This is a genomic window from Pseudomonas sp. UYEF17 (assembly GCF_040546125.1).
Classification (GTDB): Bacteria; Pseudomonadota; Gammaproteobacteria; order Pseudomonadales; family Pseudomonadaceae; genus Aquipseudomonas; species Aquipseudomonas putida_Z.
This window is the reverse complement of sequence record NZ_JBEPNE010000008.1, coordinates 1-57,671: the sequence shown is the minus strand read 5'-3', so window position 1 is coordinate 57,671 and position 57,671 is coordinate 1. Positions and strand designations below refer to the sequence as shown.

General features: G+C 64.9%; 43 protein-coding genes and 2 pseudogenes. 15 read left to right on the top strand and 30 right to left on the bottom strand.

Translation table 11 applies throughout. The annotated features are described in order from the left end of the window. Positions 1-50 precede the first annotated feature (50 nt). Both pssA and katG read right to left on the bottom strand, forming a co-directional pair. Positions 51-1,379 carry a CDP-diacylglycerol--serine O-phosphatidyltransferase gene (pssA, locus tag ABIB24_RS14580; protein ID WP_025338769.1) on the bottom strand — a complete coding sequence of 443 codons (1,329 nt, stop codon included), beginning with the start codon at positions 1,377-1,379 and terminating at the stop codon, positions 51-53. A 210-nt stretch (positions 1,380-1,589) separates the two neighbouring features. Beyond that, the gene (gene katG, locus ABIB24_RS14575) at positions 1,590-3,848 is read right to left on the bottom strand and encodes a catalase/peroxidase HPI (RefSeq protein ID WP_354316751.1); all 2,259 of its coding nucleotides are present in this window, start codon (positions 3,846-3,848) and stop codon (positions 1,590-1,592) included. A 447-nt stretch (positions 3,849-4,295) separates the two neighbouring features. Between katG and ABIB24_RS14570 the strand changes: the two genes are divergently transcribed. Next, on the top strand, positions 4,296-5,201 hold the full coding sequence (locus ABIB24_RS14570) for a LysR family transcriptional regulator (RefSeq protein WP_025338767.1): 906 nt from the start codon (positions 4,296-4,298) through the stop codon (positions 5,199-5,201). Between the two features lie 99 nt (positions 5,202-5,300). After that, positions 5,301-5,897, top strand: a complete 597-nt coding sequence (locus ABIB24_RS14565) for a hypothetical protein (protein ID WP_137163682.1) — start codon at positions 5,301-5,303, stop codon at positions 5,895-5,897. Positions 5,898-6,076: 179 nt separating this feature from the next. Here the strand turns inward: ABIB24_RS14565 and ABIB24_RS14560 are convergent, their stop codons facing one another. Then, the gene (locus ABIB24_RS14560; RefSeq protein WP_015270753.1) at positions 6,077-6,955 is read right to left on the bottom strand and encodes a DMT family transporter; all 879 of its coding nucleotides are present in this window, start codon (positions 6,953-6,955) and stop codon (positions 6,077-6,079) included. A gap of 247 nt (positions 6,956-7,202) precedes the next feature. On the opposite strand from ABIB24_RS14560, the gene ABIB24_RS14555 reads away from it, so the two are divergent. Beyond that, positions 7,203-8,027: an aldo/keto reductase gene (locus ABIB24_RS14555; RefSeq protein WP_137163681.1), complete on the top strand. Its 825-nt coding sequence runs from the start codon at positions 7,203-7,205 to the stop codon at positions 8,025-8,027. A 169-nt stretch (positions 8,028-8,196) separates the two neighbouring features. Here ABIB24_RS14555 and ABIB24_RS14550 read toward each other — a convergent pair whose 3' ends face one another. The 5 genes from ABIB24_RS14550 to ABIB24_RS14530 all read right to left on the bottom strand — a co-directional run bounded on the left by ABIB24_RS14550 (position 8,197) and on the right by ABIB24_RS14530 (position 13,680). Then, a complete protein-coding gene (locus ABIB24_RS14550; RefSeq protein ID WP_137163680.1) occupies positions 8,197-10,293 on the bottom strand; it encodes a putative bifunctional diguanylate cyclase/phosphodiesterase in 2,097 nt (698 codons plus the stop codon). 127 nt (positions 10,294-10,420) lie between these two features. Continuing rightward, positions 10,421-10,915, bottom strand: a complete 495-nt coding sequence (locus ABIB24_RS14545) for a GNAT family N-acetyltransferase (protein ID WP_137163679.1) — start codon at positions 10,913-10,915, stop codon at positions 10,421-10,423. Positions 10,916-11,138: 223 nt separating this feature from the next. Continuing rightward, positions 11,139-12,074 carry a catechol 1,2-dioxygenase gene (gene catA, locus ABIB24_RS14540; RefSeq protein WP_137163678.1) on the bottom strand — a complete coding sequence of 312 codons (936 nt, stop codon included), beginning with the start codon at positions 12,072-12,074 and terminating at the stop codon, positions 11,139-11,141. Positions 12,075-12,117: 43 nt separating this feature from the next. Then, positions 12,118-12,408 carry a muconolactone Delta-isomerase gene (catC, locus tag ABIB24_RS14535; RefSeq protein ID WP_013973066.1) on the bottom strand — a complete coding sequence of 97 codons (291 nt, stop codon included), beginning with the start codon at positions 12,406-12,408 and terminating at the stop codon, positions 12,118-12,120. A gap of 150 nt (positions 12,409-12,558) precedes the next feature. Further along, positions 12,559-13,680, bottom strand: a complete 1,122-nt coding sequence (locus ABIB24_RS14530; protein WP_137163677.1) for a muconate cycloisomerase family protein — start codon at positions 13,678-13,680, stop codon at positions 12,559-12,561. 135 nt (positions 13,681-13,815) lie between these two features. Between ABIB24_RS14530 and catR the strand changes: the two genes are divergently transcribed. Then, positions 13,816-14,688 carry an HTH-type transcriptional regulator CatR gene (catR, locus tag ABIB24_RS14525; protein WP_354316745.1) on the top strand — a complete coding sequence of 291 codons (873 nt, stop codon included), beginning with the start codon at positions 13,816-13,818 and terminating at the stop codon, positions 14,686-14,688. Positions 14,689-14,896: 208 nt separating this feature from the next. Next, positions 14,897-16,231, top strand: a complete 1,335-nt coding sequence (gene dsdA, locus ABIB24_RS14520; protein ID WP_274120775.1) for a D-serine ammonia-lyase — start codon at positions 14,897-14,899, stop codon at positions 16,229-16,231. Between the two features lie 164 nt (positions 16,232-16,395). Here the strand turns inward: dsdA and ABIB24_RS14515 are convergent, their stop codons facing one another. Beyond that, positions 16,396-17,307 (bottom strand): LysR substrate-binding domain-containing protein, encoded by a 912-nt coding sequence (locus ABIB24_RS14515; protein WP_137163675.1) that lies wholly within the window; start codon positions 17,305-17,307, stop codon positions 16,396-16,398. Between the two features lie 97 nt (positions 17,308-17,404). Here ABIB24_RS14515 and ABIB24_RS14510 point away from each other — a divergent pair, with 97 nt between their 5' ends. Then, positions 17,405-18,496 carry a tartrate dehydrogenase gene (locus ABIB24_RS14510; RefSeq protein WP_025338756.1) on the top strand — a complete coding sequence of 364 codons (1,092 nt, stop codon included), beginning with the start codon at positions 17,405-17,407 and terminating at the stop codon, positions 18,494-18,496. Between the two features lie 55 nt (positions 18,497-18,551). Here the strand turns inward: ABIB24_RS14510 and ABIB24_RS26860 are convergent. Continuing rightward, a pseudogene (locus tag ABIB24_RS26860) lies at positions 18,552-18,626 on the bottom strand (IS200/IS605 family transposase); the annotation flags it as partial. A 26-nt stretch (positions 18,627-18,652) separates the two neighbouring features. Between ABIB24_RS26860 and ABIB24_RS14505 the strand changes: the two are divergent. From ABIB24_RS14505 to ABIB24_RS14490, 4 genes and pseudogenes are all read left to right on the top strand, one after another. Beyond that, positions 18,653-19,924 (top strand): RNA-guided endonuclease InsQ/TnpB family protein, encoded by a 1,272-nt coding sequence (locus ABIB24_RS14505; RefSeq protein ID WP_075044937.1) that lies wholly within the window; start codon positions 18,653-18,655, stop codon positions 19,922-19,924. Between the two features lie 90 nt (positions 19,925-20,014). Beyond that, positions 20,015-20,590, top strand: a pseudogene (locus tag ABIB24_RS14500) (RHO alpha subunit C-terminal catalytic domain-containing protein); the annotation flags it as partial. A gap of 77 nt (positions 20,591-20,667) precedes the next feature. Next, a complete protein-coding gene (locus tag ABIB24_RS14495; protein ID WP_137163674.1) occupies positions 20,668-21,639 on the top strand; it encodes a PDR/VanB family oxidoreductase in 972 nt (323 codons plus the stop codon). Between the two features lie 226 nt (positions 21,640-21,865). Further along, positions 21,866-22,945 carry a helix-turn-helix domain-containing protein gene (locus tag ABIB24_RS14490; protein ID WP_085665118.1) on the top strand — a complete coding sequence of 360 codons (1,080 nt, stop codon included), beginning with the start codon at positions 21,866-21,868 and terminating at the stop codon, positions 22,943-22,945. Between the two features lie 138 nt (positions 22,946-23,083). On the opposite strand, the gene ABIB24_RS14485 is transcribed toward ABIB24_RS14490, so the two are convergent. The 16 genes from ABIB24_RS14485 to ABIB24_RS14410 form a co-directional block, all read right to left on the bottom strand. After that, on the bottom strand, positions 23,084-23,950 hold the full coding sequence (locus tag ABIB24_RS14485) for a LuxR C-terminal-related transcriptional regulator (protein ID WP_354316741.1): 867 nt from the start codon (positions 23,948-23,950) through the stop codon (positions 23,084-23,086). 53 nt (positions 23,951-24,003) lie between these two features. Then, the gene (locus tag ABIB24_RS14480) at positions 24,004-25,416 is read right to left on the bottom strand and encodes an aminotransferase (RefSeq protein WP_354316739.1); all 1,413 of its coding nucleotides are present in this window, start codon (positions 25,414-25,416) and stop codon (positions 24,004-24,006) included. 34 nt (positions 25,417-25,450) lie between these two features. Further along, the gene (locus ABIB24_RS14475) at positions 25,451-26,554 is read right to left on the bottom strand and encodes a polyamine ABC transporter substrate-binding protein (RefSeq protein WP_137163671.1); all 1,104 of its coding nucleotides are present in this window, start codon (positions 26,552-26,554) and stop codon (positions 25,451-25,453) included. Positions 26,555-26,804: 250 nt separating this feature from the next. After that, positions 26,805-27,506 carry an NAD(P)H-dependent oxidoreductase gene (locus ABIB24_RS14470; RefSeq protein WP_025338748.1) on the bottom strand — a complete coding sequence of 234 codons (702 nt, stop codon included), beginning with the start codon at positions 27,504-27,506 and terminating at the stop codon, positions 26,805-26,807. Between the two features lie 43 nt (positions 27,507-27,549). Further along, positions 27,550-28,965 (bottom strand): aldehyde dehydrogenase family protein, encoded by a 1,416-nt coding sequence (locus tag ABIB24_RS14465; protein WP_085615315.1) that lies wholly within the window; start codon positions 28,963-28,965, stop codon positions 27,550-27,552. Beyond that, a complete protein-coding gene (locus ABIB24_RS14460; RefSeq protein WP_354316736.1) occupies positions 28,958-30,148 on the bottom strand; it encodes a pyridoxal phosphate-dependent aminotransferase in 1,191 nt (396 codons plus the stop codon). The genes ABIB24_RS14465 and ABIB24_RS14460 overlap by 8 nt, the downstream gene beginning before the upstream one ends. A gap of 24 nt (positions 30,149-30,172) precedes the next feature. After that, the gene (gene alr, locus ABIB24_RS14455; RefSeq protein ID WP_274079140.1) at positions 30,173-31,402 is read right to left on the bottom strand and encodes an alanine racemase; all 1,230 of its coding nucleotides are present in this window, start codon (positions 31,400-31,402) and stop codon (positions 30,173-30,175) included. Between the two features lie 34 nt (positions 31,403-31,436). Next, positions 31,437-33,044, bottom strand: a complete 1,608-nt coding sequence (locus tag ABIB24_RS14450) for a 5-guanidino-2-oxopentanoate decarboxylase (protein WP_354316734.1) — start codon at positions 33,042-33,044, stop codon at positions 31,437-31,439. Further along, positions 33,037-35,154, bottom strand: coding sequence for an acetate--CoA ligase family protein (locus ABIB24_RS14445; RefSeq protein ID WP_354316732.1), 2,118 nt, complete (start codon positions 35,152-35,154; stop codon positions 33,037-33,039). Before ABIB24_RS14445 ends, ABIB24_RS14450 begins: the two co-directional genes overlap by 8 nt. 17 nt (positions 35,155-35,171) lie before the next feature. Further along, the gene (locus ABIB24_RS14440; protein ID WP_015270769.1) at positions 35,172-36,332 is read right to left on the bottom strand and encodes an acyl-CoA dehydrogenase family protein; all 1,161 of its coding nucleotides are present in this window, start codon (positions 36,330-36,332) and stop codon (positions 35,172-35,174) included. A gap of 33 nt (positions 36,333-36,365) precedes the next feature. Further along, positions 36,366-37,160, bottom strand: coding sequence for an enoyl-CoA hydratase/isomerase family protein (locus ABIB24_RS14435; RefSeq protein WP_354316729.1), 795 nt, complete (start codon positions 37,158-37,160; stop codon positions 36,366-36,368). A 356-nt stretch (positions 37,161-37,516) separates the two neighbouring features. Beyond that, on the bottom strand, positions 37,517-38,923 hold the full coding sequence (locus tag ABIB24_RS14430; RefSeq protein ID WP_354316727.1) for an amino acid permease: 1,407 nt from the start codon (positions 38,921-38,923) through the stop codon (positions 37,517-37,519). A 217-nt stretch (positions 38,924-39,140) separates the two neighbouring features. Continuing rightward, on the bottom strand, positions 39,141-41,393 hold the full coding sequence (locus ABIB24_RS14425) for an ATP-binding protein (RefSeq protein ID WP_354316725.1): 2,253 nt from the start codon (positions 41,391-41,393) through the stop codon (positions 39,141-39,143). Further along, positions 41,390-42,166, bottom strand: a complete 777-nt coding sequence (locus ABIB24_RS14420) for a substrate-binding periplasmic protein (protein ID WP_354316723.1) — start codon at positions 42,164-42,166, stop codon at positions 41,390-41,392. Before ABIB24_RS14420 ends, ABIB24_RS14425 begins: the two co-directional genes overlap by 4 nt. Next, positions 42,163-42,879, bottom strand: a complete 717-nt coding sequence (locus ABIB24_RS14415; protein WP_012271826.1) for a response regulator — start codon at positions 42,877-42,879, stop codon at positions 42,163-42,165. Before ABIB24_RS14415 ends, ABIB24_RS14420 begins: the two co-directional genes overlap by 4 nt. Positions 42,880-42,954: 75 nt before the next feature. After that, a complete protein-coding gene (locus ABIB24_RS14410; protein WP_015270774.1) occupies positions 42,955-43,599 on the bottom strand; it encodes a TetR family transcriptional regulator C-terminal domain-containing protein in 645 nt (214 codons plus the stop codon). A gap of 101 nt (positions 43,600-43,700) precedes the next feature. Here ABIB24_RS14410 and ABIB24_RS14405 point away from each other — a divergent pair, with 101 nt between their 5' ends. Next, positions 43,701-44,447: an enoyl-CoA hydratase gene (locus tag ABIB24_RS14405; protein WP_354316720.1), complete on the top strand. Its 747-nt coding sequence runs from the start codon at positions 43,701-43,703 to the stop codon at positions 44,445-44,447. Between the two features lie 343 nt (positions 44,448-44,790). Here the strand turns inward: ABIB24_RS14405 and ABIB24_RS14400 are convergent, their stop codons facing one another. From ABIB24_RS14400 to ABIB24_RS14390, 3 genes are read right to left on the bottom strand one after another with little or no spacing between them, the layout of a single operon-like run. Further along, positions 44,791-45,846 carry a lipocalin-like domain-containing protein gene (locus tag ABIB24_RS14400; RefSeq protein ID WP_354316718.1) on the bottom strand — a complete coding sequence of 352 codons (1,056 nt, stop codon included), beginning with the start codon at positions 45,844-45,846 and terminating at the stop codon, positions 44,791-44,793. Further along, entirely contained in the window at positions 45,836-48,298 is a 2,463-nt protein-coding gene (locus tag ABIB24_RS14395; RefSeq protein WP_354316716.1) for an ABC transporter permease, read from the bottom strand. Before ABIB24_RS14395 ends, ABIB24_RS14400 begins: the two co-directional genes overlap by 11 nt. After that, positions 48,295-48,963: an ABC transporter ATP-binding protein gene (locus ABIB24_RS14390; RefSeq protein ID WP_039613905.1), complete on the bottom strand. Its 669-nt coding sequence runs from the start codon at positions 48,961-48,963 to the stop codon at positions 48,295-48,297. The genes ABIB24_RS14395 and ABIB24_RS14390 overlap by 4 nt, the downstream gene beginning before the upstream one ends. A 343-nt stretch (positions 48,964-49,306) precedes the next feature. On the opposite strand from ABIB24_RS14390, the gene tssG reads away from it, so the two are divergent. The 3 genes from tssG to tssJ are packed head-to-tail and all read left to right on the top strand — an operon-like array spanning position 49,307 to position 51,662. Next, the gene (tssG, locus tag ABIB24_RS14385; RefSeq protein WP_354316713.1) at positions 49,307-50,317 is read left to right on the top strand and encodes a type VI secretion system baseplate subunit TssG; all 1,011 of its coding nucleotides are present in this window, start codon (positions 49,307-49,309) and stop codon (positions 50,315-50,317) included. After that, positions 50,314-50,883 (top strand): FHA domain-containing protein, encoded by a 570-nt coding sequence (locus ABIB24_RS14380; RefSeq protein ID WP_354316711.1) that lies wholly within the window; start codon positions 50,314-50,316, stop codon positions 50,881-50,883. The genes tssG and ABIB24_RS14380 overlap by 4 nt, the downstream gene beginning before the upstream one ends. Further along, entirely contained in the window at positions 50,880-51,662 is a 783-nt protein-coding gene (gene tssJ, locus ABIB24_RS14375; RefSeq protein WP_354316708.1) for a type VI secretion system lipoprotein TssJ, read from the top strand. The genes ABIB24_RS14380 and tssJ overlap by 4 nt, the downstream gene beginning before the upstream one ends. A 117-nt stretch (positions 51,663-51,779) precedes the next feature. On the opposite strand, the gene tssM is transcribed toward tssJ, so the two are convergent. Beyond that, a complete protein-coding gene (tssM, locus tag ABIB24_RS14370) occupies positions 51,780-55,442 on the bottom strand; it encodes a type VI secretion system membrane subunit TssM (RefSeq protein WP_354316706.1) in 3,663 nt (1,220 codons plus the stop codon). Positions 55,443-55,734: 292 nt separating this feature from the next. On the opposite strand from tssM, the gene tssF reads away from it, so the two are divergent. Continuing rightward, positions 55,735-57,498, top strand: a complete 1,764-nt coding sequence (tssF, locus tag ABIB24_RS14365) for a type VI secretion system baseplate subunit TssF (protein WP_354316704.1) — start codon at positions 55,735-55,737, stop codon at positions 57,496-57,498. Positions 57,499-57,671 lie beyond the last annotated feature (173 nt).

Sequence of the window (57,671 nt, the reverse complement as noted above, 5' to 3'; positions counted from 1 at the left end):
GCGGCCCTTTCGCGACACAAGGCCGCTCCCACAAAAACGCTTGAATTCCCTCAGAGCACCCGCTTGATCAGCGGCTCCAGCCGGCTATAGCGCAGCCGCCGCAGGAACTTGCGCACTTCCTTGGGGTGCTCGGCCTTGACCCCCAACTCCTCTGCCGAGCCGATCTTCGGCGCATGCCGGCGCAACTCGGTCAACTCTGCCTCCCGTGGCCCCAGCCATTGCCCTTGCGGGTCATCGATCAGCAGGCCGTTCTCCAGATCCAGGTTGAAGCCGCGCGGGTTCAGGTTGTTACCGGTCAGCAACGAATAGCGCTGGTCTACCCACACGCCCTTGGCATGAAAGGTATGCCCGGGGTCATTCCAGATCCGCACCTGCAACTGGCCGCTGGCAATCGCAGCGTGGCGACGTCGGGTGAAGGCGCGCAGGTTGTCTTCGTACAGGTAGGGCAACGCGCCGCTGGCACTGAACGGCTCGCCGGGGGCGATATAGAAGTCGTTGGCCGTGCGGTCACCAACGATCAGCTCCACCCGCACGCCACGCGCCAGGGCATGGTCGAGCTCGCGCATCAGCACCCGGGGCGGGTTGAAATACGGCGTGCTGATGATGACCTGTGTGCGCGCCGCCGCCAGCAAGGCGCACAGTGCCCGGTTCAGCGGGTTGCCACGGCCCACACCCAACAGCGGAATAACCCGCAGGCCCTGCCCCGCTGCGCTGGCCGGTGCCTCATAGGCCATGCGCCGCAGCCGCGCGCGCAAGCGCCGGATGTCGCCGCGCAGGCTGCGGGTGGAGGGTGGCTCTGGCAGGTCGAGGCGCGGCGTGGCGGTGTGGTGCAGCAGGCGCCGCACCAGCCCGACCATCGCGTCGGCCAGCTCTGGTGACTGGAACAGGTGGTAGCGGTCCAGGCGGTAACGGTCGAAACGGTGCAGGTACACGTTGTTAAGGCTGGCGCCGGTGTAGATCACGCAGTCGTCAATGATGCTGCCCTTCAGGTGCAACACGCCAAACAGCTCGCGGGTCTGCACCGGTACGCCATGGATGACGATGTCCAGCCCATGGTGCTGGCGCTGGGCCTGGTACCAGGCGGCGTTACCCGGCTGGCGCCCGGCGCCCAGCAGGCCGCGGCGGGCACGGAACCAGTCGACCACGATGGTGATTTCCAGCCCCGGCCGCGCGGCCTTGGCCTGGTACAAGGCATCCAGCACTTCCTGGCCGGCCTCGTCTTCCTGCAGATACAGCGCAACGATGACGATACGCCGGGTTGCGGCGCGGATGCGCTCGAGCAGGCAGGCGCGGTAGGCCTTGGCATCGGGCAGCACCTGTATCGACTCGGCCGACATGGCGTAGCCTGGCAATGCCGCCAGCATGGTTTCGGGGTTCACGAACGATCACCTTCTGTGTGCAACCACTGTCGTGCATCAGCTTGCACAGGAAGATTGAAATGGTCCAGCCCCCGGAGAGCATGGGGCTGCTTTGCAGCCCTGTCGCGACACAAGGCCGCTCCTACAGGTTCGGCGCCGCATTCGGCGGTGGCTTGTAGGAGCGGCCTTGTGTCGCGATAGGGGCGCAAAGCGCCCCCATTTCTGACGAAGCTATTTCAAGTCGAAGCGATCCAGCTCCATCACTTTCTCCCAGGCCGCGACAAAGTCCCGCACGAACTTGTCCCGGCCATCACTGCTGCCATACACCTCGCTCAACGCCCGCAACTGGGCATGGGAGCCGAACACCAGGTCAACCCGGCTACCGGTCCACTTCACCTGCCCGGTCTTGCGGTCGCGCCCTTCGAAGGTTTCGTTATCCGCCGAGGTCGGCTTCCACTCAACGCCCATGTCCAGCAGGTTGCGGAAGAAGTCGTTGCTCAGGGTACCGACCTTGTCGGTGAACACGCCCTGCTGGCTGCCGCCATGGTTGGCGCCGAGCACGCGCAGGCCGCCGATCAGCACGGTCATTTCCGGCGCGGTCAGGGTCAACAACTGGGCCTTGTCCAGCAGCAGCTTCTCGGCCTTGACGCTGTAGCGGGCCTTGGTGAAGTTGCGGAAGCCATCGGCCAGCGGCTCCAGCACGGCGAACGACTCGACGTCGGTCTGCGCCTGGGAGGCATCGGTACGCCCCGGGCGGAACGCCACGCTGACGTTGTGCCCGGCGTCCTTGGCAGCCTTTTCCACTGCGGCGGCGCCAGCCAGAACGATCAGGTCAGCCAGGGAGATCTTCTTGCCACCGGCATTGAACTCGGCCTGGATCTTCTCCAGCGCCGCCAGCACCTTGCCTGTGCCCTGGTTCGCCGGCCAGTCCTTCTGCGGCGCCAGGCGCAGGCGGCCACCATTGGCCCCGCCACGCTTGTCCGAACCGCGGAAGGTCGACGCCGCCGCCCAGGCAGTGGCCACCAGCTCGCCAACGCTCAGGCCCGCCGCGAGCACCTTGGCCTTGAGCGCGGCAATGTCCTGCTCACCCACCAGTGGGTGGTCGACTTTTGGCAGCGGGTCCTGCCACAGCAGCTCTTCGTTGGGCATTTCCGGGCCCAGGTAGCGCGCCAATGGGCCCATGTCGCGGTGGATCAGCTTGTACCAGGCTCGGGCGAAGGCGTCTGCCAGCTGCTCAGGGTTGTCCTTGAAGCGGCGGGCGATCGGCTCGTAGATCGGGTCGAAGCGCAGCGCCAGGTCGGAGGTGAGCATGGAAGGCGCGTGGCGCTTGGCCGGGTCATGGGCATCCGGCACGGTGCCTGCCCCCTTGCCCTCCTTCGGCCGCCACTGGTGGGCACCGGCCGGGCTCTTGGTCAGTTCCCAGTCGAAGTTGAACAGGTTGTTGAGGTATTCGTTGCTCCATCGGGTGGGGGTCGAAGTCCAGGTCACTTCCAGGCCGCTGGTGATGGTATCGCCACCCTTGCCGCTGCCGAACTTGTTGGCCCAACCCAACCCCTGCAGCTCCAGGCCTGCAGCTTCGGGCTCCGGGCCGACGTTGTCGGCAGGGCCGGCACCGTGGGTCTTGCCGAAGGCGTGGCCACCGGCGATCAGCGCCACGGTTTCTTCATCGTTCATGGCCATGCGGCCGAAGGTGTCACGGATGTCCTTGCCCGAGGCTACCGGGTCGGGGTTGCCGTCCGGGCCTTCCGGGTTCACGTAGATCAGGCCCATCTGCACAGCAGCCAAGGGGTTTTCCAGGTTACGCTCGCCGGACAGGTCCCGGCTTTGCTCCTCTGGGTGCTTGGCTGGCTCTGCTACCAGGTCACCCTGGCCTGGCGGCTGGGCCTTGACCTGCTCATTGCCATAACGAATGTCTCCGCCCAGCCAGACCTTTTCCGAACCCCAGTACACATCTTCGTCCGGCTCCCACACGTCGGCACGCCCGCCGGAGAAGCCGAAGGTCTTGAAGCCCATGGATTCGAGGGCGACGTTGCCGGTGAGCACGATCAGGTCGGCCCAGGAAATCTTGTTGCCGTACTTCTGCTTGATCGGCCACAGCAGGCGCCGGGCCTTGTCCAGGCTGACGTTGTCCGGCCAGCTGTTGAGCGGGGCGAAGCGCTGCTGGCCAGAGCCTGCACCACCCCGGCCATCGCCGATGCGGTAGGTACCGGCGCTGTGCCAGGCCATGCGAATGAACAGCGGGCCGTAGTGGCCGAAGTCGGCGGGCCACCAGTCCTGGGAGTCGGTCATCAAGGCGGTCAGGTCTTTCTTCAGGGCCTGGAAGTCGAGGCTCTTGAACGCCTTGGCATAGTCGAAACCCGGGTCCATCGGGTCGGACTTGGAGGAATGTTGGTGAAGAATTCTCAGGTTGAGCTGGTCAGGCCACCAGTCACGGTTGGTGGTGCCACCACCTGCGGTTTGATGGAACGGGCATTTCGATTCGTTCGACATCTGCGGGTACCTTTGGGTCGGTTATCCAGATTTCCGGTCTTTGCCAGGTGTTCTTTCAGCCGAGCGCGTGGGCTCGTGCTACCCCTCGTCAGGTCTACACGGGGCTTGCGAAGCTGTCACGACGGGGTTGGTGCGGTCTTGCACGCAAGTGCTGACACGCCGCCCGCTCGCGGAATTCGCGGGGCCAGGGGAAAGACTAGCCGAGCTTGGACAGAGTTCTAATAGAGTGGCTATTGAGGGGTGATAGGTTGGCTCTGTCAGCCTTCCTGTGCCGGCCTCTTCGCGGGTAAACCCGCTCCCACAGGTACGGTACAGCCCTCAAGACCTGTGGTGATCCTGTGGGAGCGGGTTTACCCGCGAAGAAGCCGGCACATCCATACAAGGCAATTAGGCTGGCCACATGCTTCAATACACCGCCACCCCCTCTACTCCGGAACCCGCCCCCTCATGAACCGCAACGACCTGCGCCGCGTCGACATGAACCTGCTGGTACTGTTCGAAGCCCTGATGATCGAACGCAACCTGACCCGGGTCGGCGAAAAGCTGTTCATCACCCAGCCCACCGTCAGCGCCGCCCTCGCCCGCCTGCGCGAGCTGTTCGACGACCCGCTGCTGATCCGCAACGGCCGGGCCATGGAGCCCACGCCACGGGCCATGCAGATCTTCGCCGAGCTGGGGCCGGCCATGGATGTGATTTCCGCCGCCATCAGCCGCGCCCGCGAGTTCGACCCGGTCAACAGCTGCAACGTGTTCCGCCTGGGCCTGTCGGACGATGCCGAGTTCGGCCTGTTCCCGGCCCTGCTGCAGGCCCTGCGCGAAGAGGCCCCGAACATCAGCGTGGTGGTGCGCCGGGCCAACTTCCTGCTGATGCCGGGGCTGCTGGCCAGCGGCGAGATCTCGGTGGGCGTGAGCTACACCACGGACCTGCCGGCCACCGCCAAGCGCCGCAAGCTGCGCAACATTGGCGTGCGGGTGCTGCGCGCCGATGACCGCCCGGGCCCGCTGACCCTCGACGAATACTGCGCCCGCCCGCATGTGATGGTGTCGTTCTCGGGCGACATGAGCGGCAATATCGACCTCGACCTGGCGCGCATCGGCCGCTGCCGCAAGGTGGTGCTGGCGGTGCCGCAGTTCGGCAGCCTGCGCGCCCTGCTGCGCAACACCGAGCTGATCGCCACGGTGCCGGACTATGCCGCCTGCGCCCTGGCCGACGACGGCAGCCTGCGCGCCGACCCGGCGCCGTTCGACATCACCGAGGCCGAACTGTCGATGGTCTGGAGCGGCGCCCAGGACAATGACCCGGCCGAGCGCTGGCTGCGCGAGCGCATCCTGCAGTTCATGGCCACGCAGTGATGCATCGACCTCATCGATAGCCACCATGAATGCCATCAAGTTCCGCTGCGGCAAGCCCGGGCGGAAGATGGCGGCATTCACTGATTGATGAGGCCTCCCATGAAAACCGGCATGATCGCTGCCCTGCTCGCCTTGCTGGCCGCCCTTGGCGGTTGTGCCAGCCCTGCCGCTACCGACGCGCAGCCCTACGGGCACTTCTATTCGGCCACGGCCATTTCCAGCGTCGCCCTGGCCCCCGGCCAACGGGTGGCGGTGCTGCTGGGGCGAGACGCCGAAGCAACCCTCGAATACCTCGGCAGCCATCGTACCCAGGCAGCCGCACCGGCCCAGGGCCAGCGTGCCCCTGTTGCGACCCTGGGCGGCGAGAGCCAGGCGTATGACTGGCTGGCGCGGTCACTGGCGCAGCAGTTTGCCGAAGTGACCTTCTATGACGACCTGGACACGCTGCTGGGTGACCACCAGGATGTGATCGTGCTGCTGGACACCGAAAGCCGTTTGGCCAGCGCGGATATCGAAAGCCGGGTGGTTGCGCGCTTTTTCGATGACCAGCTGACCTACATCGGCCGCGCTGAAGGGCGGGCCAGCAAGCGCCTGGACGATGTGGCGCGGGTGGCCGAGGATGAACGGGCGGTGCAGGCGGATGCCTTGCGCGACTTTGACGATTCGTTGCAGGCGTTGTTGAAGGGTCGCGTTTGAAGGCCCTTTCACTGGTATAGCGCAAATGCTCGGGCACAGCACCGGCCTGTAGGAGCAGCCTTGTGCTGCGAAGAGGCCAGTACTGCCACAGAATTTCTTTTGCCACACCGGCCCTTTCGCAGCACAAGGCTGCTCCTACAGGTCGGTGTGCTGTAGCTGTAATAACAGCGGTAAAGCTGCTACTTGCCCCGCTGCATCCACGCCGCTCCCAGCCCGCTGAGGCAGATCACCGAGATGCCCACCAGGCTCAGGGTATCCGGCACCTGGCTATAGACAACCAACCCAAGCAACCCGGCAAACACGATCTGGCAATAACTGAACGGCGCCAGCAAGGCCGGTGCCGCATGGCGAAAGGCCTGGGTCAGCAGCAGGTGCGCAGTCATGCCAAAGCCACCCAGCGCCAGCATCAGCAGCGCATGGTCCCAACGCGGCATCTCCCAGAAGAACGGCACCAGCGCACTCATCGCCAGGGTGTTGCACAACCCCGCATAGAAGTTGCTGGTGGTCGGGCTGTCATGCGCGGCCAGGATGCGCGTCAGCAACTGATAGAAGCAGAAGCCCAGCGCCGAACCGAACGGATACAGGATGGCCGGGGTGAACATCGCCCCGCCCGGGTGCACCACCACCAGCACACCGATGAAGCCCATCACCACCGCCACCCACTGCCCCACCGTCACCCGCTCCTTGAGCAACGGCGCCGACAGCGCGGTGACCAGCACCGGGGCCAGGAAGTTGACCGCCGTGGCCTCGGCCAGCGGCAGGTACTGCAGGCCGGTGGTGAACAGCAGGCTGGTACTCAACAGGCTCAGGGCACGTAACGTCTGCAACAGCGGACGGCGGGTGCGCAGCACGTTGAGGCCGGCCTTGGGCAGGAAGATGCCGGCCATCAGCAGCGTGTGCACCACATACCGCGCCCACACCACCATGATGATCGGGTACAGGCCGCCGAGGAACTTGGACAGGGCATCGTGACTGGCGAACAGGAACGTCGCCACCACCACCAGGGCGATGCCGCGCAGGGGTTGGTTGACTCCGGACAGCGGTGTGCTGGAACTCATGGCACTCTCGATGACGGCGCGGCTGGATGCGGCGCCCAGGGAAGGCCGCGCAGGCGTTGCCTGGCGGATGCAACAGCTCGGATTCTAGAAGAGATGCCAAAGAATAAGGAAGTTCTATTGCCGCCAGCCAAGGCCGACTGCAATTTCTGTTCGCTGATCGACCACTTTCCGCCCCGCGCGCATGGCCCGTGGCGTGCTGATCGCTGACCATCGAATGCGAACCCTGCCCACCCTACAAGGAATTTACATGCAAAGGCTCACCACCCGAAACGGCCTGGACCTGCCCGCGATCGGCCTGGGCACCTGGCCAATGACCGGCAGCGAGTGCACCCAGGCCGTGCGCCAGGCGCTTGAAGTGGGTTACCGGCACATCGACACCGCCACTGCCTATGACAACGAAGCCGCCGTCGGCCAGGCCCTGCGCGACAGCGATGTACCGCGCGAGCAGATTCACCTGACCACCAAGGTATGGTGGGATCGCCTGGCGCCCAAGGCCATGCGCCAGTCGCTGGAGGACAGCCTGCGCGCGCTGGGTACCGAGCAGGTCGATCTGTTCCACATCCACTGGCCCGGCCAGGACTGGGACCTGGCCCGCAGCATCGAAACCCTGGTGGCCCTGCGTGACGAGGGCAAGGCGCGCAGCATCGGCGTGGCCAACTTCCCGCTGGGGCTGCTGCGCCAGGTGGTGGAAACCCTGGGCGCACCATTGTCGGCGATCCAGGTGGAATACCACGTGCTGCTCGGCCAGCAACCGCTGCTGGACTACGCCCGCCGCCACGACCTGCTGCTCACCGCCTACACCCCGCTGGCCCGTGGGCAGGCGGCGGCGCAGCCGGTGATCCAGGCGATCGCCCGCAAGCATGGCGTACTGCCCAGCCAGGTGGCGCTGAAGTGGTTGCTGGACCAGGACGGCGTGGCGGTGATCCCCAAGGCCGGCAGCCGCGAGAACCAGCTGGCCAACCTGGCGGCGTTGAACGTGCAACTGGATGACGAGGACCGCGCGGCGATTGCCGGGTTGCCGAAGGACCAGCGAGTGGTGAGCCCGGCGTTTGCGCCGGACTGGAACAGCTGATTGCTGCTCAATATCTGAAAGCTGGCACGATCTCTGTGGGAGCGGCCTTGTGTCGCGAAAGGGCCGCAAAGCGGCCCCGGCAATTTTTGCGGCGAAGCTGAAAATGATGGGGGCGCTGCGCGCCCCAATCGCGACACAAGGCCGCTCCCACAATGGGCCGCGTAGGCCGTTATATTGGCGTCATGACCTGCTTCAACCGCTCGTTCGCCGGTGCCGGTCGCCCGTACAGGTAACCCTGGAAGTGCGAGCAACCCTCCGCCGCCAACCGGCGCATCTGCTCCTCCGACTCAACCCCCTCGGCCGTGGTCTTGATCATCAGGCTGTTGGACAGGTCGGTAATGGCGCGGATGATCGACATCGCCTCGCGGCTGTCGCACATGTCATGCACGAACGACTTGTCGATCTTGATCCGGTCGAACGGGAACGAACGCAGGTAGCCCAGCGAGGAATACCCGGTGCCGAAATCGTCCAGCGAAATGGACACGCCCAGGTCCTTCAGTGCACGCAAGGTGCGCACGTTCTCCTCGCTGTTGCCCAACAGCACCGACTCGGTGACCTCCAGCTCCAGCCGCTGCGGCGGCAGGCCTGAGTCGGCCAGCGCCAGGGCCACGGTGTGCACCAGGTTGGCATTCTTGAACTGCACCGCCGACAGGTTGACCGACACCGTCTGCTCGCTGTCCCAGCTGGCCGCCTCCTGGCAGGCCAGGTTCAGCGCCCGGTTGCCCAGTTCGTGGATCAGCCCGGTTTCCTCGGCGATGGGGATGAAGTCCATGGGCATGACCATGCCGCGGGTCGGGTGCTCCCAGCGCAGCAACGCCTCATAGCCGGTAACGCTGCTGGTCTGCTGGTCGACCACCGGCTGGTAGTGCAGCTGCAACTGGCCCAGGTGCAGCGCGGTGCGCAGGTCGGTTTCCACCAGGCGGCGCTGGCGGGCGGCGACGTCCAGTTCGACGTTGAAGCACTCGTAGCGGTTGCGGCCATTACGCTTGGCCTCGTACAGCGCCATGTCGGCGTAGCCCAGCAGTTGCTCGGCCTGGTCGCTGTCATCAGGCGCAATGGCAATGCCGATGCTCACCCCCACCGTGAACTGGTGCCCCTCGATCTGGAACGGTGGGCAGATCGCGTTGATCAGGCGCTGCGCAGTGTTGCATGCGGCCTCCCGGCCCTCCAGGCCGGTCAGCACCACGGCAAACTCGTCGCCGCCCAGGCGGGCCAGGGTGTCGTGTTCGCGCAGCTCGCGGCGCAGGCGCTTGCCCAGCGCGCGCAGCAGCTTGTCGCCAAAGGCGTGACCCAGCGAATCGTTGATGTTCTTGAAGTTGTCCAGGTCCAGGCACAGGGCGGCGGTCAGCTTGGCGTGCTCGCTGTCACGCACCAGCGCCTGGCGCAGGCGTTCGTTGAACAGGGTGCGGTTGGGCAGCCCGGTCAGCGCATCGTGGTGCGCCATGTGGTGGATCTGCGCGTGGGCGGCCAGCTCTTCTGTGGCGTCTTCGGCAACGAACAGCACGTAGTCGGCCTGGCCTTCACGGTTCTGGCTGAGCAAGGTGCGGCTGCGCAAGGTGCGTGGGCCGCAGGCCGTGTCGACCCGGGTTTCGGCGGCATGGCCCTTGGTGCTGCGGGCGCCACGGGCCAGTTGCTGTTCCAGGTAACCGGCAGCACCCGGTGCCAGGCATTCGCCGGGCAACTGCCCGGTCATGCTGCGCTGCGGCCCGCCGAACAGGCGTTCGGCCTGCTGGTTGGCCAGCAGGATGCGCTGGCTTTCCAGGTCCTGGACAATGACGCTGGCAGGGATGTTGGCAATCACCGAATCAAGGAACTGCGACAGCTTGGTCATTTCCTGGCTGTACTGCTCGGCCAGTTCCTTGGCCTGCAGCAGTTCCTGCTCTTGCCGGTGGCGCTCGGAAATGTCGCGGGTGACCTTGGCGAAGCCCACCAGTTGCCCGGCATCGTCGTACACCGCGTCGATCACCACATGGGCATGGAAGGTCGTGCCGTCCTTGCGCAGGCGCGAACCGGTCTCTTCGAAGCGCCCGGTGCTGCGCGCCTGCTCAAGGTTGAGCGCGGGCAGCCCGGCGGCGCGCTCGGCATCGGTGTAGAACAACGAGTAGTGCTGGCCGACGATTTCCTCGGCAAGGTAGCCCTTGGCGCGCTGGGCGCCGGGGTTCCAGTTGGCGACGATACCTTCGGGGGTGAGCAGGTAGAAGGCATAGTCCACCACACTCTGGATCAACAGCCGGTACATGATGTCGGGGCTTGCGACTAGCGACATGAACTTTACCTGGGCCTTCGAAAGGCGTGAAAAGGATTGGTGGCATTATGCCTCTGATGACGATTTTGTGAAGTAGCTCACAAAAAGCCACGATCCCTTCAATTTGCGAACGAAGGCAGGCAACCCCTCAATGGCGGGCGCCCGTCACCAGGAAATTGAGCAAGCCCGGTTCGTCATCCAGGGCTATGGGCTGCGCCGGGCGCGACAGTTCGGCCAGCACGGCATTGCAGAAGGCCACGGCAGGCATGTCCTGGGCGTAACAGCGCATCAGCCAGTCGCCCTCGCCGCCCAGCAGTTGCAATGCCACCGCCCGGCCGATGCCCTGCCGGCGGTACTTTTTCAGGATGAACAGGTCGGCCAGTTCGAACGCATCGATGCCCGGCAGCTCGCTGCGTTCGACCAGCACGAAACCGGCGATGAAACCATCTGCCAGCACCAGGTACGCGCCCCAGCCATCGGCCTGCCAGTAACGTTGCAGGTGCTCGTCATGGATATAGAAGCGGCCGTCCACTTCGACGTCTTCCTGCTCCCAGTCCGAGGACTCGTAGACGTAGAACTGATAGAGGTTGCGAATCAGCGGGGCCTGGTCGGCAGTGGTTGCCAGCAGTTCGATGGGCAGCATGGTGCGGGGGCTCGGGTTAAAAAGGCGGATTCTAGATCAACAGCCCCTGGCAGCAAAAAGCCCAGGCCCTCCCCGCACGGAAAGGCCCAGGCCAAAACCAGTCATCGATTGCTAGGCGCCCCTGTGGGAGCGGGCATGCCCGCGAACACCGGCAAAGCCGGTGCCATACACCGCGGTGCCTGCTTCGCGGGCACGCCCGCTCCCACAGGGATCCCTTCAGGGCTCAACTGTTTTGCAACGCACGCGGGCGGTGGCTGCGCGCCTCGGCGTCCGGCGCCTTGGCCGCCTGCAGGTGGAAGTCGAACGCCAGCTCGGCAAAGCGTTCGCCCTCTACGCCGCGATCACGCGCCGCCGCAGCATCCTCGACAAAGCGCAGCTCGCCGACCAGCCCGTCACGGGTGGCGTAGGCAAAGTCATCCCACAGGTACTTGTCGCCGGCCAGGTTTATCTGCGTGGTCAGGTGGCGGTGCCCCGGCGCCGAGATGAAGAAGTGCACGTGCGCCGGGCGCTGGCCGTGACGGCCAAGCAGGTCCAGGCACTCCTGGGTTGGCCCTTGCGGGTCGCAGCCGTACCCCGACGGCACGATGGAGCGCGCGCGGTAACGCCCTTCGGCATCGGTGATGATGCGCCGGCGCAGGTTGTACTCGGACTGGGTGGAGTCGAAGTACGAATAGGTGCCCTGGGTGTTGGCGTGCCACAGGTCAACGGTGGCGCCGGCCAACGGCTTGCCTTCGGCATCGAACACCTGGCCCTGGAGGAACATCACCACGCCCGGGTCGCTGCCGTCGTCCATGCGCGCTTCGCCCTGCGCCAGCGGCGCCCCCGCCACATACAGTGGGCCTTCGATGGTGCGCGGGGTGCCGCCAGTCAGGCCGGCCTCGGCGTCCTTGGCATCCTGCAGCAGGTCGAGGAAATGTTCGATGCCCAGCCCCGCCGCCAGCAGGCCGGCTTCGTTACGACCACCCAGGCGGTTGAGGTAGTCGACGGCATGCCAGAACTCGTCTTCGGTGATTTCCAGGTCTTCGACCAGGCGTGCAGTGTCCTGCAGCACACGCAGCATGATCTGCTTGAAGCGTGGGTTGCCTTCGGCATGGCCCAGGCCGGCCACTTCGTTGAAGAACGCCTGAACATCGGCAGTGTGGGAAATTTTCACGGTCATCGTGCTTGCCTCATCTTGTTCTTGTCAGGTAGACAGGTGCGACTCAGCGGTCGTCGCTGTGAATCGACGAGGGGTGCCGGCACAGGCCGTCGACCTCGATGTCCATGTACGGGAACAGCGGCAGCTGCATCAGGGTGTCGTGCAGCGCCTCGACACTGGGCACGTCGAACACGCTGTAGTTGGCGTAGTGCCCGGCAATGCGCCATAAGTGGCGCCAGGTGCCTTCGCGCTGCAGGCGCTGGGCCAGTTCCTTTTCGTCGGCCTTGAGCCGGGCGGCCTTGGCCGGGTCCATGTCGACCGGCAGTTTCACGGTCATCTTCACGTGGAACAGCATGTTGTCTTCTCCTGTCTTGCAAATGTCTAAAGGCTTACGCGGCCCCTGTGGGAGCGGGTTTACCCGCGAACACGGGCGAAGCCCGTGCCATCCACCGCGTCGCCTGCTTCGCGGCTAAAGCCGCTCCCACAGGGTTCTGTGTGTGTTCGTTCAGCGGCGGGCGAAGCGCGCCAGGCGCTGTTCGTCCAGGGTCAGGCCCAGGCCAGGGGTACGTGGAATGTGCAGCTGGAAGTCGCGGTACTGCGGCGGCTCGTTGACGATTTCTTCGGTCAGCAGCAGCGGCCCGAACAGCTCGGTGCCCCAGGTGAGCTGGCGCAGGGTCAGGAAGGCGTGAGCCGAAGCCAGGGTGCCGATCGAGCCTTCGAGCATGGTCCCGCCATACAGGGCGATGCCGGCAGCCTCGGCGATTTGCGCGGTGCGCAGCACGGCGCGCGGGCCACCGTTCTTGGCTATTTTCAAGGCGAAGATGCTGGCCGCGCCGTCGGCGGCCAGGCTGAAGGCGTCCTCGACGCTTTCGATCGACTCGTCGGCCATGATCGGCGCCGGGCTGCGCTGGTTCAGGCGCACCTGGCCGCTGCGGTTGATGCGCGAAATCGGTTGCTCGATCAGGTCGATGCCGTTGTCGCCAAGCACCTGGCAGGCACGGATGGCCTGGGATTCGTCCCAGTACTGGTTGACGTCGACCCGCACGCTGGCACTGTCGCCCAGCTCGCGCTTGATCGCCACCACGTGCTTGAGATCCTGGGCCAACGGGTTGGCGCCGATCTTCAGCTTGAACAACCGATGCCGGCGAATCTCCAGCATGTGCAGGGCTTCGGCGATGTCGCGGGCGGTGTCGCCGCTGGCCAGGGTCCAGGCCACTTCCAGGCTGTCGCGCACGCGGCCACCCAGCAGTTCGCTGACCGGCAGGCCCAGGCGCTTGCCCTGGGCATCGAGCAAGGCGCTCTCGATACCCGACTTGGCAAAGGTGTTGCCCTTGGCCAGCTTGTCCAGCTTGAGCATGGCGGCGTTGATGTTGTCTGCCGGCAGGCCGATCAGCGCCGGCGCCAGGTGCGCATCGATGTTGGCCTTGATGCCCTCGGGGCTTTCGTAGCCATAGGCCAGGCCGCCGATGGTGGTGGCCTCGCCGATGCCTTCCACGCCATCACTGCAGCGAACACGCAATACCACCAGGGTCTGCTGCTGCATGGTGTGCATCGCCAGCTTGTGCGGGCGAATGGTCGGCAGGTCGACGATAATTGCCTCTATACGTTCAATCAGCGCGCTTGTCATTGTTGCCAGGTCCCGTTGTTTCGGGCTGCCAGCCGCAGGCCCGAGTGGTGCATTTACTTGCTTGTTCAAGGATTGCGCGAGACCCTGATAGCCGTCCAATATCGAATGAATCTCCCACCATACCCTGGAGGTCTGATGGAGCTGCGCCACCTGCGTTACTTCAAGGTCCTGGCCGAAACCCTGAACTTCACTCGCGCCGCCGAGCTGCTGCACATTGCCCAGCCACCGCTGAGCCGGCAGATCAGCCAACTCGAGGACCAGCTCGGTACCTTGCTGGTGGCGCGCGAGCGCCCGCTGCGGCTGACCGAGGCAGGTCGCTTCTTCTACGAGCAGAGCTGCACCGTGCTGCAGCAGCTGGAGAACATCAGCGACAACACCCGTCGCATCGGCCAGGGCCAGCGCCAGTGGCTGGGGATCGGCTTTGCCCCCTCGACCCTGTACAAGGTGCTGCCGGAGCTGATCCGCGAGCTGCGCCAGGACAGCGAGCTGGAACTGGGCCTGAACGAGATGACCACGCTGCAGCAGGTGGAGGCGCTGAAAAGCGGGCGCATCGACATCGCCTTCGGGCGCATTCGCATCGATGACCCGGCCATTCACCAGCAAGTGCTGTGCGAGGACCCGCTGGTGGCTGTACTGCCCAAGGGCCACCCGCTGGCAAGAAGCCCGCTTACCCTTGCCCAGCTGGCTGGCGAGGCGTTCATCCTCTACCCGGCCAACCCGCGGCCCAGCTATGCCGACCATGTGCTGGCACTGTTCGCCCACCACGGCATGAGCATCCGCGTCAGCCAGTGGGCCAACGAACTGCAGACCGCCATCGGCCTGGTGGCCGTCGGCGTAGGCGTCACCCTGGTGCCGGCGTCGGTGCAGCAGCAGCACCGCACCGATATCGAATATGTAAGCCTGCTCGACAGCGGTGCCGTCAGCCCGATCATCCTCAGCCGGCGCAAGGGCGATGTGAGCCCGATCGTGCAGCGCTGCCTGGCATTGATTGCACAACAGGCCGAATGAGGGCGCTCCCTGACCTCACGCGGTCGGTTGTAGGAGCGGCCTTGTGTCGCGAAAGGGCTGCAAAGCAGCCCCAGGGTTTCAGCGCAGATGCACGAATTGCCGGGGCTGCTTTGCAGCCCTTCGCGACACAAGGCCGCTCCTACAAGGGCCTGCGCAGGCCAGAAGAATGCGCCCCCCGGGTCATCATCAACCAACAGGAAAAACCAGCATGATTCACGGCAAGACACTGCAAGCATGGTGCAGCTCCCACCCCCTGATCGAAGACCTGGTGGCCCTGCGCGAAACCCGTTGGTTCAACCCGCACATCGCTCCTGCCGCCCAGGCCCTGGCCGATGTCGGCCTCAGCGCCGCCGATGTCAGTGCCGCCAGTGCCCGGCTGGCACGCTTTGCCCCCTACCTGGCCAGCGTGTTCCCGGAAACCGCTGCCACCGGCGGCATCATCGAGTCACCACTGCGCCCGCTGCCCACCCTGCACGACACCTTGCTGCAGGCAGCGGGCCTGCCAGCCAGCGGCTCACTCTGGCTCAAGGCCGACAGCGAGCTGCCGATCTCCGGTTCGATCAAGGCCCGCGGTGGCATTCATGAAGTGCTCAAGCATGCCGAAGACCTCGCTCTGGAGGCCGGCCTGATCCGCCTCGACAGCGATTACCGGGAACTGGCCAGCGACCAGGCCCGGCAATTCTTCAGCCAGTACAAGGTTGCGGTCGGCTCGACCGGCAACCTCGGCCTGTCGATCGGCATCATGAGCGCCAGGCTGGGCTTTCAGGCGACCGTGCACATGTCGGCCGATGCCCGCCAATGGAAGAAGGACAAACTGCGCGCCCATGGCGTGAGCGTGGTCGAGTACGAAAGCGACTACAGCGTGGCGGTGGAGCAAGGGCGCCAGCAGGCGGCGGCGGACCCGAGCTGCTACTTCGTCGACGACGAGAACTCGCCACACCTGTTCCTCGGCTATGCCGTGGCGGCCGAGCGGCTGGCCGTCCAGTTCGAGGCCGCGGGTATCAAGGTGGATGCCGAGCACCCGCTGTTCGTCTACCTGCCCTGCGGGGTCGGCGGCGGCCCGGGTGGCGTGGCGTTCGGCCTGAAGCTGATCTGGGGCGACCATGTGCACTGCATCTTCGCCGAGCCCACCCACTCGCCCTGCATGTTCCTGGGGGTGTATAGCGGTTTGCATGACGCCACCAGCGTGCAGGATTTCGGCATCGACAACCTGACCGCCGCCGACGGCCTGGCGGTGGGCCGACCTTCCGGCTTTGTCGGCAAGGCGATGCAGCGTTTGCTCGATGGTTATTACACGGTCAGCGACGAGGCGCTGTACCGGCTGTTGGTGCTGGCCCATGACCAGGAGAACGCGCGGCTGGAGCCTTCGGCGCTGGCGGGGATGCCGGGCATGGTCAAGGTGCTTGAATCGCCTGAATACCTGGCGCGCATGGGCCTGTCGGCTGGGCGCATGGAGCGGGCCACGCACCTGGTGTGGGGGACCGGTGGCAGCATGGTGCCGGAGGCAGAGTTTACGGCCTATCTGGCCAAAGGGAGGGGCTGAGGAATCGTCTCTGCTTTTGATGTCTGTAGGAGCGGCCTTGTGTCGCGATGGGGCGCGCAGCGGCCCCACATTTTCAGCTTCGCCGCTAATTTCGCCGGGGCTGCTTTGCAGCCCTTTCGCGACACAAGGCCGCTCCTACACAAAGCGGGTGTTGCAGGTAGGCTCTACCCCGGCAGGCTATAACGCTCGGCAAAGTACTGCCGGAAGAAGTCCACCGCCACCCGCACCTTGGCCGAGCTGGCCAGCGGCGTGGTGTATACCGCCCAGATATCCGCCGGCTGGTGATAGTCCTCCAGCACCTGCACCAGGCGCCCGTCCTGCAGGCTGTCGTGCACATCCCACCAGGAACGCAGCAATATCCCGCGCCCGTCCAGGCACCACTGGTGAGCCACTTCGCCATGGTTGCTCGACAAACTGCCGGTCACCCGCACCCCCTCCTCACCCTCCGGGCCCATCAGCTGCCACACGCCAAACGGGTGGTCGCGCTCCTTGATCACCAGGCAGTCATGGCTGGCCAGGTCGCCCAACACCTTGGGCGTGCCGCGCCGGGCCAGGTACGCCGGCGCGGCGCACAGCACCCGGCGGTTGCGCGCCAGCGGCTTGGCAATCAGGTTGGGGGCGATAGCGTTGCCCACGCGGATATCCAGGTCGACGCCTTCGGCGATCAGGTCCACCAGGCGGTCATGCACGTCCAGGCGAATGTCCAGCCGCGGGTAGCGTTCGGCCAGCTCCGACAAGGCCGGCGCCACGAAGCGCCGGCCCAGGCCCAGGCTGCTGGCGATGCGCAGTTGCCCGGCCGGCTCGCGGTGCTGGGCGCTGATGTCATCACCCATGCGCTGCACCGCATCGAAAATCTGCAGCGCCCACTGGTACACCCGCTCACCCTCCTCGCTCACCGTCACCCGCCGGGTGGTGCGGTGCAACAGGCGTACTTCCAGGGTTTGCTCGAGCATGCGAATGCGCTTGCTGATGTACGCCGCCGACATGCCCAGCTCATCGGCCACGGCCGCGAAGCTGGCGCGCCTGGCCACTTGCAGGAAGATGTTGAGGTCGTCGAGGCTGGGCAGATTATTCACGTAGCGTGTTCCAAGAATCCATGAATGGCTAGATTATCTCCGGATCAAGCCCTTATAGCATGGCCAGCACCTGTTCCCTAGACAACGAGTGCACCCCATGAGCAAGACTTTCAGAATCGCGGCAATCCCCGGCGATGGCATCGGCAACGAAGTACTGCCTGAAGGCATTCGCGTGGTCGAGGCCGCTGCGCGCAAGCACGGCCTGGACATCAGCTTCGAGTTCTTCGAGTGGGCCAGCTGCGATTACTACCTGGCCCACGGCAAGATGATGCCGGACGACTGGTTCGAACAGCTCAAGGGTTTCGACGCCCTGTACTTCGGCGCAGTGGGCTGGCCTGACAAGGTACCGGACCACATCTCCCTGTGGGGTTCACTGCTCAAGTTCCGCCGCGACTTCGACCAGTACGTGAACATCCGCCCGGTGCGCCTGTTCCCCGGCGTACCTTGCCCACTGGCTGGCCGTGAGCCAGGTGACATCGACTTCGTGGTCATTCGCGAGAACACCGAGGGCGAGTACTCGTCGCTGGGCGGGCGCATGTTCGAAGGCACCGAGAACGAGTTCGTGCTGCAGGAGTCGGTGTTCACCCGCCGCGGCGTCGACCGCATCCTCAAGTACGCCTTCGATGTGGCCCAGACCCGCCAGCGCAAGCATGTCACCTCGGCCACCAAGTCCAACGGCATGGCCGTGAGCATGCCGTACTGGGACGAGCGCACGGCGGCGATGGCTGCCAATTATCCGGAAATCAGCTGGGACAAGCAGCACATCGATATCCTCTGCGCGCGCTTCGTGCTGCAACCGGACCGCTTCGACGTGGTGGTGGCCTCGAACCTGTTCGGCGACATCCTCTCCGACCTCGGCCCAGCCTGCGCCGGCACCATCGGCATCGCGCCATCGGCCAACCTCAACCCCGAGCGCAAGTTCCCGTCGCTGTTCGAACCGGTGCACGGTTCGGCGCCGGACATCTACGGCAAGAACATCGCCAACCCGATCGCGATGATCTGGTCCGGTGCGCTGATGCTCGACTTCCTCGGCAACGACGGCGCGGACCCGCGCTATCGCGCCGCCCACGACGACATCCTCAAGGCCATCGAGCAGGTCATCGCCGCCGGTGACGTGACCCGCGACATGGGCGGGCAGCAATCCACCCAGCAAGTGGGCCAGGCAATTACCGCGCTGGTCGAGGCCTGATCCACCAGTGGCTGGAATCTGATGATCGACCTTCTGCCACTTGCAGCGGCGCGGAGACTGCACGCCGATATTTGGTAACAAAGACCAAGTGGACATGCTGCACGAAGCTGCAGTATCTACCACATCTCATATCGTTTAATGCGTGTTTTGCTTTATATGCTGCAACTCCAAGCCTTCAAGTACCTACTGATGCCAACCGGCGAACAGCAGCGTCAAATGCGCCGTTTCGCCGGCTCGTGCCGGTTCGTGTTTAACCAGGCGCTGGCGTTGCAGCAAGCCAACCGCGACGCAGGCGGCGCGTACATCGGCTATGTAGCGATGGCTAAACACCTGACCGCGTGGCGTAACAGCAGCGCAACGGCCTGGCTGAAGGAGGCCCCCGTCCATCCGCTGCAACACGCCCTCAAAGACCTCGATAAAGCCTACAAGCACTTTTTCGAGAAGCGTGCCGATTTCCCACAATTCAAGCATAAGGCCCGCAGCAACAGTTTCCGTTACCCCGATCCCAAACAGATCAAACTTGATCAGGCCAACGGCCGCGTCTTCCTGCCCAAGCTTGGTTGGCTGCGCTACCGCAACAGCCGCAAGGTGTTGGGCGACCTACGCAACGTCACCGTAAGTTTGAGCGGCGGTCGGTGGTTTGTCGCCATCCAGACCCGTCGCGAGGTACAAACACCAGTACCGCTGGGTGGGATGGTCGGCATCGATATGGGAATCGCTCGATTCGCTACATTGAGTGATGGTAGCCACATCGAGCCACTCAACAGCTTCAAGCGGCACGAAAGGGCCCTGCGCAAAGCGCAGCAGGCCATGAGTCGCAAGACAAGATTCAGCCGCAACTGGACGCGTGCAAAAGCTCGCGTCCAGCGCCTGCATGTGCGCATATGCAACGTGCGCCTCGACTACTTGCACAAGACCTCGACCAACATCAGCAAAAACCACGCGATGGTATGTATCGAAGACTTGCAGGTGCGCAACATGAGCACCTCGGCGTCAGGTTCAGCCGAACATCCGGGCAAAAATGTCCGGGCCAAGTCCGGTCTGAACAAGGCCATCCTCGACCAGGGCTGGTATGAGTTCCGCCGCCAACTGGACTACAAGCTGGCATGGAAGGGAGGCTGGCTGATTGCCGTGCCAGCTCGCCACACCAGCCAAACCTGCCCACACTGCACACATGTCTCCAGGGCTAACCGACAGAGCCAAACCCGCTTCAGCTGTGTCGAGTGCGGCTTTAGCGAACACGCGGATCGGGTCGGCGCGATAAACATCCTTGCTCGCGGGATGCAAAACCTGCGAGACGAAGGGCAGGACACGGCAGATGCTTCTGTCGGGCGGGAAACCGCAGCCCGGATCGCCTGTGAAGTGAGCGGTACTACAAGACCGCCAGCAGCAGGAACCCACCGAGGTGAATTGGTCCGTCAGGGCTGATCACGGTAGGGATTCCAGGCCTGAAAGGGCGGGAAGGATGTCAAGTGTTCCTGATTACCGTGATCGTAGCCCCTCGTCAGTGCTGTACCGCACCTGGCCGGGCGCTTCGTCAGCGACACCCCGGCCAACTGGAAGTCGATCGTCGACAACTACCTGGAGTGCTACCACTGCGCCCCTGCCCACCCGGGCTTCTCCGACTCGGTGGACGTTGGCCAGTACAGCCACAGCCTGCACGGCAACTGGACCCTGCAATACGGCCTGGCCAAGCCTTCGGAGCAGTCGTTCAAGTTCGACGAGAATGTGAAAGACCCATCGTTCGCCGGTTTCTGGGCCTGGCCTTGCACCATGTTCAACGTGCCGCCAGGAGCCAACTTCATGACCGTGATCTACGAGTTCCCGGTCGATGCCGAAACCACCCTGCAGCACTACGACATCTACTTCCTCAACAAGGACATCAGCGAGGAGCAGCAGAAGCTGATCGACTGGTACCGCGAAGTGTTCCGCCCGGAAGACCTGCGCCTGGTCGAAAGCGTGCAGAAGGGCCTGAAGTCCCGTGGCTACCGTGGCCAGGGCCGGATCATGGCCGACCGCGAGCGCAGCGGCATGAGCGAACACGGCATTGCCCACTTCCACAACCTGATCGCCGTGGCCCACCTCGACGATTGATGGCAACCGCTCCACGTTTTTTGCACGTAAAGGTGCGCGGCAGGGCCTGCCGCGCGCCCAGGCAGTCGAGGTGAACCATGGCCAACACATATGAAATGTTCAGCGTGCACGTTACCGCAGTGGAACAAGCCACGCCGCTGATCAAGCGCTTTACCCTGGCCCGCGAAGACGGCGCGGCGATGCCCGCCTTCACCGGTGGCAGCCACGTCATCGTGCAGATGCACGGCACCGACGGCAGCCAGTTCAGCAACGCCTACTCGTTGATGAGCGACCCGCGCGACACCCGCAGCTACCAGATTGGCGTGCGCCTGGAGGAGCAGTCCAAGGGCGGCTCGGCGTTCATGCACCAGCAGGTGGAAGTGGGCACCCGCCTGACCATTTCCTCGCCCAACAACCTGTTCGCGCTGGATCCGACCGCCGGCCGCCATGTGCTGATTGCCGGCGGCATCGGCATTACCCCGTTCCTGGCGCAACTGCATGAACTGGAAGGCGCCAGTGCCGACTACGAACTGCACTATGCCTTCCGCGCGCCGGAGCACGGGGCATTCCAGGACCAGCTGGCCAACGGGCCGCACGCTGCCAACACCCGTTTCTACATCGACAGCCTCGACCGCAAGCTCGACCTGGCCGCCCTGTGCGCGGGGCTGGACGAGCAGGCGCACCTGTACGTGTGCGGCCCCAAACCACTGATCGACGCGGTCATCGCCTGCGCCGCCGAGGCCGGCATTGCCGAGCACCGCGTGCATTGGGAACAGTTTGCCGCCACTCCGGTCACCGGCAGTGCCTTTACCGTGGTGCTGGCGCAGTCGGGTGTGGAGTTGCAGGTGGAAGAAGGCATGACCATCCTGCAGGCCATCGAGAAGTCCAAAGCCGCCAAGGTCGAGTGCCTGTGCCGCGAAGGCGTGTGCGGCACCTGCGAGACGGCCATCCTCGAGGGTGAAGCCGAGCATTACGACCAGTACCTGAGCGACGAAGAAAAGGCTGCCCAGCAGAGCATCATGCTGTGCGTCTCGCGTGCTCGTACTGCCCGCTTGGTACTCGACTTGTAATTACCCGCAGTTGACGCGCCCTCTGTAGGAGCGGCCTTGTGTCGCGATGGGGCGCGCAGCGGCCCCAGGATCTCTGCCATGGCACAGATCGCCGGGGCCGCTGCGCGCCCCATCGCGACACAAGGCCGCTCCTACAGGGATTCGCAACTCTCTCAGTACCGTCAACCAAAAGTTGACAGCTTGGGTATACTGGCAGGCTCTTGGCCCAGATCAGGACACCCTGCCGATGTTGGAAAACAGCTTCGCCTTCCGCCTCAAGGAACTGCTCGAGCATCACAAGCTGACCCTGCAAGCCGTGGGCACGGCCTTGGGCATTTCGCGCACCGCGGTGCACAAGTGGACCCGTGGCGGCGAGATCGACTACGACAACCTGCGCAAGCTGGCCGACTTTCTCAAGGTCAACTGGATCTGGCTGCGCTATGGCGACGAGGCGCTGCAGAACATCCAGCAACCACAGGTGGTCGAGCTGCCGATGACCGACCTGCGCCGGCGCCTGACTGCCGAGATCATGGAAAGCGAAACGCGCATGAAGCTGGCCCAGGAAGGCGCACGCATCGTCACCTGGGAATGGAACCTGATCAGCGACGAAGTCACCTACTCGCCCAATGTCGAGCAGGTGTATGGCTGGCCGGTGCACCACAACGAAGACTTCTGGAAACACCTGCCGGGCGAAGACGTGCAGCACATGCAGGCGATGTATGCCGAGGCAGTGGCCAAGGGCAGCGGCTGCGAGTGCGACTTCCGCATCACCCGCCCCGACGGTGAAGTACGCTGGATCTCCTCCCGCGCCACGGTGGTACGCGACAGCGCCGGGCGATCGGTGAAGATGGTCGGCATCAGCATGGACAACACCGAGCGCCAGATGGCCCAGCAGGCCTTGAGCCAAAGCGAGGAACGCTTCCGCACGATCTTCGAGCTGGCCTGGGGTGCCCTCGCCTACATCGACCCCGACGGCACCTGGCAACGGGTCAACAACAGCCTGTGCGAGCTGCTGGGCTACCGTGCCGAGGAGCTGTACGGCATGACTTTCCAGCAGATCACCCACGCCGATGACCTGGCGCAGAACCTGCAATTGCTGCAGCGCATGCTGGCTGGCGAAACCGAGCGTTACGAGGTGGAAAAACGCGTACGCCACAAGAACGGCGAGTACATCTGGGTACGCGCCCGCACCTCGCTGCAACGTCGCGACAACGGCGAGCCGGAGCATCTGATCAGCGTGTTCGAAGACATCAGCGCCGAGCGCCAGGAGCATGAACGGCTGCAGGCGCATATTGCCGCGCTGGAGGCCCGCCTGGCTGCTTCGTGACAAGGCTTACCCGAAAACCCAAGTCTGTCGCGATCCGTGTGGGAGCGGGTTCACCCGCGAACACGGGCGAAGCCCGTGCCATCCACCGCGGTGCCTGCTTCGCGGGTGAACCCGCTCCCACAGGGACCGCGCCAGCTTTCAGATTTGAGTAAGGCAGTTGCTCCTTTGCTGCCAGGCCGGCAGGTGATCGCCGCGCAGCCAGTCGATAAACCGCGCAAACAACTCCGACTGCGAGTTGATCTCCAGCTTCAGGTACAGATTCTTGCGGTGCATGCGCACGGTTTCCGGCGAGATGCCCAGCTCCAGCGCGGTGGACTTCACCGAATGCCCACGCAGAATCATGTGCGCCACCTCCCGCTCACGGTCGGTCAGCACCTGGCAGCCGAAACTGTCGAACGCCGCCTGCAGGCTGCCACGCTCCACCGATGCGGGGCCGGGCTCCAGTTGGTGCCGGGCGTAGCGCCCCAGCAGCTCGCGTACCATCGGTTCCAGCGCACGCAGCAGGTCGATCTGCCCTGTACTCAGCCGCGTGCCGCTGCAGCCCTGGAACAGGCTCAGCGACAACTTGCGGCCAGCGCTGAGGTCGACGATGTAGTAGCTGTCTTCACTGCAGCCGGTCCCCAGGTAATAGGCCTTGTAGTAGTCGCTGTCGAAGAAGTTGTCCGGGGCGATTTCCTGCAGGTGGTAAAAGCCCTCGGCCAGGCCGCTCTGCACGGCCAGGCAGAACGGGTCGAGCAGGTAGCCGGCAGTGAAGTAGCGCTCCAGCACGGCGGCGCGGTGCAGGTCGGGGATGCCTTGCTGGTACAGCAGTTGCGGTGCCCGCCCCTGGCACTCGAGGCTGATCATCATCGACTCCACCTGCACCAGCTGACCGATGGCGGCCGCCACATGCGCCAGCGCCTCGGGCGTTTCGCTGTGTGCCAGTGCGCGCTGCAGCGCCGCATGCCATTGCTGCAGCGCGCCCAGTGAAAGGGTAAGCGGGGTGTCGGGAGAGGCCTGGGTCATGCCCGGCAGTCTAGCCTGCCAGGCACGCCCGCGCACAGCCCTTTGCGCCAGGTTCATCGGCCCTGGTACAGGCCAAGCGCCGTGAGTTCGCGCGCGGTTTCGATGATGCACTGGCGCAGGGTTTCGACGATCTCGTCCACCTGCGCATGGGTGACGATCAACGGCGGCGACATCACGTTCAGGTGCATGATCGGCCGCACCAGCAGGCCTTTGGCCTGGGCCTTGCTGTGGATGCGTTCGCCGATGTTCACCTCGTCGGCGAATAGCGCCTTGCTGGCCTTGTCGGCAACGAACTCGACACAGGCCATCAGCTTCATGCAGCGCACATCCCCCACCAGCGGCAGCTCGCGCAGGCTTTGCAGGCGCTGTTCCAGGTAGCCGCCAACGTCCTTGACGTGCGCCAGCAAATGCTCGCGCTCGATGATCTCGATGTTTTTCAGCGCCGCAGTGCAGCACACCGGGTGGCCGCTGTAGGTGAAGCCGTGGGTGAAGCAGCGGCCCTTGCCCGGCTCGGCGATCACCTGCCAGATGCGCTCGGAGAAGATGCACGCCCCCAGCGGCAGGTAGGCCGAGGTCAGGCCCTTGGCGGTAGTGATGATGTCGGGGGTTACGCCGAACAGTTCCTCGCTGGCGAAGAAGGTGCCCAGGCGCCCGAACGAGGTCACCACTTCGTCGGCGACGAACAGGATGTCGTAGGCCTGGCACAGCTGCCACATGCGCTGGAAGTAGCCCTTGGGCGGAATGATCACCCCGCCCGAGCCCATGATCGGCTCGGCGAAGAACGCCGCCACGTTGTCGGCCCCCAGCGAGAGGATCTTGTCCTCGAACTCGGCCACCAGGAAGTCGAGGAACTCGGCCTCGTCCATGTCGTGCGGGGCGCGGTACGGGTTGGGGTTGGACACGTGGTGGATCAGGTCGTGGTGATAATCGAACTCCGGCACCCGGTCAGCGGCCTTGTTGCCGATCGACATGGTCAGGGTGGTGGAGCCGTGGTAGGCGTTGTAGCGGGCGATGATGTGCTTCTTGTGCGGCTTGCCACGGCAGTTCTGGTAGTACTGGATCAGCCGGTAGGCAGTGTCGACCGCGGTCGAGCCGCCGGTGGTGAGGAACACATGGTTCAGGTCACCCGGTGCCAGCTGCGCAAGCTTCTGGCACAGCTCGATGGCCACATCATTGGCCATGTCGGAGAACGGGTTGGAATAGGCCAGCTGGCGTACCTGGTCGGCGATGGCCAGGGCCATTTCCTCGCGTCCCAGGCCAATGTTGGTGCACCACATGCCGCCGACGGCATCGAGGAAGCAGTTGCCGTGGGTATCGCGGATGTAGGCGCCCTCGCCGGCAACGATGTTCAGCGCGCCTTGCTCGCGGTGCTCGTCGAACACGTGGTAGCCGTGCATGTAGTGGGCCTTGTCGGCTTCCACCAGCGGGTCGTGGGCAATGGCGAATGCTTTGCTTGGGGTGGCCATGGGCAGCTCCTTGGCAGTGATCGTTGGGCAGTGTTCAGAAACCGGTCTTGACCGTGCTCCAGACCCGGGTGATGGCGCGCATGTCCTTCGGGCTCTGGGTTTTCTGCGCGAACAGGCGCTCGCGGGTTTGCGCGTCGGGGTAGATGGCCGGGTCCTGGCGGATCTCGTCGCGCACCAGCGCGGTGGCGGCGGCGTTGCTGTTGGCGTAGTGGATGTAGTCGGTGACCTTGGCCATGGTCTGCGGCTGCAGCAGGAACTCGATGAAGCGGTGGGCGTTGGCCGCGTGCGGTGCATCCTTGGGGATGTACAGGTTGTCGAACCAGATCAGCGAGCCTTCCTGGGGAATGAAGAACGACAGCTTGATGTCCTTCTTCGCTTCCACCGCGCGGGCCTGGGCGGTGGCGTAGTCGCCGGACCAGGTCAGGGCCAGGCAGACATCGCCGTTGGGCAGGCTGGTGAGGTAATTGACCGAATCGAACTTGCGAATGTACGGGCGAATGCCCAGCAGCAGTTGTTCGGCCGCCTTGAGGTCGGCCGGCGATGCGCTGCGTGGGTCCTTGCCCAGGTACTGCAGGGCCAGCGGAATGACTTCGGTCGGCGCATCCATCAGGGTGACGCCACAGTCGGCGAAGCGCGAGACGATCCTGGGGTCGAACAGCATGGCCAGCGAGCCGATGGGGGCATCGGGCATGCGCGCGGTGATCTTGTCGACGTTGTAGGTTACCCCCGAGCTGCCCCAGGTGTAGGGCGCCGAGTATTTCAGGCCGGGGTCGTAGCCTTGCAGGTTGTTCACCACCTGCGGGTCGAGGTTGTGCCAGCTGGGCAGTTGCTGCTTGTCCAGCGCCTGGAACACCCCGGCACTGATCAGCGGGGGTACCAGGGAAGCGTTGAGCATGACCAGGTCGTAGCCGGAGCGGCCGGTGAGCAGTTTGGTCTGTACCGTTTCGTAGCCGTCGAAGGTGTCGTAGATGACCTTGATGCCGGTGGCCTTCTCGAAGTCGGCCAGGGTGGTTTCGCCGATATAGTCGGTCCAGTTGTACAACCGCAACGTGTTACCGCTGTCCACCTCTGCCGCCTGGGCCAGGCTGGCGCCAGACGCCAGCAGCAGACCGCCAATCACCTTCAGTACCTTGCGCATGGCAACTCCATCGTGTGAGTGCTCGGGATCGAGCCGATGGGGGCACTATCGAGGGATTTGCCGAAGGGGGACATACCCCGAATGTGTGGGTGGTCGTTTTTTGGCAGAATGTCGTATGCCGACAGAATTCTGGGGCTGCTTTGCAGCCCTTTCGCGACACAAGGCCGCTCCTACAGGGTACGCGGATCCTGTAGGAGCGGCCTTGTGTCGCGATGGGCCGCAACGCGGCCCCAGTGGTTCGAGCAAAAGCTCACGCCAGCGGATACAACGCCTCATCAAACTGCTCCAGACGCGGGAACACCAAAGGCTGGTCGTCCGAGAGCTGCTCCAGGCGCTGCCGGTACTGCTGCAAAAACGCCTGCCGCGCCTCGTCACTGATGTACGGCACATGCCAGGCCACGAACGGCGGCAGCACCTCGAACCCCACGTAGGCCAGCGTGCCGCGCAAGATCGGCCGCAGCATGTCTTCCAGCGGCCCATGAATCGCCCCGTCGCCAAACATGTGCTCGCGCCCGCCCAGGGTAACGGTCACCAGCGCTTTCTTGCCCGCCAACCCGCCCTGGTCGTAGAAGCGCTTGCCGCCATAGCACACCCCCGACACCAGCACCCGGTCGATCCAGCCCTTGAGCATGGCCGGCGCCGAGAACCAGAAGATCGGGAAGTTCAGCACCAGCAAGTCGGCCCACAGCAGCTTGTCCAGCTCCTGCTGGATATCCGCGGCAATGGCACCACGCTTGACCCCCTGGCGCTGCTCCAGGGCATACACCAGGTACTCGGGGTTTTCGCGCTGGCTGAAGTCATCGGCACTGGCCACCGGGTTCCAGCCCATGGCGTACAGGTCGCTGACCTGCACCTGGTGGCCCTGGGCGCGGAAGGTTTCCACGGCTTGGTCACGCAGGGCAGCAGTGAACGATTGCGGCTCGGGGTGAGCGTGGACGATCAGTACATTCACAAACATTCTCCTCACACAAAACAGGTTGTCTTCCAGCTGTGGCTCAGCACTGCACCGCTTTCACCTCGACGAACTCCGCCAGGCCCTCCTCGCCCCACTCGCGCCCGTTGCCCGACTGTTTGTAGCCACCAAACGGTGCCTGGTAGTTGAACCCGCCACCGTTGATGAAGCACTGCCCGGCGCGTATCTGCCGCGCCAGGGCCAGGCCGTGCTCGCGGCTACCGGCCCACACCGCGCTGGACAGGCCAAACGGCGAATCGTTGGCCAGGGCCAGCGCCTGGGCCTCGTCGGCATAGGGGATCAGGCACAGCACCGGGCCGAAAATTTCCTCCTGGGCGATGCGCATGCGGTTGTCGACATCGGCGAACAACGTCGGCGCCACGTAGAAGCCGCGCTCGAAGCCGGCCGGCGTATCACCGCCGCACAGCAGGCGCGCACCCTCTTCCTGCCCCAGGCGAATGTAGTCGAGCACGGTGCGCCGCTGGCCTGCCGAACACATCGGCCCGAGGAAGCTGGCCGGGTCACGCGGGTCGCCCATGACCAGCGTACGGGTCTCGGCCTCGGCAATCTCCAGCGCCTCGGCGTAGCGGCTGGCCGGCAGCAGCATGCGGGTCAGGGCCGTGCAGGTCTGCCCCGAGTTGATCATCACGTCCTGCACGCCATGGCGCACCGCCGCGTGCAGGTCGGCGTCGGCGGTGATCAGCAGCGGCGACTTGCCGCCCAGCTCCAGGCACACCCGCTTGACCGTCGGCGCGGCCGCCTGGGCCACGCGCACCCCGGCGCCGGTGGAGCCGGTGAACGACACCATGTCCACCTGCGGGTGCCGGGCCAGGGCCTCGCCGACCTTGGCCCCCGGCCCGCTGACCAGGTTGAACACCCCGGCCGGCAGGCCGATGGCCTCGATCATCTCGGCCAGCAGGAACGCATGCAGCGGTGTTTCCTGGCTGGGCTTGACCACCACCGTGCAGCCGGCGGCCAGGGCCGGCGCCAGCTTGCCGATCATCTGGTGCAGCGGGTAGTTCCACGGGTTGATGAACGCGCACACGCCAACGGCCTCGCGGTACACCAGCGAGTTGCCGACTTCGCGCACCTCATCCATCAGCCCGGCCAGTTCGGCGTACTGCTCCAGCCCGGCAATCGGGCCCTCGACCTGTACCGCCTGGCACCACTGCACCGGCATGCCCAGCTCATCGGTGATGAGCGAGGCCATTTCCGCGGCACGGCTCTTCAGCTGTGCGGCCAGCGCCGTTATGTACCCGGCGCGTACGCTGGACGGTGTGCGCGACCAGCCATCGAAGGCCCGCCGCGCAGCCATCACCGCCCGTTCGACATCGGCCTCGGCGCCCAGCGGCACCCGGCCGATGGCCTGTTCGGTGGCCGGGTCGATCACCTCGGCCATACCCTGCCCGCTCGGTACCTGCCAGGCGCCGTCGATGTACAGCCGCGCATACTCACGCATGGGCCTGCCCCTGCATCAGTGCGGCGGCGCAGCGGGCGATGCGCCGGCAAGCGTCGGCCAAGGCCTCGTTACCCAATACCAGGCCCAGGCGGATATGCCCGGCAGCGCTGGGGCCGAAGGCTTCGCCGGCGAGCACCGACACACCCTGGCTGTCGAGCAGGCAATCGGCGAAGGCCTGGGCACTGAGGCCGGTCTCGCGGATATCGACCATCACGAACATACCGCCATCGGGCTTGAGCACCTTGATGCCCGGGCAGTCGGCCAACTGCTCGCACACCAGGTCGCGACGCTGGCGATAGGCTTCGCGCATGACATCCAGTTCCGGGAGTTGTTGCTCCAGCGCCACCACGGCGGCGTCCTGGATGAAGTCCGGCGAGCCGTACAGCATGCACAGGGCGAGGTTTTCCAGGTGGGTGGCAAGCTCGGTCGAACCGACCACCCAGCCCATCCGCCAACCGGTCATGGCATGCGACTTCGACAGGCTGTTGAGGGTGGCGGTGCGCTCGGCCATGCCCGGCAGGCTGCCAGGGCTGACATGCTCGCCGTCGTACAACAGCTCGCTGTACACCTCATCGGAAATCAGCCACAGGTCGTGGGCGATGCACAGCTCGGCCAGCGCTTCCCAGGTGGCGCGCGACAGGCTCGCCCCCGAGGGATTGTGCGGGCTGTTCAGGGCCAGGGCGCGGGTGCGCGGGGTGATGCGCGCGGCCACGTCACGCGGGCACACGCGAAAGCCGTTCTCCGGCTTGACCGGCACCGGCACCACCTTGGCGCCACAGGCCCCGAACACCGCCTCGTAGGTCACGTACATGGGCTCGGCGACAATCACCTCGTCACCCGGGTCGAGCACGCACTGGGCCACGCAGTACAGCGCACATTGGGCTCCCGCCAGCACCGTCACCTGGTCGGCATCGACGGCCTGGCCGCTGCGCTGGCGGTGGCGGTTGGCGATGGCCTGGCGCAGCGCCAGCTTGCCGCGCACATCGGCGTAATGGGTGTGGCCCGCACGCAGGCTGTCGATGGCCGCCTCGACGATCGGCGCGGGGGTGTCGAAGTCCGGGTCACCCACCGACAGCAGCAGGATATCCTTGCCCTCGGCCTGCAGCGCCAGGGCGCGGTAGTGGATGTCCCAGGCCGCGGCCCCGTCGCCGGCGATGCGTTGAGTGAGCTTGGCGTAGCGCATGGCAATCTCCCTTCATTGGCGGTTTCAGTCGACGAGAATCTTCGGGTTGGAACTGCCCCATACGGTGTACAGGTCGGCGAGCAGCGCGCCGTTGATTTCTTCCATTTCGGCCTGGGTGATTTCACCCCCGGCCTGTTTGCCGAACAGCACCACTTCGTTGCCACCCTTCACATCGGGGAAGTCGGTGACATCGACCATCAACGTGTTCATCGACACCTTGCCCACCACCGGCACACGGTGGCCGTTGATCAGCACATGGCCCTTGTTGGTGAACACCCGGCGGTAGCCATCGGAGTAGCCGACGGTGATGTTGGCCAGGCGCGAATCACGCGCCAGCGTGAAGGTGCGGTCATAGCCGACGGTGTTGCCTGCCGGGTAGCTGTGCACCGCTGCCACGTGCGACTTGAACTGCATGGCACGTTGGTATTCGGTGTGCGTCGGCACGGTGTCGCCGAACAGCGCGCCGCCGGTGCGCACCATGTCCAGGCGCGCTTCCGGCACTTCCAGCGTAGCGAAGGAGTTGGCGGCGTGCAGGGTGAGCTTGCTGCGATCGAGTTTCGCGTGTTTGATCAGCCAGTCGGTCTGCTCGTTGAACGCTGCCAGGCCTTTGCGCACATCGTCCTTGTCTTCCACGGCGAAGTGAGTCATCAGCGCGACCAGCTGGAGGTGCTTCTGGTCGGTGATCTGCAGCGCTTCACCCCGGCCGGACCAGGTGGTCATTTCCACGCCGTTGCGGCTCATGCCACTGGAATTGAGCGCCAGATGAATGCGCAGGGTCTTGCCGTGGCGTTCGGCGAGGGCATCGAGCTGGCGGGCGAACTCGGCGCTGCCGACCAGTTCTTCCATGTCGTACTGCAAGGCATCTTCCACTTCGCTGAGGCTGGCCAGGCGCACCCGCACCAGTTGCCCGGTGAAGCCGCTGGCGCGGACCACGCGGGCCTCCTCGTTGCTGGCCACCGCCACGCAAGGCACGCCCTGGGCGATGATCGACGGCATGACCAGGCCGATACCGTGGCCATAGGCGTCGGCCTTGAGCACGGCGCACAGCTTGGACTTGCCGCCCAGCTCGGCCTGCAAGGTACGGATGTTGTGTTGCAGCGCGCCGGCACTGATTTCGACCCAGGCGTTGCTGTTCTGCACGGTCAGGGCCGTGGTGCCGTTGTCCATCGACAGGGGTGGTGCGGCGTACAGCGGGGCCTGGCCGGTGATCAGCAGAGCGAGGGATGCAGCCAGGAGGGTACGGCGAAATGGCATGGTGGTTTCTCTTGTTGTTCGTGGTGTCTGCCGCTTAGCAGACGCAGGTGTGTTTGAGTTCGATGAAGGTGACGCCGGGGGTGGCGAAACCGCTGGCCAGATCGGCCTGCAGTGCATCCAGGTCACGCGGCTGGCGCACCGTGCAACCAAAGGCACGGGCCAGGCCGATGAAGTCCGGATTGCGCGGCAGTACGCCGACCGGCTCGATGTCCAGGCCGAGCATGTCGTCACGGATCTGGCCAAGGGCGTCATTGTTCCACAACAGCACGACCAACGGTCGGTCCAGCTCCTCGACTGCCGTGGCCAGTTCCTGGGCGGTGTAGAGGAAGCCGCCGTCGCCCACCAGCACCAGGCCTGGGCGGTGGTCGCTGGCGAACATGCCGCCGATGCCGGCCGGCAGGCCGTAGCCCAGGGTGCCGTAGCCGGTGGGGTGCAGCCAGCTGCGCGGCGCCCGGCTGGCAAAGGCGTAGTTGCCGGTGTAGGCCAGCTGGGTCATGTCGCTGCTGATGAAGGCATCGTCGGGTAGCACGGCGGCAATGCGGTCGAGGATTGCCTGGTGCACGGCCTGCAGCGGCGCATGCCCGCTGCGAATGGCCTGGCGCAGGTTGGCCACTGCTTCGCTGGCCTGGGCCGGGTCACGGTCCAGCGCTGGCAGGTGCTCGAGCAGGCCGGCCAGGGTTTGCCGGGCATCACCGTGCAGGGCGATGGCACAGGGGTAGAAGTCGTTGAACTTGCGCGGGTCGATGTCCACGCGCAGCAGCTCGCCGCTGATCGGCAGGCGCTCGCGCCAGAAGTCGGTGTCGGCCATTTCGGTACCCACTGCCAGCACCACGTCGGCCTGGCTGATCAGTTGCCAGCCGGGCTCGACGCACAGGCTGGCGCCGGCATTCAGTGGCGCGTCCGTAGGCAGCAGGCCCTTGCCGGCCACGCTGGTGAACAATGGCGCTGCCAGCCGGGTGCTCAGCTGCTGCAGCTGCTCGGCCGCGTGCAATGCCCCACCACCGGCAATGATCATCGGCCGTTTGGCGGCGGCCAGCTTCACGGCGGCCTGGTCGAGGATGTCGCGGCACGGCTGGCCACGCCCGGGGCGGCGCACCACCTCAGCGCTCCAGTCACGGCTGACCGGCGCGGCCAGTACGTCCAGCGGCACCGAGATGTGCACCGGGCGCGGCCGTTCGCTGTCGAACACGGCCCAGGCACGAGCGATCAGCTCGGGCAGGTCGTCGCCGCGCAGGGCCACGGCAGAGAACGCGGTAATCGGCGCGGTCATGGCGCGCTGGTCCTGGGTTTCGTGCAGGCAGCCCCAGCCCTTGCCCAGGCTGGCCGTGTGGTTGACGCTGGAAATCACCAGCATCGGGATGGAGTCGGCGTAGGCCTGGCCGATGGCGGTGGCGGCATTGGTCACGCCCGGGCCGGTGATGACGAAGCACACCCCCGGTTTGCCGCTTACCCGTGCATAGCCGTCGGCCATGAAGCCGGCGCCCTGCTCGTGGCGGGTCAGCACATGGCGGATGCCGCTGCCCGGCAGGCCGCGGTACAGCTCCAGGGTGTGCACGCCGGGGATGCCGAATACCGTCTCCACGCCGTAGTTGGCCAGCAGGCGCACCAACGCCTGGCCGGCGGTCGGGGTGTGCTTATTCATGTCGTTCTCCTTGCGCCTGGCCGAGGCGGATCAGCGCGTCGACCGCGGTAGTGCCATGGGCACCGACCATCAATGGGTTCACATCCAGCTCCAGCAGTTGCCCGGCGTTTTCGCAGGCGTAGTCGGCCACCGCGCGGATAGCCGCAACCAGTGCGTCGAGGTCGGCGGCCGGGCGGCCACGGAAGCCTTGCAGCAGGCTGGCGCTGCGCAGGCCGAGCAGCGCGGCGCGGATGGCGTTGTCGGTGGTCGGCAGCAACAGGCTGACGCTGTCCTTGAGCAGCTCGACCAGCACGCCACCGGCACCGATCACCAGGGCCAAGGCGAAGTCGGGCTCGCGCTTGATGCCGACGATCAGTTCGGCCAGCGGCGGCTCGGCCATCGGTTCGAGCAGCACCTGGTCGAACGCTACCTGCGGGGCGTAGGCGGCGATGCGCTGGCGCATCTGCACCAGCGCAACCTCGAGGGCGGCGGCATCGCGCAGGTTCAGCGCCACTGCACCGGCTTCGGTCTTGTGCGGCAGTTGCGCGCTGACCGCCTTCAGTACCAGCGGGTAACCGACACGGGCGGCATCTGCCACAGCGCGCTCGGGTGTGCTCAGCACCCCTGCCGGTACCGGCAGGCCGAAGGCACGCAGGGCTTGCTTGGATTGCCATTCGTCCAGCAGCTGGCCCTCACCCCCAAGAGCCTGCGGGCACAGCGGCACCCGGGCGGCCTCACCCTGTTCCAGCAGCCGCTGGCGGTTGCGCTGGTAGGCGACGATGCGGCCCCAGGCTGCCAGGCCATCCTCCACGCCCTGCAGGGCGGCGATGCCACGCGCGTGCAAACGCTCGCGCGCGCAGGCGGGCAACAGCTCCGGGAATGCCGAGGTGACGAAGCCGATCTTGCCGTGGCGCTCCAGCGCATCGCAGTACAGCGCCAGCAGCAGGTCGCATTCCTTGCGTTCGCCGGTGAACGCCGCCGGGTAGTCCAGCACCAGCATGGCCGCGTCGGCTGCGCCGCTCAGGGTGCTGTCGAGCATGCGTTGCAGGGCCGCTGCATCACCCCAGATGGCAGTGGTGAAATCCAGCGGGTTGACCAGGTTGGCATAGGCCGGCAGCACCTCGGCCAACTGCGCCACCTGCCCTTGTGCAAGCTTCGGCAGGACCAGCTGGTTGCGCTCGGCATAGTCGGCGATCAAGCCGGCATCGCCACCGGAACAAGCCAGGGCAATCAGCTCGCCACCCACCGGCAGGCGGCCACAGGCGGCGGCCTTGAGGGTTTCGACGAAGCTCACCGGGCCACTGACGCGGATCACGCCCAGGCGCTGGAACAGGCTGTCGTACAAGGCATCGGAGCCGGACAGCGAGCTGGTGTGGCTGAGCGCCAGTTCGGCGCCGATCTGCGACACGCCGGTCTTCAACGCAATGATCGGCGTGCCCTGCTGCAACGCCTTGCACGCAGCACGGGCGAAGCCCGGCACGTTCTTCAGGCCTTCCAGATGCAGGCCGATGGCGGTTACCCGTGGGTCGTCGAGCAGCACGTCCATCAGCTCGGCCACGCCCAGTTGTGCCTGGTTGCCGACCGAGGCCATGTAGGCCACCGGCAGCGAACGGTCGCTCATCGACAGGTTGTAGGCGAAGTTGCCGCTCTGGGTGAGGATCGCCACGCCCTTCTCCACCTGCTGGCCACCATGGGCCACCGGCCACAGGGCAGCGCCATGCAGGTAGTCGAGCAGGCCGTAGCAGTTGGGGCCGAGCAAGGCCATGTTGCCGGCGGCGGCGAGCAGGCGCTGCTGCAGCTGGCGGCCCTCTTCGCCGCTTTCGGCAAAACCCGAGGCATAGCAGATGGCGCCACCGGCGCCGCGTGCGGCCAGCTCGGCAACGCACTGCAGGGTCAGTTCGCGGTTGGTGGCGATGAACACCGCGTCCGGGGCATGGGGCAAGTCGGCCACACGCGCCACACAGGGGATACCTTCGAGGCTGTCATGCTGCGGGTTGACCAGCCACAGCTCGCCGCCAAAGCCACCTTCGGCGCAGCGCTTGAGCGCCCGCGCCATGCTGCGCCCGCCGACGAAGGCCAGGTGCCGGGGTGCCAGCAGGCGCTTGAGGTTGTCACGAATCGAATGCGACATGGGTGTTCTCCTGGCGCTCAGCGCAGCAGCGGGCGCAGCAGTTCGCGGGCGATGATGTGCCGCTGGATTTCCGAGGTGCCTTCCCAGATGCGCTCGATGCGTGCGTTGCGCCAGATGCGCTCGACCGGCCCTTCATCCATCAGGCCCATGCCGCCGAAGATCTGCACGGCTTCGTCGGCAACCTTGCCCAGCACCTCGCTGGCGAACAGCTTGGCCATGCCGGCCTCGCCGTCGGTCATGCTGCCCTGGTCCATTTTCCAGGCGGTGTGCAGGGTGAGCATTTCCGCAGCGCGAATCTGCGTGGCCATATCGGCCAGCTTGAACGAAACCCCCTGGTAGCTGCCGATGGCCTGGCCGAACTGCTTGCGGTCGGCGGCCCATTGCAGCGACAGGTCGAGGGCACGCTGGGCCTGGCCCACGCAGTTGGCGGCGACCATCACCCGGCCGGCGGTGAGCCAGGCGTTGGCCACCTCCCAGCCCTTGCCGACCTCACCCAGCACCTTGCTGGCCGGCACCCGGCAGTCGTCGAAGAACAGCTCGTAGGTGTGGTAGCCACGGTTGCTCACGCACTTGGGGCCACGGCGGATGGTCATGCCCGGCGTGCCCCGGTCGACCAGGAAGGCCGTTACCGCGTTGCGCTTGCGCCCGTTGTGCTCGTAGGTGTCGGTGACGGCGAAGACGATGGCGAAATCGGCGTGGCCGGCATGGCTGATGAAGTGCTTGCTGCCGTTGATGACGAAGTCGTCACCCTGGCGCACGGCACGGGTCTTGATGGCGTTGGCATCGGAGCCGGCGCCCGGCTCGGTGAGAGCGAAGCAGTCGATCTTCTCGCCCTGCACGCAGGGCAACAGGTAGTCGTTGATCTGCTCGTCCTTGCAGGCCATGAGGATTTTCGATGGCCGCGCGACGAACACGTGCAGGGCCCAGGACACCTTGGACAGTTCGCGCTCGATCAGCGCCTGGGACAGATAGTCCAGGCCACCGCCGCCGACCTCCTCGGGCATGTTGAAGGCATAGAACCCGGCGGCGATGGCCTTGCCGCGGATCTGCGCAGCCAGCTCGGGCGATACGGCATCGGCGCGGTCCACCGCCTCCTCATGGGGCAGCAGCTCCTTGGCGACAAAGCTGCGTACCGCTTCCACCAACATTTCTTGTTCTTGGGTCAGTTGGAAATTCATCTGCGAAGGTCCTGGTGAGGGTCGGTTATCGGGTTACTGGCCGGTGAAACGGGGGGCGCGGCGTTCCACCGAGGCTTGCAGCGCCTCGGCACCGTCCTGGCTGCGCCCGCACAGCAGGCCGGCCTGGCGCTCGGCTTCCAGCTGCTCGGCCAAGGTGCGCCGGGCGCCATCGCGGATCAGCCGCTTGGTCTGCGCGTAGGCGAAGGTAGGGCCGTTGGCCAGGCGCCCGGCCAGCTCGGCGGCCACGGCGGGCAGTTGCTCGTCGGCGCAGACTTCGCTGACCAGCCCGGCCGCCAGGGCACGTTCGGCACCCCACAGTTCATCGAGGAACAACAGGCGCTTGGCCTGCTCGCTGCCGATCAGCCGTGGCAGGTGCCAGCTGGCCCCGGCATCGGGGCTGTAGCCCATGCTGGTGTAGCCGGCCTTGAAGCGCGCCGAGGCCGCGGCGATGCGCAGGTCGCAGCACAGGCTGAGGTCCATGCCACCGCCCACGGCGGTGCCGTTGATGGCAGCGATGGTGGGCTTGTCGAGGCTGTGCAGGCGCAACATCAGGGCGTGGGCGGTTTCGGTCCAGCCGTAGCTTTCCAGGGTGCCCTGGGCCTCGGCCGCAGCCCATTCGGCCAGGTCGGCACCGGCGCAGAAGCTGCGCCCGCTGCCGGTCAGCACCACCACGCGCACGGCCGGGTCGCTGTTGCAGGTTTCCAGCAGGGCGTGCAGTCGCTTGAGGGTGGGGATGTCCAGCGCGTTGCGCTGCTCGCGGCGGTTGAGGGTGATCCAGGCAACGCCGGCTTCGACCTTGCTCAACAGTGACGACGACGGGGTGGTCATGGGGGGCCTCGGTGTTGTTGTGATGGTTTGAGAGGGCTTGATGAGGGAGATACTAAACGAGTGTTCAACAAGGCGGCAATTGGGCGGGGATTGGGCTGTAACAACACTTGGAAACGATATATGTCGTTGTTTTTATTAGTTTTATTTGTTGTCTCAAGGTTGAGATAGGAGGTGGTTGTTACAACTTTGTACAACTGACGGATTGCTGGGGGCGCTTTGCGCCCCTTTCGCGACACAAGGCCGCTCCTACAAGAGATCGCGCCAGGCCGGGCCTGAGCGCGATTCCCCTGTAGGAGCGGCCTTGTGTCGCGATGGGCCGCAAAGCGGCCCCGGCAATCTTCAGCCCAACACCCGAATCAAACCCCCGGCACACTCGGCTCGAAGGCCCCCTGCCGACGGCGGTTGACGAAGAAGTACGCCGCGTAGCACAGGGCAATGAAGCCAAAGCCCCAGTACAACGACGGCCGCTGGGTTTCATCCAGCGCCAGGAACACGAACAGCGAGCTGCACAGGGTGATGCACAGCAGCGGCACCAGCGGGTACAGCGGCGCCTTGTACTTCAGGTCCTGCAGTTGCCCACCGTCACGCAGGTAGACCTTGCGGAAGCGGTACTGCGCCAGGGCGATGACGATCCAGGTCACGGTGCCGGACATGCCACTCACCGCCATCAACACCATGAACAGGGTGTCGGCGGCAACGAAACTGGTCATCAGCGAGATCAGCGCAAAGCACAGGGTGATGCTCAGCGCCCGCAACGGCACGCCACGCTTGCTCAGCGGCGACAGGCTTTTCGGCGCCATGCCGCTCTTCGACATGGCCCAGAGGATGCGCGTGGAGGCATACAGCCCGGAGTTGCCCACCGAAAGGATGGCCGTGAGGATGACGAAGTTCATCAGGTCGGCGGCAAAGGGGATGCCGACCATGTCGAACACCTGCACGAACGGGCTTTCCATCAGCCCGGCCTGCTCGAACGGCACGATGGCCGAGAGCACGGCAATCGCCAGCACGTAGAAGATCAGCACGCGGAAAACCACGTTGCGCACGGCCCGTGGGATGCTCTTTTCCGGGTGCTCGGTCTCGCCGGCCGCCACCCCCATGATTTCACAGCCCTGGAAGGCATAGACCACGGTCATCATCACCGCGAACACCGCCGACAGACCATGGGGGAACAGCGACTCGCCCACCAGGTTGTCCAGCATCGGTGCCGGCGCCCCGCTGCTCAGCGGGATGGCGCCGAAGATCACCAGCAGGCCGATGATGATGAAGCCGAGGATGGTCGCCACCTTGATCCCCGAGAACCAGTACTCCGCCTCGCCGAAGGCACGGGTGGCCAGGGCGTTGAGGCCGAACAGCACGACCACGAACAGCGCCGACCAATACCAGATCGGTACCTCGGGGAACCAGCGGGTCATCAGCATGCCGGCGGCGGTGAACTCCAGGCCCACGGTGGTGGCCCAGCTCATCCAGTACACCCAGCCGATCATGAAGCCGGTGGCCGGGCCGATGAACTTGGTGGCGTGGGCCTGGAACGAACCGGACACCGGCATCTGCACCGACAGCTCGCCCAGGCAGACCATCACCAGGTACATAAGCAAACCTGCGACCAGGTAAGCCAGGATCGCACCGACCGGGCCGCCCTGGTTGATGGTCACGCCCGAGCCCATGAACAGCCCGGTGCCGATCACCCCGCCCAGCGACAGCATGAAGATGTGCCGGCTTTTCAGCGCACGGGTGAGCTGGATCTTTTCGCGGTTGTCAGTCATGGCGCACCTCGCCTTTGCGGCTGGTGCCAGGCCGCGCGGGGGTGCCGCGCGGAGTGGTAGGAAGGAGGGGCTGAGCGCTACGGCATGTCATTATTCTTGTCTCCAATAAGCCTCATGGACCGCGTGCAACACGGTTGCCTTGGATTATTGGAAACGGATGTAAGGTGCCGTTGTACGAACGGATCGAAGATGTAAAAAGTCGTAAGTTTTTTGTACGTCAGCTCTGGATCAGCTGTTCCAGGGTGGCGCGGGCCTGGGCAAGCTCGGTGGCCAGCGGCGCGCCGAGCGCTTTCAATGCCTGTTCGTCATGCTGCCGGGCAGCATCCTCAAGGCGCCGCAACAACGCAGCCAGGCCAGAAAAACCCAGGGAGTCGCAACTGCCGGCCAGGCGGTGGGCCAGGTGCAGCACTTCGGTAAAGTCCTGGGCCGGCAGCGCCTCGGCCAACGCGGTGGCGTGCTGCTCCAGCGACTGGCGCAGCACCTTCAACAGGCCTTGCAGCTTCTGTTCACCCAGCAGCGAGCGGTGGGTGTCCAGCAATGACCAGTCCATTGTCGCGTCGACGCCCGCCACTTCAGCGGGCGCCGCTTCGGCCAGCGCCCGGCGCAGGTTGTCCAGCCGCAGGGGCTTGGCCAGCACTCCCTGCATGCCGGCATCCAGGTACCCTGGCACTTGCCCCGGTTGCACGCCAGCCGTCAGTGCCAGGACCCGGCTGTGGCGGTTCGGCCCGGGGGTGGCACGCAGTTGCCGGCACAGCTCCACCCCGCTCATGCCGGGCAGGTGCACGTCGAGCAGGATCAGGTCGAAGCGCCGCTGTGCGCAGGCCTGCAGGGCTTGCCCGGCGTCCTCGGCAAAGCTCACCCGGTGGCCATCGCGCAGCAGCAACCCACCGGCCACCTCGCGGTTCAATGCCACGTCCTCGACTATCAGGATATCCAGGCTGGCCAGGGGCGAAGGGGCTGGTGAGTTGGCCTGCACTGGCTGCCCGCGAGCCATGTCGAGTTCGAACCAGAAGCAACTACCCTGCCCTTGCACGCTGTCCAGGCCAATGCAGCCCCCCAGTTTTTCCACCAGGTGCTTGCAGATCGCCAGGCCCAGGCCGGTGCCGCCGTAGCGCCGGGCCACCGCCTCGCTGGCCTGGACGAAGCGGTCGAAGACCCTGGCCTGCACAGCCGGCTCGATGCCGATGCCATTGTCGCTGACCGACACCCGCACGCGCTGCGAGCCCTGGTCACTGGCCAGTACCTGCACCGCAAGCTGCACCTGGCCGTGTTCGGTGAACTTGATGGCGTTGGCCAGCAGGTTGCTGAGCACCTGGCGCAGGTACTGTTCGGCACCGTGCTGGTACTCGGCCAATTGCTCGTCGATGTCCAGCTGCAGGGCGTCGCCATTGTCCCTGGCCATGGGTTCGAGCAGCGCCAGCACTTCCTGGCACAACTGGCGTAGCGAAAAACCGACCAGCTCGGCGCGGCTCTCGCCCTCCTCGAGCCGGGCGAAATACAGCACTTCGTTGAGAATCGCCAGCAGCCCCTCGCCGGCCTTGTACAAGGCCTCGACGCGCTGGCGGTCGGCCGCCTCCAGCCGGCCGCCGCGCAGCAGCTCGGCCATGCCGAGAATGCCGTTGAGCGGTGTGCGCAGTTCATGGCTCATGGTCGCCAGGAAGCGTGACTTGGCCAGGTTGGCGGCTTCGGCCTCGTCCTTGGCCCGGGCCAGGCTGGCGGTGCGCCGCTCGACCATGGCCTGCAGTTCGTCGCGCTTGTCCTGCAACGCCAGGCGGTCGCGTTCGCGGCGCTCGATGTCGCTGAGGATGGCGCGGCGCATGTCATCCAGGGCATTGGCCACGGTGTCGATCTCGTCCGGGCGCGTCGAGGTGCGGCGCCCCAGGCGCAACGGTTCCTGCCACTGGCCGGCGCCAATACGCCGGGCGAACTCGGCCATCACTTGCAGGTGGCGGGTGACCAGGCGGTAGAACAGCCCCGACAGCGCCACCGCCAGGCCACACAGGAACACGCCCATCCACAGCAGGCTGGCAAGGCCAGTGGCATACAGGCGCCTGTGCACCGCGCCCAGGTCGATGCTCACTTCCAGCTCGCCCAGGTGCCTGGCCGGCCCAGAGGGCGGCTGGTAATCGAGGGGGAAGCGTTCGATGCGCAGCGGCCCCTTGGGCTCGGCGGCGCCGCGCAGCAGCTGGAAATCGTCGCTGACCAGGCGCACCCGGGCAACATCGGAAAAGTCCACCAGACCGCGCAGTTGTGTATCCAGCTGTGCCTCGTCCAGGTCCCACAGGCTGCGCTCCAGGCTGGCCAGGTAACCGGCGCGGATCAACGCCATGCGCGCCTCGATATCGCGCATCTCGCGGCGGTATTCGAAGTACAGCTGCACCGAGCTGGCCAGCACGGTGAAGCACAGGCTGAACAGCAAAATGAACAGCAGCAGGCGGCGCAGCAAGCCATCGGTGCGCAGGCGGATCATCGGGCGTCCGCCGGCAGGTTGACCATGTCGCGGTAGGTCACTTCGCTCTGCTCCAGCCAGCGCTCGATCTCGCCGGCCTGGTTCATGCGCAGCAACTGCGCGTCGATTTCGTCCATATGCTGGCTCAAGGGCGATTGCCGTGATATCGCAACGCGCAGGTAGTCCACGCTCAGGGCCGTGGGCAATACGCGGATGTCCTGCGCCCCGGGCAGGTTTTCGATGAACAGCTGGCCGGTGCGCCGCTCCTGGATCAGGTAGTCGATGCGCCCACGGATCAGCTTGCCGAAGTTCTGCTGGCTGGACGACACCCGTTCGATGTTCTGGTGGCGGGCGACGAAGCGGTCGAAATCGGCGCCGTAGCTTTCGCCGTACAACAGGCCGCCGCGGTAGCTGGCCAGGTCCTCCAGGCGCTGGAACTGCACTGGCCGCAGGCGGTTGTAGAACACCGCCACTTCCTCACGCACCACCGGCACCGTGGAAAAGCGCATGCGTTGGTCACGCTGGTCGCTGTTGTAGGCCAGCACCACGTCCACCCGCCCGGCAGCGGCGTCCATCAGGCAGCGCTTCCAGTTACCCAGCACCACGGTCTGCACTTCGTAGCCCATGCGCGCGAACAGCTCTCGCACCACGGTGGGGGCCAGGCCACGCACCTGGTGGCCGTCACTCCAGGAAATCGGCGGGTACACCGGGTAGTCGCAATAGCGCACCGGCTGCTTTGCACTGGCTTGCACGGCGAACAATGCCAAGGCCAGCACCCAGGCGCTGCGGGTCATGCCGCCACGCTGGCGGTGAACAGGTAGCCGGTGCCGTGAATGGTGATGATCAGCTGGGGCTCGGCCGGGTCGTCGTGCAGCTTGCGCCGCAGGCGGCCGACCAGCACGTCGATGGAGCGGTCGTTGGGCACCCACTCGCGGTTGCGGATCTGGTCCATCAACTGGTCGCGGCTGAGGGTGTGGCCGCTGTTGCGCAGGAACACGCTGAGCAACTGGAACTCGCCATGGGTCAGCAGGGTTTGCCCGCCACGGGCGTCGATCAGGCGCCGGCGGTCGGTGTCCAGTGCCCAGTCGGCGAACTGCTTCAGCGATTGCGCGCAGGCCGGCGCCGGGTGCACCTCGCGGGCATGGCGCACGCGGCGGATCAGGTTCTTGGCGCGGGATACCAGTTCGCGGGGGTTGAGCGGCTTGATCACGTAGTCGTCGGCGCCGCATTCCAGGCCGACGATACGGTCGATGTCGTCGTTGCGGCCAGTGATGAGGATGATGCCGACCTCCGAACGTACCCGCAGCTCGCGGGTCAGGGTGAGGCCGTCCTTGCCGGGCAGGCGGATGTCCAGCAGCACCAGGTCGACATCCTGGCTGCCGAGCAGGGCTTCGGCCTTTTCCGCGGTGTCGGCGCAGTGCACGTCATAGCCTTCCTGGGACAGATAGGCCTGCAGCAAGTCACGAATAAGCGGATCGTCATCGACGATCAATACCCGAGGCGTCATTGCGTGTCGTCTCTTTTTTTTATTGGTTTGTTCTACACACTCGCGACAGCAGCGTACTCGTTACTGAACAGGCGATCAACAGCCCTCCGGCAGGCTGAAGCGGCGCCGGCCACCGGCCTGCAGGCCATCGACCCAGGCCTCGCAGATCAGCACGCCCTGCTCGGGGGTGAAGGTACCGGGGTTGAGCCCCGACTCCAGCCACAGGCCATCGAGCAAGGCGCTCAGGCTGATGGCCGCGAGGTCGGCATCGAAGCCCTGCCAGCCCTCCTCCCCGGCCAGCGTGGCCAGCAGCCCGCTCAGTTCATTGCGGTATTCGCCATAGGAATGGTCATGCACCTGGTTGATCGCGTCGGCGGTCTTCACCGCGCCCCAGAACGCCAGCCAGGCGTCGAGCAATTGCGGGTCGAGCAGCTCGGCGCAGAACGAGGCGCGGAAGAACGCCGACAACCGTTCGCGGGCATTGGGCGCGGCCTGGGCCATGGCCTCGCGCAGCAGGCCCATCACCCGGCCGGTGACCGCCATGTAGGCTTCGGCCACCAGCTCATCCTTGCCGGCGTAGTGATGGCTGATCAACCCGACCGAGACCCCGGCCTCGGCCGAAATCTTGCGGATCGACGCGCCCTGGAAGCCATGGCGCTTGAGGCATACCAGGGTCGCCTCGACCAGGTTGGCTTTGCGCAATTCCGGCAGCATGCGGTGGTAGCGGGCTTCCTGGTTCATCGGCGGCTCTCGGGCTGGGGCTGGACTGAACGACTGTACAACAAGCCGGACTGCGTGATAAACCCTTGGCACCCATGCCCACAACAACAAAAGCGGCTGCCATGAACGACCTGATCACACGTGACCTGGACCAGGGCCTGCTGACCCTGGCCTTCAACCGCCCCGACAAGCTCAACGCCTTGAACACCGCCATGTACCAACAGCTGGGCGACCTGCTGCTGGCGGCAGGTGAAGACCCTGATGTCGAAGCCATCATCATCACCGGTGGGCCGCACTGCTTCAGCGCCGGCAATGACTTGCGCGACTTCCTCGACAGCCCGCCCGCCGACCTGGACAGCCCGGTGTTCCGCCTGATGCGGGTGGTGATGGGCCTGGACAAACCGCTGATTGCCGCGGTCAGTGGTGCGGCGATCGGTATTGGTGCCACCTTGCTGTTGCATTGCGATCAGGTGCTGGTCAGCCGTACGACCAAGCTGCGCATCCCTTTCGCGCCGTTGGGCGTGTGCCCGGAGTTTGGTTCCAGCCTGCTGCTGCCGCGCTTGCTTGGCCATGCCCGGGCGGCTCGCCTGCTGCTGGCAAACGAGTTGCTTGACGGCGAACGGATGGTGGCCTGGGGGCTGGCCAATGAACTGCATGAAGACGGTGAGCAGTGCCTTGCAGCTGCCCGGCGCCTGGCGCGGCAGCTGCAAGGCTACCCGCAGGCGGCGCTGCGCATCAGCAAGCGGCTGCTCAAGGACGGCCAACGGGCCGAGCTTGAGGCGACAGTGGCGCGGGAAAGCCGGTTGTTCATCGAGTGCTTGCGCACTGAAGAAGCGCGAGCGGTGTTGCGAGGGTTGATCAAAGATTGAAACCCAGGGGCCGCGTTGCGGCCCATCGCCGGCAAGCCAGCTCCCACCTCGACTGCATCGACCTCAAGCCTTGTGCAGTGCCTGTGGGAGCAACTGTCTTGCTCAAATTCTAAAAGTTGGCGCGATTCCCTGTGGGAGCGGCCTTGTGTCGCGAAAGGGCTGCAAAGCAGCCCCGGCAATTTCAACTATTGTGCATCAATCCTGGGGCCGCGTTGCGGCCCTTTCGCGACACAAGGCCGCTCCCACAGGTACAGCGACAACCTCGAGATCAATGCTGCACCCGTCGGCTTGCCGGCGATGGGCTGCAACGCAGCCCCAGGAAAACTCAGAAACCCCAGAATTGCTAATAGCCGGTCATCTCCAGATACCCACGGCCACCCGCACTCCCGGTCAAGCGCACTGGCCCCTCCCAGTACGGGAACCGCGTCTCCATCCAGGCCTGCGACTCCACAGCCTCGACCTGCACATCCACGCCATGCCCCGGCACCTGCACCCGCCATCGCGTCGGCACCTGCTTGCCGTTCTTCTGCCGGGCCCAGGCCAGCGCCTGCAGCTGGATCTGCGCACCCTGCAGTGCTACCACCTCACCCTGCGGGCCGACCCAGGTCCCGGCGCGATACGCCTCCCCCTGCACCTCGCGCACCTGGAATAGCATCAGCCTGGCGCCACTGTCCAGGTGCAGGGAAAACCAGTCCCAACCCGTCTGCCCGGCAGCCAGCGGCTGGCTGCTCCATTCCCGGTCCAGCCAGGCCTGGCCGGTGACTGCAATGCACTGGCCGTCACGCTGCACTTCCCCACTCACCCGGTAGAACGGCTGACTGTAATAGTACGAAGCCTGCCCCTTGCCGGACTTCTCGCTGTAGCCTTGGTCCCCGTGCAGCACCAAGGGCCGATTGCTGTGCAGTTGCAGGTCGTAGCGAAAGCCGTCACCACCGGCGACCATTTGCAGATGCTCGATGCCACTGCTGCCCTGCAACGACCAGTCATTGATCCACGCCCGGAACGGCTGGGCCTGCACACCGGCCTGGCCGATACCCCCGCGCGCCAAGGTTTCGCCAGACCGATGCCCCCCGGGACCGGTCAGCGCCGCATGCCCCATCCACAGGTTCGGGCTGTTCCAGCCGGCAGTCTCGGGGCCTGGGCGCAGGGCCGAGCGAAACAGCGTCCACTGCGCGCCCCAGTCCCGCCCCTGGAAGTCCTGGAGGTTGGCGGTGACATACCACCATTCGATGCGAAAACCATCGTGGGCCCCGTGGTCCCGCGGAAATTCCAGGCGATGGCCGCGGCTTACCTGGCTGAATTCACCCGCCTGCTGCCCGAGCCCGGCATAGCTTTGCTCGGCGGGCTGGTCACAGCCGCCCAGCAACCCAAACAGCAACAGCCAGGCGCTACGTTTCATCGGCAAACGGCCTCAACAGTTCGCGCGGCTGGCGACGCGCCAGCTGCCACAGTGGCCAGGCGCTGGCCAACAGGCTGGTAAGCATGCCCAGCACGGCCAGGTGCAGAAGTTGCGCAGGGAACACGTAGAGCGGCAAACGCCAGCCGAATGCCTGCACGTTCACCACCGCGACCAGGCACCAGGCCAGCAGGATGCCCAGCGGAATCGCCAGCAGCACGGTAAGGCTGCTCAGCAACAGTGTCTGCCCCAGGCTCAGCCACACCAGGTGCGTGCGCCGCACCCCCAGTGCCCACAGCGGCGCCAACTGGCCCAGGCGGGTCTGGCCCAGGGTCAGCAGGTTGATGAACAGCGCCACGCCTGCCACGCCAAGGGTGAGGCTGTTGAGCGCGGCGGTGGCGGCGAAGGTGCGGTTGAACACGTCGGTCGACCAACGTTTGAGCCGCGTCTGCTCGACCACGCGGCTGTCGTCCAGGGCGAAGCGCTTTTGCAATGCAGCCTCGAGCGCCGACACCTGGTCGCCCACCAGATCGACACTCAACCCGGTCAGGGTTGCCTGTGGCCAATGCCCGCGCAGCCAGCCGGCATTGACCAGCATGTGCCCTTTGGGGTTGCCGTAATCGGCATAGATGCCCACAACGCTCAGGGCTGGCGAAGTGTCTGCGGGCAGCCTCAGGCGATCACCCAGCTGCAGCTTCAGTCGCCTGGCCAGCTGTTCACTGAGCATCACGGCCTGCCCGGCGGCCAGTTGTTGCCAAGCCTGCTTTTGCGGCGCCAGCAATGGCCAGCGTGTGCGATAGACAGGATGATCGACGATGCCCTGGACCTGCACCGGCCAGCCCTGCAGCTGTGTTTCCACACGCCAGCCGGGCAATACAACATCCACCGAAGGTTGCTGCCCGAGCCACTCGGCTATCTGCAAGCCCTGGGCGGTGTCCCTTGGGGTGACATACAGGTCGGCGGACAGGCGCAGGTCAAGCCAGCCGACAAAGGTCTTGCGAAAGCCCTCGGTCATGCTGCCCACCCCGACACTGGCCGCCAGCGCCAGCAACAGTGCCATCAATGCCAGGCTCAGGGCCGGCAATTGCTGGCGGCTGTCGGCGACGAACCATTGCGCCAAAGGCCGCCGGCAATGGCGCGCCAGCCAGGCCAGCACCCAGTCGAGCAAGGCCGGCAGCAGCAGCGCCGCCGCCAGCAGCAAGCCTGCCAGCAGGCCGAACGCGCTGGGCAGGCTGTCGTCCAGCACGCCACAGCCCAGGGCCAGCAAAAGCAACAGGCCGGCCACCAGGGCCTGGCGCCGCAACCAAGGCCCCTGGGCCAACCGCCACGCCTGAGGTTGCGCCAGCGCCAGCAACGGCAACCGCGCCGCACGCAACACACTGCCCAAACCCGCCAGCAGCGCCCCCAGCACGCTCACCAGCACGCCCATCAGCCACCACCCGGCGGGCAGGCTCAGCGCCCCGGCGACCTGGGCGCCATACAGGCCGCGCAAGCTGGCGGCCACATCGGGCAGCAACCACGCAGCCAGCCCGTAACCACTGGCCACGCCGGCCAAACCGCCCAGCACCGCGAACAGCCCCAGCTCCAGCACCAAGGCGCACAGCAGGGTTTGCAGGCCGAGGCCACAGGCACGCAGGTTGCGAATCAGGCCGCGCCGCTGTTCCAGTGCCAAACCGATTGCGGCATGGGCAATGAACAGGCCGACGACAAACGCCAGCAGGCCAAGGGCGGTCAGGTTGAGGTGGAAACTGTCGGTCAGCCGCTGCAAGCCGCCATCGTCCTGCCGGGGTTGCAGCTCGAGGTAAGGCGCGATATCCACCGGCAACGGCCCCGGCGTGGCAGCCACCAGCAAGCGCGACAACTGCCCGGGTGCATGCAGCAGCGCCTGGGCGTGGCCGATATCGACCACGATCACCCCCGGGGCCAGCGCTGGCTGTAGAACCAACGGCGGCAGCAGCTGCCCTTCGCTGTCGCGTACTGCGGCCCCGGGGCCTGCATGCAGCTGGCGCAAGGTGTCCGGCCCGATCCAGGCTTGCCCGGGCATGCCGACAAAGGCCTGCAGATCGAACGTTCCGGGCTGCACACCGGCGACGCTGCTGGCCGGCGGCAGGCTCAACGGCTCGATGCCGATCAACCGCACGCTGCGCGCCGGCTCACCAGCAAAGCGCAAGCGCCCTTCCAGTACCGGCGTCACCGCCCAGCCCAGCCTGCGCAACTGCACGTACAGTGCCTGGTCGAAGCGCTCGCCACGGCGCGGCACCAGTTGCGCCTGCAACGGCCCGGCCAGCACCGCGCTGGCGCGGGCATAGTCGCTGCGTGCCTGGCTGTTCAGCGCCTGCACGCCGGTCCACAGCGCCGTTGCCAGCCACAGGCCGGTGAAGATGCTGAAAAACTGCACGCGATGGCGCCGCCAGTGGCTGAGCAGCGCCAGCAGGGCCAGCGATAAAAGCCTCATCCGCCCTGCTCGGGCCGCACACGGCCGGCCTGCAGGTAACAACGCTGCTGCAAGCGCGCCGCCAGCCGCGGGCTGTGGGTCACCATCAGCACCCCACTGCCAGCCTCGGCGACCAGTTGCAACAGCAGGCTCAACACCTCATCGCTGCTAGTTTCATCGAGGCTGCCGGTGGGTTCGTCGGCCAGCAACCAGGCCGGGCGCCCGGCCAGGGCGCGGCCGATGGCAACCCGCTGTTGCTGGCCGCCAGACAATTGCTCCGGGTAACGCGCCAGCAAATCCGCCAAACCCAGGCGCTGCGCCAGGTAGGCCAGCCAATCGGGATCATGCCGACCGGCCAGCCGCGCCTGGAACGCAAGATTGGCCCCCACGTCCAGGCTGCTGATCAGGTTGTACTGCTGGAACACCAGGCCGATGCCCTCCCGCCGCCACAACGCCAGCGACGCCTCGGAACGGCTGTCGAGCGGGGTGTCGTCGATCAGGATGCGGCCACTGTCGGCACGGTCCAGGCCGGCCACCAGGTGCAGCAAGGTACTCTTGCCGCTGCCCGACTCGCCCATCAGCGCCAGGCTGCTGCCGCGCGCCAGGCGCAGGTCGACGCCCTGCAGCACGGGGAGCGGGCCCTGGGGGGTGGGGAATGATTTGTGCAGTTGCTCGATGACCAGCATCGACGGGCCTTGGTGGGTTCAGGGGTCTTCTTAGGAATAGCAGGTTCATCGCGGCGTGAACGAACACTCGTCGTTTTCCTCGATAAAGCAATTTCCGGTTCTATTCGAAAAGCGGCTTCCAACTTCAACCCTCGATGAACTTAGTAATTCCACGCCCCTGAAAGCCTTACCAAAAAGTCAACATAAACAGCCCCGCACCAATAAAAAAAGACACTTCCTACAGAAATTTCTTTTTATTGGTCGATATCCACTTTCAGACGAGAAAACAATGACCTGAATCAGAAACCATCGACTACGATCAGCATTCACTTCGCATCCGTTAGTTACGGCAAGAGACTCAACCATGGAAAAACCAGTAGTTCTGCACGCCGCTGGCCAGGTCGATATCGCTTTGGAAAGCGCCCACCAGTACGCCTATTTCCAGCTACTGGAATTGCTGTATCACGTACACGACGACGATCTGGAACAACGCCCACTTGCTCGAGAGACGCGACGCCGATTACGGCTGGAAGTGTCCCCCAGCCTGTCTTTCCCTGTTGCCGACGTGTTGCGCGCCGATCGCTTGAAGGACGACCGCTACCGCATCCAGGCAAGTTTTCTGGGCCTGCATGGCACAGACTCGCCACTGCCCACTTACTACCTTGACGAGATCGCCTACGAAAACGCACACGGCATCGGTTTACGCCCGGCTTTCCTCAACTTCTTCAACCATCGCCTTCATACCCTGCTCCATCAAGGATGGCGCAAGTACCGCTACTACGTACGCTTCCAACCGGGCGCGAAGGACGGTTTCTCCCGCTATGTCTTCGCCCTGATCGGCCTGGACGACTCGGCACTACGCGGCGCTACGCCGCTACCCTGGAGCCGCTTGCTCAGTTTCGTGGGAATGATCGCCAGCCGCAGCCGCTCCCCCGGCATGGTAGCCGGCATGATCGCGCATTGCTTCGACCTCCAGCAGGTTGCCATCCGCGAATTCGAAAAGCGCACCGTCTCGATTCCCACTTCCCAACGCAACTGCCTGGGGGCCAGAAACTACCAACTCGGCAACAACTTCCTGGTTGGCGACAGCATCGAGTCACGCAGCAGCAAGTTCACCATTGTGATCGCAGGCCTGAATCAGCAGCAGTTCCGCGAATTCCTGCCCAGCGGTGACAACTACCAGAGGCTGGCGCGGCTGGTGGATTTTCTGCTCCGTGATGTCGGGGCCTATGACCTGGAGTTACGCATGTGCGCCGAGCAAGCCCCTCCCTTCAGCCTACGGGCCGAGCATGGCACCCACCTGGGTTGGACAAGCTTCATCGCCAACCGCAATGACCCCACGCCTCCCCCTGTTCGCATCACGGTACGCACATGAGTACAAATGTTCTCTCCCCCAGCGTCACGCTCACCGTCCTCAACCCGGAAAAACTCTTGCACGGCAGCGAACCGCGGCATCGCTTCGATCGGGCTGGCGGCTCCATCGGCAGTCAAGGTGCTTGGCGCCTGCATGATCGGGGCGTTCGCATCCTGCCGGTGCACTGCGAAATCGGCTGGCATGAAGGCCATTTCTGCATCATTGACCACAGCGGCAAGAGTTTCATGAATGGCAGTGACACCCAGTTGCTTTCGAGTACGCCTGTCCGCCTCAGGCACAACGACAGACTGCAGATGGGTGACTACCAGATTGCCATACACCTGGGCGAGGACGAGGTAGAGCCGGAGCCGCATGCCGGCAGGCACCCACTCTCCGAGCTGGGGGTTGATCAGCTGATGTGCCCGCTGCAGGTACTTGGCGTACCGATTACGGATATCGCCGGATTCTTCCAGGCCTCAATGCCTGGGCCGGTGGATGAGCTTGATCCGTTGGCCTATCTGGACCGGGCCGCACAAGCCCGGGTTGACCCGGCCATAGTCGAAATCTTCGGCAAGGAGGTGCAATGAACAAGCCTGTAGGTTTGCTACTGGCCTGCCTGGCGATCAGTGGCTGTACTTCGATCAGCAAGATCTACCAGGTGGCGATGGATCCGGCTCTGCCTGTCGGTGGCCCTAACAATGACATCAGCCACCTGGCGCTAAGCCTCTACGCCGCGGCCCCGCCTGCGCCTGTCAGCCTCGAACCGACAGATTCAGGCGAGCAAATACCGCTGCATGGCCACCCGGAACAGCTGGCGGCCAACCTCTGCGCCACAAGTCCTGTCGAGCTGACTGAAAAGCTGAGCTCACTGGCGGAGCAGCTGCACCGCAACTACCCCGCTTCCGTCGAGGGCGAGCAAGCCATCGTCGGGCCGAAGGCGCCTGCGCCATTGGCCAGTTACGCAACGCCCCAAACTGCTTTGCCTGAGGAACTCGACCTCCAACCACAGCAACAGGCCCCGTCATCCATCGTTTTCAAGGTACTTCAGCTCCGGGACGATTCGTTGTTGCTGGATGCCACTTATGAGCAAGTCGAAGAAGACCTGGATAAAGCACTGGGCACCACGCTGATCAGCGTCGATGACTACCGTCTGACCCCTGGCCAGTTCAAGTTCATCGAACACGAAGAAATCAACGAGCGCACCCGCTACATCGCCGTCGTTGCTCGCCTGGGCGATAACCCCAAGGGCCGCTGGAAAGATGCAGTCCGCATCCAGGCACGCGGTTACAACCATACCGTACACGTTCACTTCGAGAACAACGCCGTTGAACTCAGGCAAGACAGTGAATACCGCCGTGACAAATGATCCGTCCTATAAAAAATGAGCATCCTGTGAAGGCCGGACCAGGCACCGGAACAAACACACAACGAATCCCGACCCAGGCCACTGGTATCGGGATTCTTGGGTGGCCTGCGCCGTGCCCTATCGCCCGGCCACTTCGCTGGCCGTGCCGTCACGCAACAACCGCTGCGGCAGGGCGAACCCTGCAAAGAGCTGGCGGGTGAAGGGGTTGTTTGCGCCCGTGGCGTGAACCTTGTAGCGCGCCGTATCGCCGGCAATCATGAAACCGAGATCGATACTGGTGGATGTACGGGCATTCAGCCCACCGCGGCTGAGCAGGCGGTAGAGCGACCAGGGGCCGTGATAGCCCAGGCTGACAGTGGTACCCGCAACCTGCACCAGGGTGACACGGCTATGCCCACTCTCCCCGGCAGGGCCCGGCCAGGTCATGCCGATCGGCTCCTTGCCCCGGTCCGCAAACCCATGCAGCTGCCCATCCAGGTCGAAGACGCTGCCGCGCAAGCCACCGCTGATCGCCAGAGGCTCCAGGCCAAAGCTCACGTTCAGCTCCCCGCGATTGTCGAAAAACGCGTTGCGTATGGCTTCAGCCTGCTTGAGCTGCACCATGACTTCGGGGCGGACCAGGTAACCTTCATCCGCACGGGAGTACAGCGCATCGAGGTTGTCTTCGAGAAACACCGCAAGGTACTGGTCCTGGAAGCGCTTGAGCTGGCCTTGCGGGCCAAAGAAGGCTTCAAAATCCTTGAGCGACACATCCGGCCCGGCCGGGTCGATGGGATAGCGTGAGGCCAGTCGTTCCCGGTAGACGCTGTAAACCTCGGCATCCCAACGCTGCTCCAGCTCCCGTAACGCCATGACCATCAGCACCTGCGAAGTCTGCTCCGCCAGCTGGCGAACATGCCGATTGAGGGGTTCCGGCAGGCCCGTGGCAATGCGCTGCAGGTTGCGAATGGGGTCGGGCGCCGTTTCCGAAAAACGGCTCAACACTAGCGCCAGGGCGGCCTTGCCCCGGTCAGGGCTGTCCTGCACCGCCTTCAGGTAGTCGTGTACAGCGCTGATCGCCTGGAGTGTTTCGTCATGGTAGGACGGTTTGTCACCACGCACATCGAGCATCCCCGAAAGCCCCGCGAAAGACCGATAGATGCCCATGGCCTGTATGCGAACCTGCGGATCGGCTTTCGACTCCTTCTCGCTGTCCGCGGCCTGCGGATAGATCAGCGTATTGCTGCGCACGGTTTCCAGCAGCCGGCGTATCGGCGCTGCCGGGCCGCTGACTTGCTCCAGAACACCCAAGGCATGCGCAAGATCGCTGAATTCGGCAACCGAAAACTGGTTCAGCACACGCCGCCAACTGTCGATGTAGTCGGCGCTGTACAGGGCTCGCAGGCGCTCCGCCAGGGCCTGGCGGTCCATGTCGGAGTAGTCGAGGCTACGCCGCTCACCTAGCACCCACTGATCGACCAGGGCGAGGTCGGCCACGTTCTGGCTATGCTTGTCGAAATAGTCGCGAAAGCCCGCCGCCGTCAGTAAAGGTGGCAGGGACAAATTGGCGTCGACGGCCGCCTGGTGATCGCGCTCGGCCAGTGGCCTGTAGACGATATCGAACGCTGGGCCGATCTCGTTGCGCAAATCCAGCTCACCGTGCAGTTGCTCCCGAGCCTGCTGCCTCAAGCCGATGTAGACACGCTCGGCCAGCGGCAGCTTGCGCAACTGCTGCTGCGCCTGGGCAACGACTTTCCGATACTCCGGCAGCTCGACATCTGCGTAGGCCAAAGCGTACCTGAGGTGGCGCATCAGCGCGGCCTGCAGCTGGCCCTGGCCCGGATACGCCCTCTGCCACTCGCGAGCCATCCATTGCTCGACCATCTCCGCCCGACGATTACCGCGATCCTCGATCATGCGATACACGCGCAATGCCGCCAACTGCTGGTCGCTACCGGGGGCGGCTTGCTTGACAGACGCTGCCACGCCGCCCGCAATCACCGGTAGAAAGCGCTGGGCCAGGGCATTCAGGTACGCCTGGTCCACTTGCGGGCCAATGGCTTTACCCTGGTACAGCCCCATATCCGTGAACACGCTCCAACCAGAGCGATAATCGCCGTACAGGCTCACGGCATCACGGATCTCATTCAACGGCAGCAGCAGGCTGCGCCCGGTCAAATCATCCTTGGCGTCCGTGCTGGTGTTGCTGAACGCAAGGCTTTTCTCCAGCACCTGCTCCGCCTTGTCACGGTTGACGCTGTAGAAGTACGCCCAACCACCGGCCATGGCCAACCCGCACACACTCGCCGCCAAGGCGCCGCCCTTCAACAGGCGGCCCTTGCGCCGGGCGACCTTGCGGTTGTCGCCCGCCAGGCCGGCCTCGGGGTAGACCACGCGTTGCAACAGCCGCTGCGCGAAATACACCACGGAGGTGCCTTGCGGCTTGGTCGACAACGCCGGGGTAGCGAAGGCAAAGGCGCGGGCAGAAGCATCCGCGAGCAGGTTGCGCACTTCGCCTCGCTGGTAGACCGAGGAAAAGTACAGGCCACGCACCAGGGGTGGGGTGCTGTAGCGGTCACTGACCAGTACATCAGCGAGAAAATTCAGCAACATCTCCTGCGCCCCGCTCAATTCCCGAAGCAGCGAGCAGGCGCTCTTGCCCGTGGTGCCAGGTGCGCCCACGGTAGCGCTCATCAGTTGCCTGCCGAGGCGCCCCAGGAAGCCCTGATAAGCTCCCTCCAGCTCCTGCAGCCAGGCATCGACGTCCTTTACCGAACCCAACGTGAAGGTAAAGCCCTGCACCTCTTCCCGCTCACGGGCCGGGAGCGCGGCGAACAGTTCCTCGAAACCGTCCAGCAAGTCGAACTTGCTCATCACCACGTACAGCGGCAAACGCGTACCCAACTCACCGCCCAGCTCCGTCAGGCGCGCGCGCAGCATCAAGGCCAGGTCACGTCGCGCCTTCGCCGGTCGCCCGAACAGGTTGACCATATCCACCAGCAAAACCACGCCATTGAGTGGCCGTCGGCTGCGGTTCTGGGCAAGCCAGCCAATCATGTGCCGCCACAGGCGTCGCTCGACGCCCGCCGGCAGGCCTTTCGGCTCGGCCAGTTCTCTCCCTTTCAGTGCCGCCTCCTGCACTGCTGGCAGCGTGTTGTTTTCGCCCCCCTCCTCCTTGATGGGCTTGACCACACGCGCCGGGCGCTCAGGCTGGCTGATGAACTCGCCCGGCGGATCGATCAGCACCGCGTCGTCACCTACCCACCAGTCGATGCCAAAAGCCAGGTCCGGATCCGTGCGGGCCCGCTGGGTGGCGCCATCGGTGCGGGCGAGTGCAAAACGCTGATCCGAACGGCTGACGAAGCTCGACTTGCCCGCATTCTGTTCGCCAAGGATGAGGTACCACGGCACATCGTAACGGTGCCCGCGGCCACCTTGGCTGTCGCGCAAGCGGGCCAGGCTGCTGTCGAGGGAGCGCTGCTGGGCCTGCAGATACACCAGGCACGGGTCTTCCACCTCGCGCCGCTGCCGTTGCTGTTCGCGTACGATCGAGCGGTTGCGCCGATGCACCCACGCGCTCCATGCCAGCAATGGCAGCATCACCAGCAGCACGGTTGCCGCAATCCGCACCGGCAGGTCAACCAATGGTTGCTGCTCACGCCACCGCCATTCAGGCCCCAACCACCATAGCCAGACCACTGCGGCAGCAACGCCGAGCAGTACCACACCAACAACTACCGGCATTGCCTGACGCTGCACCAGCAATACACCGCGCAGCAGACTGTCCTTGTTCACTTTCATAGCGGCAAACCTTACCGACTGCATATCCGAATGATTTAAGGCACCTCACAGTGCACACTGGCAAAAACAGTAGCAGCATTGAAAAACACTATTCAATGATATCAAGCAAGAAATACCAGCTAACACTTTTCTTGCAGACGCCGGTGACTTTCCTGAATTATGAAATAAAAAGCACTTGCTTCAGGAAAGTTAGCAACCCAGCAACTTGTGGGAACTTTCCTACAATTAAGCCATGCACACTTTTCATCAACCCCGGCACATGCCACCAGATAGAGCGTCCAGCGCGATAAACATGAAGTTCAAAGACTGGTTCATGCAGGAGCAGCAGACCCTACGGGAATTGGGTGACGACTTTGTCGAGGACGACCCGCGTCTGGCGCCTGTCCTCGGTCGCACCGCCTCGGACCCGGCCAGCGAGTACCTGATGGAACACTTCGCCTTCCTGACCGCTCGCCTGGTCATGAAGATCGAAGACCATCTGCCCGAGCTGACCCACCCGTTGCTGCAGCTGCTCTACCCCAATTTTCTGCGCCCGCTGCCGAGCATGACACTGATGCAGTTCCAGCCTGTCGACCATGCGCTGAGCGAGACCCAGGTGCTGCCCAAAGGCACCCCTGTGTTCAGCCGAGCCGTTGACGGCGTGAGCTGCGAGTTCCGCACCTGCGCGGACCTGGCTATCGCGCCGCTGGAAATTCGCAGCATCACCACGCAACCCAGTGCCGAAGCACCGGTAGTGCGCATAGACCTGGGCGCCTTGTCCGAGCAGCCGCTGCGGCAGATGAAGTGCGACCAGCTGCGGTTTCATCTGGCTGGCAGTAAACGCAATGCGCTCACCCTCTACCAGTGGCTGGCGCGGCACCTGCACAAGCTTGATCTGCATATCGGCCAGCACCGCTTTGCGCTACCACCCTCAGTGGCCTTCGTCGGTTTCGAGGCAAATGAAGCGCTGCTGCCCAGCCCTGGCGAGCAGATGGATGGCTACCGCATCCTGCACGAATTCTTCTGCTTCCCGGAGCGCTTTCATGGGTTTCGCATTGATGGGCTCGGCAGCTACTGGCCTGACCAGGCCGCCGCTCATATCCAGCTGGAGTTCGGTTTCAGTGCGCCCCTCCCGCCCGACATACAGATCGACCAGACAACGATCCTGCTCAACTGCATCCCTGCCATCAACCTGTTCAGTTGTACGGCAGAGCCCATTCCGTTGAATGGGCAGGCACTGTGTGAAAGCGTGCGAATGGGGCGCCAGGGCGGCAAGAAAGGTGAAATTTTCAGCATTGATCGAGTCAGCAGCCAACGCCAGAAATCCAACGATCACGTACAGGACTTCAAACCCTTCGAGGCCCTGGGCCGCGACTTCCCGTTGGCCGAGCCGACGCCCGCCCGCTACTACAAGCTGGACATCGAGCAGGAACCCGTCAATGACAAGGTGCAACACAGGATACGCCTGGTGCATCACAACCTTGCGCCCTACCTTGGCCTGCACGAAGAACTGAACATCGACCTTACCTGCAGCAACGGGCCCCTTGCGCAGCAGCTCAGGGTTGGCGAAGTCGATGTGACCACCCAGGACACCCCCTCGTTCGTCACCTATCGCAACCTCACCCGCCCCACCCGCAGCTACCCGCCGATGCTGCAGAGCGGTGGCCAAGGTGAGCGCCACTGGGCGCTGCTCTCCAACCTTGCGCTGAACAACCTGTCGCTGTCTTCTCCTGCAACCCTCGCCGCGGTACTGCGGGTTTACGACTTTGTCGCCGCCCATGACCTGCAGCAGGAGCGCAATACCACCCAGCGCCTCGACGCCATCAGACAAGTGGACAACGAGCCCTGCGATTGGCTGGTCAAGGGCGTGCCGGTTCGGGGCATGCGCACCACCCTGCACATCGACCCTGCCGGCTTCGAATGCGAGGGTGAGGTGCAGCTGTTCGGCAACGTGCTGTCCCATTTCATGACGTTGTACGCCAACAGCAACTCCTTCCATCAACTGCAGATCATCAACACCGCCAACGCAACCCGCCAGCTATGGCCCGCCCGGACCGGGCGGCAGCCGGTGATGTGACCAGGAGGTCCGAGCATGAACAACGCGCCCGAGAAAGACTTCGAGAACACCCGAGCAGACGCCCGCGCCGCTCCCCCACTCAGCGAACTGTTCCCTCATGTCGACGCGCTGGGGTTCGACACCCGCTCGAACACCACATTCCCCCTCTTCGACATCGCCTCTCCCCTGTTCGG

Bases quoted from the DNA above. Each gene is read 5' to 3' on its own strand.
- tssF (WP_354316704.1), top strand. From the start codon at position 55,735: ATGAAGTTCAAAGACTGGTTCATGCAGGAGCAGCAGACCCTACGGGAA.
- ABIB24_RS14450 (WP_354316734.1), bottom strand. From the start codon at position 33,044: ATGAATAAGCACACCCCGACCGCCGGCCAGGCGTTGGTGCGCCTGCTG.
- ABIB24_RS14410 (WP_015270774.1), bottom strand. From the start codon at position 43,599: ATGAACCAGGAAGCCCGCTACCACCGCATGCTGCCGGAATTGCGCAAA.
- ABIB24_RS14570 (WP_025338767.1), top strand. From the start codon at position 4,296: ATGAACCGCAACGACCTGCGCCGCGTCGACATGAACCTGCTGGTACTG.
- ABIB24_RS14490 (WP_085665118.1), top strand. From the start codon at position 21,866: ATGTTGGAAAACAGCTTCGCCTTCCGCCTCAAGGAACTGCTCGAGCAT.
- catC (WP_013973066.1), bottom strand. From the start codon at position 12,408: ATGCTGTTCCACGTGAAGATGACCGTGAAACTGCCGGTCGACATGGAC.
- ABIB24_RS14485 (WP_354316741.1), bottom strand. From the start codon at position 23,950: ATGACCCAGGCCTCTCCCGACACCCCGCTTACCCTTTCACTGGGCGCG.
- tssM (WP_354316706.1), bottom strand. From the start codon at position 55,442: ATGAAAGTGAACAAGGACAGTCTGCTGCGCGGTGTATTGCTGGTGCAG.
- ABIB24_RS14475 (WP_137163671.1), bottom strand. From the start codon at position 26,554: ATGCGCAAGGTACTGAAGGTGATTGGCGGTCTGCTGCTGGCGTCTGGC.
- catA (WP_137163678.1), bottom strand. From the start codon at position 12,074: ATGACCGTGAAAATTTCCCACACTGCCGATGTTCAGGCGTTCTTCAAC.
- ABIB24_RS14400 (WP_354316718.1), bottom strand. From the start codon at position 45,846: ATGAAACGTAGCGCCTGGCTGTTGCTGTTTGGGTTGCTGGGCGGCTGT.
- ABIB24_RS14430 (WP_354316727.1), bottom strand. From the start codon at position 38,923: ATGACTGACAACCGCGAAAAGATCCAGCTCACCCGTGCGCTGAAAAGC.
- ABIB24_RS14495 (WP_137163674.1), top strand. From the start codon at position 20,668: ATGGCCAACACATATGAAATGTTCAGCGTGCACGTTACCGCAGTGGAA.
- ABIB24_RS14560 (WP_015270753.1), bottom strand. From the start codon at position 6,955: ATGAGTTCCAGCACACCGCTGTCCGGAGTCAACCAACCCCTGCGCGGC.
- ABIB24_RS14435 (WP_354316729.1), bottom strand. From the start codon at position 37,160: ATGACCACCCCGTCGTCGTCACTGTTGAGCAAGGTCGAAGCCGGCGTT.
- alr (WP_274079140.1), bottom strand. From the start codon at position 31,402: ATGCCATTTCGCCGTACCCTCCTGGCTGCATCCCTCGCTCTGCTGATC.
- ABIB24_RS14460 (WP_354316736.1), bottom strand. From the start codon at position 30,148: ATGCGCTACGCCAAGCTCACTCAACGCATCGCCGGCGACGGGGCCGCG.
- katG (WP_354316751.1), bottom strand. From the start codon at position 3,848: ATGTCGAACGAATCGAAATGCCCGTTCCATCAAACCGCAGGTGGTGGC.
- ABIB24_RS14465 (WP_085615315.1), bottom strand. From the start codon at position 28,965: ATGCGTGAGTATGCGCGGCTGTACATCGACGGCGCCTGGCAGGTACCG.
- ABIB24_RS14555 (WP_137163681.1), top strand. From the start codon at position 7,203: ATGCAAAGGCTCACCACCCGAAACGGCCTGGACCTGCCCGCGATCGGC.
- ABIB24_RS14420 (WP_354316723.1), bottom strand. From the start codon at position 42,166: ATGACCCGCAGCGCCTGGGTGCTGGCCTTGGCATTGTTCGCCGTGCAA.
- ABIB24_RS14550 (WP_137163680.1), bottom strand. From the start codon at position 10,293: ATGTCGCTAGTCGCAAGCCCCGACATCATGTACCGGCTGTTGATCCAG.
- ABIB24_RS14440 (WP_015270769.1), bottom strand. From the start codon at position 36,332: ATGAATTTCCAACTGACCCAAGAACAAGAAATGTTGGTGGAAGCGGTA.
- ABIB24_RS14380 (WP_354316711.1), top strand. From the start codon at position 50,314: ATGAGTACAAATGTTCTCTCCCCCAGCGTCACGCTCACCGTCCTCAAC.
- ABIB24_RS14405 (WP_354316720.1), top strand. From the start codon at position 43,701: ATGAACGACCTGATCACACGTGACCTGGACCAGGGCCTGCTGACCCTG.
- ABIB24_RS14565 (WP_137163682.1), top strand. From the start codon at position 5,301: ATGAAAACCGGCATGATCGCTGCCCTGCTCGCCTTGCTGGCCGCCCTT.
- dsdA (WP_274120775.1), top strand. From the start codon at position 14,897: ATGATTCACGGCAAGACACTGCAAGCATGGTGCAGCTCCCACCCCCTG.
- ABIB24_RS14505 (WP_075044937.1), top strand. From the start codon at position 18,653: ATGCTGCAACTCCAAGCCTTCAAGTACCTACTGATGCCAACCGGCGAA.
- ABIB24_RS14395 (WP_354316716.1), bottom strand. From the start codon at position 48,298: ATGAGGCTTTTATCGCTGGCCCTGCTGGCGCTGCTCAGCCACTGGCGG.
- tssG (WP_354316713.1), top strand. From the start codon at position 49,307: ATGGAAAAACCAGTAGTTCTGCACGCCGCTGGCCAGGTCGATATCGCT.
- ABIB24_RS14415 (WP_012271826.1), bottom strand. From the start codon at position 42,879: ATGACGCCTCGGGTATTGATCGTCGATGACGATCCGCTTATTCGTGAC.
- ABIB24_RS14480 (WP_354316739.1), bottom strand. From the start codon at position 25,416: ATGGCCACCCCAAGCAAAGCATTCGCCATTGCCCACGACCCGCTGGTG.
- catR (WP_354316745.1), top strand. From the start codon at position 13,816: ATGGAGCTGCGCCACCTGCGTTACTTCAAGGTCCTGGCCGAAACCCTG.
- tssJ (WP_354316708.1), top strand. From the start codon at position 50,880: ATGAACAAGCCTGTAGGTTTGCTACTGGCCTGCCTGGCGATCAGTGGC.
- ABIB24_RS14545 (WP_137163679.1), bottom strand. From the start codon at position 10,915: ATGCTGCCCATCGAACTGCTGGCAACCACTGCCGACCAGGCCCCGCTG.
- ABIB24_RS14445 (WP_354316732.1), bottom strand. From the start codon at position 35,154: ATGTCGCATTCGATTCGTGACAACCTCAAGCGCCTGCTGGCACCCCGG.
- ABIB24_RS14390 (WP_039613905.1), bottom strand. From the start codon at position 48,963: ATGCTGGTCATCGAGCAACTGCACAAATCATTCCCCACCCCCCAGGGC.
- ABIB24_RS14510 (WP_025338756.1), top strand. From the start codon at position 17,405: ATGAGCAAGACTTTCAGAATCGCGGCAATCCCCGGCGATGGCATCGGC.
- ABIB24_RS14530 (WP_137163677.1), bottom strand. From the start codon at position 13,680: ATGACAAGCGCGCTGATTGAACGTATAGAGGCAATTATCGTCGACCTG.
- ABIB24_RS14425 (WP_354316725.1), bottom strand. From the start codon at position 41,393: ATGATCCGCCTGCGCACCGATGGCTTGCTGCGCCGCCTGCTGCTGTTC.